Source organism: Actinoallomurus sp. CA-142502, from assembly GCF_050936355.1.
Lineage (GTDB): Bacteria > Actinomycetota > Actinomycetes > Streptosporangiales > Streptosporangiaceae > Actinoallomurus > Actinoallomurus iriomotensis.
The window spans coordinates 7,618,975-7,674,906 of the sequence record NZ_JBNJMY010000001.1 but is presented as its reverse complement, the minus strand read 5'-3'; the positions used below and the strand labels follow the sequence as shown (position 1 = coordinate 7,674,906).

Genomic DNA, 55,932 nt, shown 5'->3' with positions numbered 1-55,932 from the left:
GGGAAGAGGTACGCGAGCTACGCGTACCCGCCGCGTCCATCGCGGCAGAGGTCGGCAGAGCGGAGAACGAACTGGAAGGGTGTCAGCTCACCGCGAAGATCGGCACGACCGATGACGGTGAGACGTCCCTCCGCGATTTCCGGCTCCTCAAAGGCTCTCGGGCGCGCGACTATTACTGACCACCCGACCACTCGGACTCCGTGACCGGCGGATCGATGGGTGGTGGGGGAAAACCCCCGGATGAAGTCGGGCGATCGCCTCGTTCCCCACGGCGCCTTGGAATTCATAGCGTGGCGCCCATGGCCGACATGGGGAGGTTTTGTGATCGAGGCTCGTGGTTTGACCAAACGCTATGGATCCACGGTCGCCGTTGACCGGCTGGAATTCGAGGTACGGCCCGGTGTCGTGACCGGATTTCTCGGCCCGAACGGTTCGGGGAAGTCCACCACGATGCGCATGATCTTGGGCCTGGACGAGCCGGACGCCGGAGACGCGCGGATCGGCGGGCGCCGGTACCGCGAGCTGGGCTGGCCGCTGCGCGAGGTCGGGGCCCTGCTCGAAGCCAGGGCGTTTCACCCCGGCCGGTCCGCCCGATCCCACCTGCGGGCGCTGGCGAGGGGTAACGGTGTCCCGGACCGCCGGGTGGAGGAGGTCCTCGGCACCGTCGGGCTCGCCGACGTCGGGCGGAGAAGAGCGGGGGCGTTCTCCCTCGGCATGGCCCAGCGGCTCGGCGTCGCCGCGGCGCTGCTCGGCGACCCGGGCGTACTGCTGTTCGACGAACCGGTCAACGGGCTGGACCCCGAGGGGATCCGCTGGATCCGCGATCTGATGAGGGGCCTGGCCGCCGAAGGCCGTACGGTCTTCGTCTCCAGCCATCTGATCAGCGAGATCGCGCTGACCGCCGAGCATCTCGTGGTGATCGGCCGAGGGCGGCTGCTCGCGGACACATCGGTCGCCGAGCTGTCCGCCCGGTCGACCTCGCTGGAGGACGCGTTCTTCGAGCTGACCCGTGACAGCGCCGAGTATCGAGGCGACCCGGCGGTCCAGGGTGGCGATCTCGGCGCACCGAGACGAGGAGGGATGTCATGACCACCGCCACGTGGGAGTCACGTGCACCGGCCGGGCACTACCGGTTCAGGCATGTGGCGCGGATGGAGTGGACCAAGCTGTGGAGCCTGCGCTCGACGTGGTGGACCCTGGCGATCACCTTCGCCGGCGCGGTCGGCATGGCCGTCGTCGTGGGAGCCAACACCAAGAACGCGTCCGGCGACCTGACGAACAACGCGCTCGCCGGCGTGATCCCCGGGATGCTCACGATCGGCGTCCTGGGTGTGCTCGTCATGACCGGTGAGTACTCCTCCGGCGCGATCAGGTCCACATTCGCCGCGGTACCGAACCGGCGGCTGCTGCTGGCCGCGAAGACGGCGGTGTACGGGGGCTCGGTGCTGGCGGTCGGAGAGGCCGGGGCGTTCCTCGCGTTCCTGGCCGGCGGGGCCGCCCTGCCGGCCAGGGTGCCGCCCCCTTCACTCGGCCAGCCGGGGGTGCTGCGAGCGGTCGTGCTGACCGGTGTGGGACTGTGCCTGATCGGGCTGCTCGGTCTCGGCATCGGCGCCATCGTCCGGCACACCGCCGCCGCCATCGCCGTGCTCGTCGGCGGGGTGTTCGTGGTGGCGCAGTTCATCGTCATGATCGCCCGGCCGGTGATCGGATATGTTCCGATCACGATCGTGGGGAGCTCGCTCGGTGCGGTTCAGCCGCAGGGCGACGCACGACATCACATCCTGTCGCCGTGGTCCGGGCTCGCCGTGCTCTGCCTGTACGCCGCCGTCGTGCTGGGGGCCGGCGCATGGCTGCTGGTCCGCCGGGACGCCTGAGCGGAGGATGAACGGATGAACGCGATGGCCGCGGACCCGCCGAGTCTCAGGAGAACGCTCACCGCGTTCGCGACGGCGCCGTTCACTCGCCGTGCACGGGCCGAGCTGTCATACCTCGTCGTCTCGGCGACGACCGGCATCGCCGTGCCGGTCGCGGCCCTCGCGTTCCTCATCGTCATGGGACTGCTCGCGCCCGGCCCGGCCAAGCCGGAGAACGTCTCCTTCGCCGGCCTGGCCGCCGGTGCGCTGGTGCTGCTCCTTCTGGCGACCCGCGTCGCGCGGCGGCTCGGCTCGTTCCAGCGCCGGCTGGCGGCTCGGCTGCTCGGCGAGCGGGTCGCGGAGCCACCGTCGTTCCGTCCCGGCCGGGGCGTTCTCGGCCGGCCGGCCGCGAGGCTCCGCGACGGCGCCGGCTGGCGCGCCGTGGCGTACCTGCTGCTGAGAGTGCCGGTCGCGTTGCTGGGGCTGTACGCCGTGGAGTACTGGGTCACCGGGTTGGTCAACCTGAGCTACCCGTTCTGGTGGGGGCTGTTCCGCAACCACCGGCCCGAGGTCCACCTGAGTCCGGTCCCGTTCCTGACCCCGCTCCGGAGCGGTCCGTTCCATGTCGCCACGTACCCGGGGACGCTCCTCGTCTTCGCCGCGGGCGCCGCGTCGCTGTTGGTCGCGCCCTGGGTGAGCAGGGCGGTCGTGCTGGCGGACCGGTGGCTGATCCGCACCCTGCTCGGCCCCGGCAGGCTCATGCAGCGGGTCCGCGATCTGGAGCAGACCCGGGCCCAGGCGGTGGACGACTCCGCCGCGTTGGTGCGCCGGCTCGAACGCGACCTGCACGACGGCGCGCAGGCCCGGCTGGCCGCGCTCGCGATGAACCTGGGCCTGGCCAAGGAGAAGCTCGGCGACGACGACCTCGGCCAGCTCGCCCAGATCCGCGAGCTGGTCGACGCCGCCCACCAGGGCGCCAAAGACGCCCTCGGCGAGCTGCGCGACCTCGTCAAGGGCATCCACCCGCCGATACTCGACACCGGCCTGCCCGACGCGCTGGCCACACTCGCCCTCGGCAGCGCCATCCCGGTCGAGGTGACCAGCGAGATTCCCCGCCGGCCGACACCCGCGATCGAGACGATCGCCTATTTCTGCGCCGCCGAGCTGCTCGCGAACGCCGTCAAGCACAGCCACGCCGACACGATCACGATCCACGTGGCCGAACCGAACGGGTGGCTGCTGCTCACCGTGACCGACGACGGCGTCGGCGGGGCCGACCCGGCCCGCGGCACCGGCCTGTCCGGACTCGCCCATCGAGTCGGTACCGTCGACGGCCACATCGACATCGCCAGCCCACCCGGCGGGCCGACCCGCGTCAGCATCCGGCTGCCGCCGCACGCGTGAAAGCATCCGGAACATGCGTGTCGTGATCGCCGAAGACGCCGCGATGATGCGGGAGGGCCTCATCCGGCTGCTCGCCGACCGTGGCCATCGGGTGTGCGCCGCCGTGGCGGACGGCGAGGCGCTGCTCACCGCGGTGGCCGAGCACGGTCCCGACGTCGCGGTGGTGGACATCCGAATGCCGCCCACCCACACCGACGAAGGGCTGCGCGCGGCCCTCGACATCCGTCGCGACCATCCGGCGACCGGGGTGCTGGTCTTCTCCCAGTACATCGAGCCGAGGTACGCCGCCCGGCTGCTCGAGGGCGGTGCCGCGAAGATGGGCTACCTGCTGAAGGACCGGGTCGCCGACGTGGCCGAGTTCACCGACGCGCTGGCCCGGGTCGCCGCGGGCGGCACCGCGCTCGATCCCGAGGTCGTCGGCCAGCTCCTCCGCACCGGCCGGCCCGGCCTGGACATGCTGACCCTCCGCGAGCGCGACGTGCTCGCCCTGATGGCCGAGGGCCGATCCAACGCCGGCATCGCCGAGAGCCTGGTCATCTCCACCGGATCGGTGGAGAAGCATGTGGCCGGCATCTTCACCAAACTCGACCTCCCGCCCTCACAGGGCGACAATCGCCGGGTGCTGGCGGTCCTGCACTACCTCCGATCGTGACGACGGACGCAGGCTGACCGCCCGGCTCACCGCTACGCGTCGTCCGTGCTCCACGCCTGTCGTTCCTGGCGGTGCGGGTCGTCGACCTGGGTCCACTCGGTGCCGACGCGCATCGTGGCCCGGCGTTCACGGTCGTACGGCTCCCAGCCCGGGTCACCGGTCGTGGCGAAGCGGATCCACGCGTCGTGCATGCGCGCCGCGAGGTCCGCGGGCGGCCGGCCGGGACCGAGCAGGGCGTCCGGCCCGTGCAGCTGCGGGAGATGCGCGAGATCGAAGACGAAGGGGAGCTCCATCGTGTGGGCGGCGCCGAGCTCGCCGCCCAGAGCGCGCGAACGCCACCCGAACTCGTACGCGAACGTCGCGGATCCGGCATGGGCGGCGTGCGCGCCGAGCAGGGCCCGGGTGCCCACGCCGAACAACCCGTCGCCCATGATGGCGGACCGCAGCGCACCGAAGGACGCCTCGGGACGTGTCTCGCGGTACGTCTCGACGAGCCGTACCGGATCCGGGTGGGTGCCGGCCGCCGCCGCGTCGACGTCCTCGGCGGTCGAGGTGGAGTACCGGCCCACCGGGACCAGGTAGAGATTCCCCTCCTCGGTGTTGGTCCCGGCGAGGAGGTCGACGCGGTCGCCGTGGCCGGCGGCCACCGACACGGCGGGCTGGGTGTCCAGAACCAGGCTGAACGGGCTCAGCCCGATCAGCGGGTCGTAGTGCGTCTCGGTCCGCAGGTCGATGCCGGCGAGCCCGGAGGCGGCCCCGACCAGGCGTTCGTCGGAGATCTCCGCGAAGGCGCCGGCGCGGGGCTCGACGCCGAGGGCCCCGGCCGCAGCCCTGGTGACGCGCGCGGCCTGCTCGGCCGTGAAGGCGCCCAGGCCGCTGCCGCTCTGCACGATCACCCGCTGGAACAGCCCCGCTGCCTCGGGATCGGCGAGGACGCCACCGGCGATGGTCGCTCCGGCCGACTGGCCGAAGAGCGTGACGTTGTCCGGGTCGCCGCCGAAGGCGGCGATGTTCTCCCGTACCCAGCGCAGCGCGGCGACGACGTCGAGCAGCCCGCGGTTGGCGGGTGCTCCGGGCAGGTCGAGGAATCCGGCGATGCCCAGCCGGTAGTTGAGGGTGACGAGGATGACGCCGTCACGGGCGAAACCCGATCCGTCGTACAGCGCGGCCCGCGTCGACCCGGCGACGAATCCGCCACCGTGGACGAACACCATGACGGGCAGCTCGCCGTCCGGGGCGGGCGTCCAGACGTTGACGGTGAGGTAGTCCTCCCCGCGGCTCCATCCGGTGCCGAAATAGGGGGACATGTCCACGCTGCCGAGCCGGCGTTCGGACTGCGGGGCGGTGGGGCCGGGCACGGTGGCGTCCCGTACGCCGTCCCACGGCCCGTGCGGCTGCGGCGGAGCGAACCGGCCGGCGCCCCGAGGCGGGGCGGCGTACGGGATGTTCAGGAAGGTGGCGATGCCGTGCCGGCGCAGGCCACGGACGGCGCCCCGCGCGGTGGTCACGATCGGATGGGTCACGGTGATGCCTTCCATCGAGTCTCAGCCCTGCGCGGAGTACGGGGTGAAGGGCGCCCAGCCCTTGATCGCGAACCTGCTTCCGTCGCGCTCGACCTCCGCGGCGCCGTGGCCGCCCAGATGAGCGGGGATCAGGAGCGCGTGGTTGTCGGCGGCCCAGCCCAGCAGCCTGCGGCGGGTGGCGCGGGCGCCGGTGGGGTCCTCGCAGAAGCAGCTGTTGGCGTCCGGTTCGAAGATCTGTACGGGGTTGTGCAGCAGGTCGCCGACGAACACCGCGCGGTCCGAGCCGGACGTGAGGGTGAGCACCGAGGAGCCCGGCGTGTGCCCGGGAGCCGGGTCCAGGCGCAGGTTGGCGTCGATCCGGTGGCCGTCCTCCCACAGCAGCGTCCGGCCGGCCTCGTGCACGGGGGCCACACTGTCCTCGAAGACGTTCTGGTTGCCGCGCCCGAGGAGCGGCCGATGACCGTTCGCCGGATTCCAGAAGTCGAAGTCCGCCTTCGGCATCAGGTAGGTGGCGTTCGGGAACGTCGGCACCCATCTCCGCCCGTCCAGACAGGTGTTCCAGCCGACGTGGTCCACGTGGAGATGCGTGTTGACCACGACGTCCACGTCCTCGGGGCGGACTCCGACGCGGGCGAGGTCGTCCAGGAAGCCGGTCTCCAACCGGCTCCAGACCGGGGAGTACGGCCGGTCCTTGTGGTTGCCGACCCCCGTGTCGACCAGGATGATCCGGCCCTCGCTACGGAGCAGCCAGGTCTGGATGGCGGCGTTGACGATCCGGGTCTCGGTGTCCAGGAAGTCCGGCGCCAGCCAGGACCGATGGGTGTCCCACACCTCCGCGGGGCTCTCCGGAAAGAACGTCTCGGGCGTCATGTCCACGGGCCCGAAGTACTCCCGGACCCGGGTCAGCGTCACATCGCCCAGAGTGATGGTGTCCACGGTCGTTCTCCAATGTCAGCGGTCGGTACCGGACCACTGTCACCGGCGTCTTGGCGGGCGGGCCAGACCGGCTGATGCCTACCCCCGGCAGGGTCAGGCTCCGTTCTTCGGCGAGTCCCATACTGGGATGCATGGGCGGACAACGGCAGCTCGGAGACTTCCTGCAGACCCGGCGGGCTCGGCTGCGGCCCGAGGACGTCGGCCTGCCGGACTACGGTGAACGGCGCCGGGTGCCGGGCCTGCGGCGGGAGGAGCTCGCGCTGCTGGCCGGAGTGAGTTCGTCCTACTACACCCGCCTGGAGCAGGGGCAGTCGGTGGGCGCCTCACCCGAGGTGCTGGAAGCGATCGGCCGGGCCCTGCGCCTGGACGAGTCCGAGCTCCGCCACCTGCACGACCTGGCCGGCAGCGCGAAACGGGGTGCGGTCACCCGCCGCCCGCCCGCCGAGCACGTGGACGTGTCGACCCTCGAACTGCTGGCGGCGCTCGGTGACGTTCCGGCTCTCGTCAGCGGGCGCCGGAGCGATGTGCTGGCCTGGAACCCGCTGGGACACGCGCTGTTCGCCGCCCACCTCGACCCGGACAGCCCGAGCAGGCCCGCCGACCGGCCCAACCTGGCCCGGCTGGTCTTCCTCGACGCCCACACCCGCGCGCTCTACGCCGACTGGCCGGCCAAGGCCAGGGCGGTGGTGCGAAACCTGCGGATGGTGGCCGGCCGGCACCCCGACGACGCCCTGCTCGCCTCACTCGTCGGTGAACTCAGCATGAGGAGCCCGGAGTTCGCCGCGATGTGGGCCGACCACAGCGTCCGGCCCTGCGACTCCGGAGTGTTCGAGATGCACCACCCCCTGGTCGGCACGCTCACCGTGACGCAGCAGAGCCTGCGTCCGCCGGGCAGCGAGGAACGGCTCGTCGTGCTGGCGACGGCCGAGCCGGGATCCTCGTCACAGGCCGCCCTCTACCTCCTCGCCCAGGCGACCGCCGCCGAGGTCGAAGCCGGCTCCTCCGCTCCCGCGCCGAATCCCTGACCGGGGTCGAGGTTCAGGCGAGCCGGGCGATCGACTTGTACTCCAGGTAGGCGGACAGGCCCTCCGGGCCGAGCTCGCGCCCGACGCCGCTGGACTTGTAGCCGCCGAACGGCGACGAGGACTCGATCATGTAGGTGTTGACGCCGTACGTTCCGGTCCGTACGCGGCGGGCGATGTCGAGCCCGTGGTCGGCGTCGGCGGTCCAGACGGTGCCGGCCAGGCCGTAGTCGCTGTCGTTCGCGATGCGCACGGCGTCGTCCTCGTCCTCGTACGGGATCACCGTGAGCACCGGACCGAAGATCTCCTCGCGGGCGATCCGCATGTCGTTCGACACGCCCGCGAACACGGTCGGCGTGACGTACCAGCCCCGGTCGTACGGCCGTCCCGCCCCGCCGAGGGCCACCTTGGCGCCCTCGTCCTGGCCGATGCGGATGTAGTTCTCCACGCGTTCACGCTGGCGGGCGGCCACGAGCGGGCCGATCTCGGTCGCCGGATCGGCCGGGTCGCCCACCCGCATGCCGCGAACGGTCTCGGTCAGCGCGCCCACGACCTCGTTGTACCGGCCGCGCGAGGCCAGGACGCGGGTCTGCGCGATGCAGGCCTGCCCGTTGTTCATCAGCGACGCGAGCTTGAGCCAGCCCATCGTCGCGTCCAGGTCGGCGTCGTCGCAGATGATCGCCGCCGACTTGCCGCCGAGTTCGAGGGTGCAGCGCTTGAGCTGCTCGCCGCAGATGGCGCCGATCCGGCGGCCCGCCGCCGTCGAGCCGGTGAACGCCACCTTGTCCACGCCGGGGTGCCGTACGAGGTGCTCACCGGTCTCGCGGCCGGCCGCGACGATGCTGACCACGCCCTTGGGCACGCCCGCCTCGGTCAGCATCTCCGCGAGCGGGTACGCGTCGAGGGGCGTCTCCGGCGCCGGCTTGATCACGATGGTGCAGCCGGCGACCAGGGCGGGGGCGAGCTTGAGCGCGATGATGAACTGCGGGACGTTCCACGGCACGATCGCGGCCACGACACCGACCGGCTCACGGCGTACGGTGACCGGCCCGAGCATGCCCGCGCGCTCCTCCTCCCAGGGCACGTCCAGCTCGCTGAAGTAGCCGTACACGGCGAGCGCCTGCCCGGTCTGCCCGAGCTGGGAGAACGAGATCGGCGAGCCCATCTCCTCGGTGATCAGCTCGGCCATCTCCTGCATCCGTTCGCCGAACAGCGCGGCCAGCCGCCCGACGACGGCGCGGCGCTCGGCCGGATCCATGCGCGGCCACGGCCCGTTGTCGAACGCCTCCCGCGCCGCGGCCACCGCCCGGTCGACGTCGGCGGGCGTCGCCTCGGGCACCCGGCCGACGACCTCCTCGGTGTGCGGCGAGACGACGTCGATGGTGCCGGTGCCGGCGGGCGCGACCCACTCGCCGCCGATGTAGAGCCGATCGTGCTGCCGCATACGAGCCTCCGGAGGCGGGAGGAAGTAACCGAGTGCTTGCTTGGCATCTTCGCCGCTGCCCCGGGTCTTGTCCACAGTGCCGGTCCGGGGGGACGACCCCCCGGAGCCCCCCGATGTGGAGGGCTCCGCCCCCCACGCCCCCCACGGGTTGAGGCCGGAGGAGGGCACTTCCAGGGCAGCGCTCGGCGTTCTTGTGACACCAGAATTCTCTACTCACACAAGAACCGCGTCATCGAACCCTCTTCATCGTGACGATGCTGGTCACAGGGTCCGTTCAGGTTCGGCCGTCCGTGTTCAGGCGCTTTGGCGTTCCTTCTGTTGCTGCATGAGCTCCTCGATGGCGGTGGGCAGGGTCGTCTCGAAGTCGATCAGCTTGGCCCAGGTCGGCTTCACCACGATCCGGACCATGCCGTCGTAGAGCGCCTGCACGCCGGCCTCCCACTCGGCCCGCTGCTCGGGCGTCATCTCGTAGGTGCCGTTCCACTGCATGTACTCCTCGGGGATGCCGTCGACGACGTCCAGCTCGGCCTGACCGCGGATGAGCAGGACCTTCGGCGGGTGCGCCTCGGTGTCGATGGTCAGGGCCACCGCCGGGTTGCGGCGCAACGCCGGCAGCTTCCGCGCGTTCTTCGCGGTGCACATGACGATCTCCGAGCCGTTCCAGGTGATCCCGATCGGGATCGCCCGTGGGGTGCCGTCCAGCGCGACGAAGGCCATCCGGGCCAGGTCACGGGCCAGGAGTTCCTGGCTGATCGGCCGGGCGAGGACCTCGTCGACAGCGCTCTGATTCATGATCGGTCTCCTCGGTGGGTGGGGGTTCAGGGTCGGACGGGAAGGTCGTAGTAGCGCAGCGCGCTGGAACCGAGGCGGGACAGGTCGGTGCCGTACACGTGGATCGAGATGGCGGTGCGGTCGCCGGGGTTGGCGACCCGGTGGAGGTCGCCGGGCGGGGCGAAGCCGGTGACCGCGCCGGTCGTGTTGGTGACGCGTCCCGCCGGGACGAGGACGTCGCCGCCGTCGGCGAGCGTGAACAACTCCTCGTCCAGCGCGCCCTGGATGACGCCGAACACGCACCAGCTCACGTGGTCGTGGACCGGCGTGATGCGCCCGGCCGGCCACACGATGGCCTGGATGGAGAAGGTCCCGTCGGGCTCCACGTGCAGCAGGCGGCTGCGCGGGCCGTCCTGGCCGTTGGCGAGGTCGCCGGCCAGCGCCTCGGGCCGGGGCAGGTCACGCCGCAGCGCGCCCGCGACGCGCTCGGCGGTGCGCCGCCAGTCGCCGCCGCGGTCGACCTCTGAGCGGATTCCCGTGACCAGGCCGTCCAGCTGGGGCGTGACGGGCAGGGCCTGCTTCAACACTGTCATGGCTGTCCCTTCAACCGTTGCGGCCGCACTCTCGGGCCGTGACCCCAAGCTATGAGTAGAGTGGAGCGAATAAGAGGTCCAATATTGGATGAGTTATGAGTACCAGTTCGCCTGAGTTGTTCGTGGAGCTCGACCGCTCCCGCCCCCGCGGCCTGCGCGCCCAGCTGGAGCGGAGCCTGCGGGACGCCATCCGGGCGGGCCGGCTGCGCCCCGGCGTACGGCTGCCGTCGTCCCGGGCGCTGGCCGCGGATCTCCAGATCACTCGCGGTGTCGTCGTCGCGGCCTACGACCAGCTCACCGCCGAGGGCTACCTGACCTCCCGGCAGGGCCAGGGCACCGTCGTCAACGCCGTCACCCGGCCCGACCCGCCACGGCGTCGCGACCCATCGCCGGCCACGGTCCGCTACGACTTCCGGCCCGGAGATCCGGACGTCGGCCTGTTCCCCCACGCGGCCTGGGCACGGGCCACCCGCGCCGCACTGCGGTCACTGTCCGACGACGCACTCGGCTACGGCGACCCGGCCGGTCTCCCCATACTGCGCGAGACGCTGGCCGACTACCTGCGCCGGGTCCGCGGCCTGTCGTGCGCACCGGACGATGTCGTGGTGTGCAACGGCTTCTCGCACGGGCTGAGCCTGCTGGCCCGGGTGCTCGCCGACCGGGACACCGCCGAGCGGGGCGTCGCCGTGGAGGATCCCGGCCACCCGTCCTGGCGCGGGCAGATCGAATGGGCCGGCGCCGCCTGCCTTTCCGTCGAGGTCGACGACGAGGGGGTGCGCGTCGACCGGCTGGCCGCGTCCGGGGCGGGCGCGGTGCTCACCACGCCCGCCCACCAGTACCCGACCGGCGTGGTGCTGTCCGCCGACCGGCGGATCGCCCTGACCGACTGGGCCCGCACCAGCGGCGGCTACATCATCGAGGACGACTACGACGCCGAGTACCGCTACGACCGACAGCCCGTCGGCGCCCTTCAGGGGGTCGCGCCCGACCACGTCATCCACGCCGGCAGCCTGTCCAAGAGCCTGGCCCCCGGGCTGCGGCTCGGCTGGCTGGTCGTGCCCCCGGCGCTGCGCGGCGAACTGCTCGCGGTCCGCGCCCACAGCGACCGGTTCACCACCTCGATCATCCAGGCCACCGTCGCCGACTTCATCCGGCACGGCGATCTCGACCGGCACCTGCGGCGTACCCGCCGCATCTACCGCCAGCGCCGTGACGCGCTCATCGAGGCACTGCACCGCCACCTGCCCGCCTGCCATACGACCGGCATCTCCGCCGGCCTGCATGCCGTGGTCCGGCTGCCCGACGGAACCGACGCCACCCGTGCCGCCGACACCGCCGCCCGGCACGGCATTCTCGTCCGCCCGCTACGATCCGGCCCGGGCCGGCCCTCCCAGCCATCGGCCCTCGTCGTGGGCTACAGCACGCTCACGCCCCACCGCATCGAGGAGGGCATCCGTCACCTCGCCACCGTCCTGGAGATCCCCTGATCGGGGGGTGCGGCTTCGCAGAGCAGGGTGGCGCGGCGCGTACGGCGGGCCTCGGCGAGTGCCGCGGTGCGGGCGAACAGGCGCGGGCTCATCACCTTCTGCCATTCCCGCAGGGGCCGAACCCGCCATCCGGAGTGCTCGGCCGGGTCGAGGACGATCGCGTCGAGCTCCTCCGGCGTCAGCACACCGCCGTCGAAGACGAATCCGACCTTGGCGCACGGCCAGCCGGAGCCCAGTCCCAGAAAGTGCGTCAGCAGAAGCGCGGGAGCTCCGGCGAACGCGATCCCGGTCTCCTCAAGGCATTCCCGTGCCGCTGCGGCGAACGGCGTCGCGTCGCCGTGCTCGACGTTGCCACCGGGCAGCTGCCAGGCCTCGGCCTTCTGCGCGGACCGCAACGCGAAGGGATTCCCCTCGCGATCGGTGAAGTACAGCGCCGCGTACATCGTCGCGTGGGGAAGGGTCTGAACGTATTCCTCAACGGGGAGCCAGCTCAATGGTTCCTCCCGGAACAGACGGTGGTGACGTTGAGTATGCGTCAGATGCCGGACCGCTCGGCCGTACGCTGGGAGCCTCCCCGGAACTCACCTCGACCGGCCCTCCCGGGATGAAGGAGAGGACGCGAATGTCGGAGCGACCGCGGCTGGTGCGGGCCGGCCGGGCGATGGCCGTGGCCACCGCCGTCTCGCGCATCACCGGGTTCGTGCGCACGCTGGCTCTGGTGGCCTCGCTGGGCCTGGGCACCCGGCTGCTGGACGCCTACACGGCGGCGAACGTCACCCCCAACACGATCTATGAGCTGGTGATGGGCGGGGCCCTGGCCAGCGTGCTGGTGCCCCTCCTGGTCCGTACGGCCGCCGACGACAGCGTCGACGGGGACCTGTTCGCGCAGCGGCTGCTGTCCCTGGTGGTCTACGGCCTGTCGATCGTGGTGATCGTGACGATCATCGCGGCGCCGTTCGTCGTGGGCCTCTCCGTCCCCGGGTTCACGCCGGGGCAGCGGGACCTGGCCGTGGTGTTCACCCGGTACTTCATGCCGCAGATCCTGTTCTACGGGGTGAGCGCGACCCTGTCCGCGGTGCTCAACGCCCGTGGTCGCTTCGCCGCGCCGATGTGGGCGCCGGTGGCCAACAACCTCGTCGTCATCGCCACCGCCGTGTCGTTCCTGCTGATCGGCGGCACCGGCAGGCTGGAGTCCCTCACCCAGGGGCAGACGCTGCTGCTGTCGGTCGGTACGAGCGCCGGGGTCGCCGTCCAGATGGCGGTGCTCCTGCTGTCCGGCCGCCGGGCCGGTTTCCGGCCGAGGCTGCACGCCGACCCCCGGGGCATCGGGGTCCGCAGGATCGCCGCCATGGCCGGGTGGACGATCGCGTCGGTGAGCGCCGCTCAGGCGGTGTTCGTGGTGATCACCAGGCTGGCATCGCACGCCGGGCCCGGAGCGGTCGCCGTCTACTCCAACGCGGGCACGCTGTTCCAGCTGCCGTACGCCGTCATCGCGGTCACCGTCATCACCGGAGTCCTGCCCCGGCTGAGCCGGGCAGCCGCCGACCGCGACCTCGGCCGGGTCATCGCGGATCTGTCCCAGAGCCTGCGGCTGACCGGCGTCGTCCTGGTGCCCGTCGCCGCCGCGCTCATCACGCTCGGTCCGCGCCTGACCACCGTGCTGTTCGACCACGGCAACGCCTCGCCCGCCGCGGCCCGCCTCACCGGCCTGGTCCTGGCCGCGTACGGGCTCGCGCTGGTCCCGTTCGCCGCGTACCAGATCATGTTGCGCGTCTTCTACGCCCTCGGCGACACCCGTACCCCGGCCCTGATCAGCGTAGTGGTCTCCGCCGTGACGGTCGGCACCTGCCTGGCCGCCGCCCGGCTGTACCACGGCCCGCACCTGGTCGTCGCGCTCGCGGCGTGCTCCGCGCTCGCGTACACGACCGGGCTGCTGCTCACCGCGTACGCGCTCCGCCGCCGAATGGGCCGCCTCGACGGGCACCGCCTGCTGAACGCCCACGTCCGGATGCTCGTCGCCGCGGCCCTCGCCGCCCCGGCGACCGCCGGTACGGCGTGGGTCGTCGGCTCGGCGACGGGTACCGCCTGGACGGCCTCGCTCCTCACGGTCACCGTCGCGGCCGCGGCCGGCGGCGGCCTCTATGCCCTCATCGCCCGCGCACTGCGCATCACCGAGTTCAGGACGCTGACCGCGGCGCTACGCCCGCACGACCTGTGAACGCCGCCGTCGTACGGCGACGATGACGAGGGAAACGCCGGCGACCATCCCGATGGCACCCAGGAGGACTTCCACTTTCGGGATGGTCTCCTCGCAGGCGGCCGCGGCGGCCATGGTCCGGTGCCCGTACGGCACGGCGGTGTCTCCGCCGGCCGCCAGGAGGCTGCAGCCGTCGTTCCGGCCTTGGGACAGCCCGAGGGCGAAGAAGACCAGGCTCGGGATGAGCACCGCCGCGGCGAGCAGGGGGAGGAGCCACGAAGACCATGTTCTTCGCGGCGGCTGTGCGGCGGAGGGCGGGAACGGGACGCGCGCGGTCCGGCTCGGCGCATGGGCGGGGCCCTGCGGGACCGGCGGAGTCGGCTGGTCGACCATGGTCTGGACGGGAGCCGGCAGCCATGAGTCCCGCGTGAGGGGAGGGACGAGCGCCTTGAGGATCCGCGCGGTCGTGGGCCGCTGGGCGGGCTCCTTGGCCAGGCACCGGGCGACGAGTTCCCCGATGTCACCCTCCAGGCCGGTGAGATCGGCCTCCTGGTGGACGATCCGGTAGCTCAGAGCCTGCGCAGGGCCCTCGCCGAAGGGGCGCACTCCCGCGGCGTGGGCGAGGACCAGGCCGAAGGCGAAGATGTCCGACGCGGGGGTCAGCGGCTCCCCGGTGAGTACCTCGGGAGACATGAACCCGGGAGTGCCCGCCAGGGCGGTGGTCTGCGACGCGTCCGTGGCGCGGGCGATACCGAAGTCGATCACGCGCGGGCCGTCGGCCGCGAGAAGGACGTTGGACGGCTTGAGGTCGCGATGGACGAGGCCGGCCTCGTGGATGGCCTCCAGCGCCTCGGCGATCCCGGCGCCCAGCACACGCAGGGTCTTCTCCGGGAACGGGCCGTGTTCGGCGAGCGCTCGCTCCAGCGAGGGGCCCGCGATGAAGGCCGTGACCATCCAGGGCGGGTCGGCGGCGGGGTCGGCGTCGACCACTCCGGCGGTGTGCAGGCCGTTGACCCTGCGGGCCGCCTCGATCTCCAACCGGAACCGCCGACGGAACTCCGGGTTCGCGGCGTGAACCCGATGGATGAGCTTGACCGCGACCGGGCGTCTCCCCGGAGTCAGGCCGAAGAACACCTCGCCCATGCCACCCACGCCGAGCCGGCCCAGAAGGTGATACCTGCCCACCTCACGTGGGTCGCCCGCCCGCAATGGCTCCACCGGCACCCGCCTCCGTGGCCCGACCTGTGCAAAGTGCGGAGCCTATAGGACCAAACGGAACTCGGCCTCGCGTTCCGAGCCGCATGAGGAAGTCCTGCCACACACGCGGCTCCACCCACAGCTCGGCGTCGACGGTCACCGCCTCCGCCCCGGGAGCCCGGCGGGCGGCGCGTTCGCGCAGCGTGTGGGCCAGCATCTCGGCGAGCAGCGCGCCGTGGTCGGACAGCGGCGAGCCGTGGACCGTACGGTAGCGGCGCTCCCGCCGGCGTGCTCGCCCGGCTGGTTCCGTACCTGCCCGGTCGTGCTCGGGGGCACCGGCCCGGCCCGAATGGCGAATCCGCGTGCGCGAAACGGCGACGTGTACACCGTGGCGCCGTTTACCGTCTGGCTGATCAGACGAGGTGCACCTGAGATATCAACAGGAGGAGAAGTGCGGAACATCGTACGGTCGGCGCTGGTCGCATTGGCCGGGGGATCCCTGTTGTTCGCCGGTGCGACCGCTGTTCAGGCGGCCCCGGACTCCCTGGCACAGTCCGAACCGGGTTCCTGGTCGGTCGCCTTTTACAAGGGCGGTGATTACCTCGGAATGATGTCCGATTACTGCCCTCCTCCCAATGTCCACCGCTGGGTGTGGGACGTGCCCTCCGCCTACACGTCCGCCACCCAGTACCACGCCCAGGGGCCGTGCGCCCTCACCGCGTTCTACTACAGCGGAGGCACCGGGACCGGCGTCGGGCTACAGCGCTACTCGCTCCGCGTCGGATTCGGCGCGGTCAGTGGACATGTCGATTCGATAGCCGCCTACGGAGACGCGTAACGGGCATCGTGCCTTCCGGCTCTGGTGCCACGCTCGGGCCGCGAAAGATGTCAAAGCGGCATCAGGCGGCGTGTGAGGGCGATGTTGTCGGTGGGGCCTGTTAGCTTCCCGCCCTATGCGCCTGCTGCACACCTCCGACTGGCACCTGGGCCGGTCCTTCCACCGGGAGGACATGCTCGCCGCCCAGGCGCGGTTCGTCGACCACCTGGTCGAGACCGTGCGCGCGGAGAGTGTCGACGCGGTGCTCATCTCCGGTGACCTGTACGACCGCGCGCTGCCGCCCGTCGACGCCGTCGCCCTGTGCGACGAGGCGCTCCGGCGGCTGGCGGCCGAAAAGGTGCGGGTCATCGCCATCAGCGGCAACCACGACTCCGCCCAGCGGCTCGGCTTCGGCGCCGGGCTGATGTCCGCGGCCGGCGTGCACGTGATCGCCGATCCGCGGCGGGTCGGTGAGCCCGTGCTGCTCGCCGACGGCACGGCGGTGTACGGCATCCCGTATCTCGAGCCCGAGGTCGTGCGCAGCGCGTGGGACCTGTCCGAGCGCGGCCACACCGCCGCGCTCGCCGAGGCGATGCGGCGCGTCCGCGCCGACCTGGCGAAACGCGACGGCCGCTCCGTGGTGCTCGCGCACGCGTTCGTCACCGGGGGAGAGGCCAGCGACAGCGAGCGCGACATCTCCGTCGGCGGCGTCGCCAGCGTGCCGCTGAGCGTGTTCGACGGCGTCGACTACGTCGCCCTCGGCCACCTGCACGGGCGCCAGCGCATGTCCGGCACCGTGCGCTACTCCGGCTCGCCGCTGGCCTATTCGTTCTCCGAGGAGCACCACGTCAAGGGCGGCTGGCTGGTCGATCTCGGCGAGACGGTGACCGCCGAGTTCGTCGAGGCGCCCGTCCCCCGCCGGTCCGCGCGCATTAGCGGGCGGATCGACGACCTGCTGTCCGGCGAGCGCTGGGCGCCGTACGAGGACCACTGGCTCCAGGTCACCCTGACCGATCCCGACCGGCCCGCCGGGGCGATGGAGCGCCTGCGGCGACGGTTCCCGCACACGCTGGCGCTGGTCTTCGAGCCCGAGGGCGGGCCGGCCGCCGACGACCGCGGCTGGGCCGAGCGCATCCGCGACCGCTCCGACCTCGACATCGCCTACGACTTCGTCCGCGAGGTACGCGGCGCGCCCGCCGACGAGGCCGAGCGCGACCTGCTCGGCGAGGCGTTCGAGTGCTGCCAGCTGACGGAGGCGGCGCGATGAGGCTGCACTCGCTGACCATCACCGCCTTCGGCCCGTACGCGGGCACGCAGACGGTCGACTTCGAGGCGCTGTCGGGCGCCGGGCTGTTCCTGATCAACGGTCCGACCGGCGCCGGCAAGACCAGCGTGCTCGACGCGGTCTGCTTCGCCCTGTACGGCCGGGTGCCGAGCGTCCGCAACGACGCCAAGGACCTGCGCAGCCAGCACGCGCCGCCCGACCGGGCGCCCGAGGTCGTGCTCGACGTGACGATCCGCGGCCGGCGTTTCAAGGTCACCCGGTCGCCCAAGTGGGAACGACCGAAACGCCGCGGCCAGGGCACCACCGAGGAGAAGGCCAAGGTCCTGCTCCAGGAGTGGCGCGGCGGCGCGTGGGAGACCTGGTCGACCCGGTTCGACGAGGCCGGCCAGTTCGTCACCGACCTGCTGGGCATGTCGGCGGAGCAGTTCTGCCAGGTGGTGCTGCTGCCGCAGGGCGACTTCGCGGCGTTCCTGCGCGCCGGGGCCGAAGAACGCCGGGGCGTGCTGGAGAAACTGTTCGCGACCGAGGTGTTCGCCCAGGTCGAGACGTGGCTGGCCGAGCGCCGCCGCGAGAGCGGGCGCGCCGCCGACGAGCTGCGCGCGGCCGCCGAGTCGGTCGCCGACCGGGCCGCCGAGGCGGCCGGCGCCGCACGCCCCGAGCTGACGCCGCCCGCCCTGGCGGCCTGGGTGACCGAGCTGTCCGGCCACGTCGCCGACCTCACCGCGGTGACGGCCGCCGAGGCCGCCGACGCCGGCGCCGCGCGCGACGCGGCCCGCGCGCTCCTGGACAACGCCCGCGCCGTCGCCGAGCGGCAGGAGCGGCACGCCGACGCGCTCCGGCGTTCCGCCGGCCTCGCCGAGCGGGCGGCCGAGCGCACCGAGCTGACCGGCCGCCTGCGGGCGGCCGAACGCGCCGGGCGGGTGCTGCCCCGGCTCCAGACCGCCGCCGCGCGGGCCGCCCGGCGCGACGAGGTCGCCGCCGTCGTCACGCGCCGCCGCGCCGCGCTCGGCGGGCTGCTGCCCGACGACGCCGACGCCGACCTCATGCGCAAGGAGGAGCGCGCCCGTCGTGACGAGCTGGTCGAGCTCGCCCAGCGGCGCGAGGACGAGACCCGCCTGACCGCGATCGGCGCCGAGCTGCGCACGCTCACCGACGAGGCCGACGACCTGGAGACCCGCGAGGCGGAGCTGGCGCTGTTCCTGACCGACTCGCCGGCCCACCGCGACCTCCTGCGGGCCCAGCTCGACCAGGCCCGCACCCGTGCCGCCGCCCTGCCGGCGGCCGACGCGGCGGTCGCCGAGGCCACCGCGCGCCTGGAGGCCGCGCGTCGGCGCGACTTCCTCGCGGCGTCGCTCGCCGAGGCCGAGGCGGCCCACCGCGCGGCCGTCGACGAGGCCCAGGCCGCCCGCGACGTCGTCCAGGAGATCCGGCAGGCCCGGCTGGAGGGCATGGCCGCGTCGCTGGCCAAGGAGCTGTCGGAGGGCGAGCCCTGCCGGGTCTGCGGCTCGGCGTCGCACCCGTCACCGGCCCACGCCGAGATCGAAGGGCCCGGCGAGGAGGCCGAGGCGGAGGCCGCCGCCGCGTACGACGCGGCGCTGGCCCGGCGCGAGGAGACCGGCAACACGGTGACGCGGCTGTCCGCCGAGCTCGACGCCGCCTGCGACCAGGCCGGTTCCTCTCCCGAGCCGGAGCTGGCGAGCGCGCTGGCCGCGGCCGAGGAGGATCTGGCCGGCCTCGCGGGCGCCGAGACCGACATCGACCGCATCGAGGACGAGCTGCGGCGCGTCGACGCCGACTTCGACGAGGCCCGCGACCGGCACGGCGAGATCCAGACCGCGCTGGCCGCACTCCAGACGCAGCACAACACGCTCACCGCCGAGGCCGGCCGCCTGCGCGACCGCATCGACGCGGCACGCGGCGACGACCCGACCCTGGAGGCACGCGTCCGGCGGCTCGACCACGAGGCCGCGCTGCTGCGCGACACGGCCGCCGCGACCGAACAGCTCCGTGCCGCCGCCGCCGAGGCCGAGACCGCGTCCGACGAGGCGTCGGCGGCCGCGTCGGCCGAGGGCTTCGACTCGTCCGAGGCCGCACGCGCCGCCGCCCTGGACGACCCCGCCCGCCAGGAGCTGGCACGGCGGGTGAAGGCCTACGACGACGAGGAGGCACGGGTCGCCGCGCTGCTCGACGACCCGTCGCTGCGCGCCGCCGCGGCCGAGCCACCGCCCGACCTGGCCGCCCTGGAGGCCGCGCTCGGCGCCGCCGAGGAGCACCACCAGTCCGTCGCCTCGGCCCGCGACCGCTTCACGGACCGCCGGTCCCGGCTGGTGACGCTGGCCCGCGAGCTGCACGCCCGCGCCGCCGAGTGGCGCCCGGCCGCCGAACACCACGCCCTGGCCGCACGCGTCGCCGCCCTGACCTCCGGCGACCCGACCGCGAACCGCACCCGCATGCGGCTGTCGGCCTACGTCCTGGCCGCCAGACTCGAACAGGTCGTCGCCGCCGCGAACGAACGCCTCGCCCGCATGTCGGGCACCCGCTACTCCCTCGAGCACACGGTCGACAAGGCGGCCGGCTCCCGTGGCCACGGCACCGGCGGCCTGGGCCTGCGCGTCATCGACGGCTGGACCGGCCGCCACCGCGAGCCGGGCACCCTGTCGGGCGGCGAGACGTTCATCACGTCCCTGTCGCTGGCACTGGGCCTGGCGGACGTGGTCACCGCCGAGGCCGGCGGCACCGAGATCGGCACCCTGTTCGTCGACGAGGGCTTCGGCACCCTGGACGAGGACACCCTGGACGAGGTCATGGAGGTCCTCGACGGCCTCCGCGACGGCGGCCGCGCGGTCGGCATCGTCAGCCACGTCGCCGAACTCCGCACCCGCATCCCGGCCCAGCTCCGCGTCGCCAAGACCCGCACCGGCTCCACCCTGACCGTCACGACCTGACCCTGGGGGCGGGCCTGGCCGGTGCGAAGGAGCTTGTCGCCGGTCATACGGATGCCGCCCACTCGCCGGACGGTGTCGCGGGCGGCGGTCCGGCTCCCGGAGATGATCCGTGCGAGGCCGTCCCGAGATCGAGCCCAGGTTCCGCCGGGAGTTCCCGGCGCTCATGGCGCGCAACGACGTGCGGCACCGGCGGCGGTCGATGGACCCACCCGACGCCCCGGAGGACACCTACGAGGCGCCGCCGCTTCGCTCGACGCTGCGGGGAGGCCGAGTTCCTCCGTGGCCTCCCGGGCGGAATCGCGTGCCGGTCCGGGAAACGGCCGCTCAGGCCGTGCCCGGACCCTCGTCGAGAGTAATCCAGAAGCGGTCCTCGTCGCCGTGGGGACGGTCGGGTACTCCGCCGTTGGCGAGGATCACCCGGCGCGACGCCTCGTTGTCCCGGCCGCAGGTGAGGAGTACGCGGTCGAGGCCGAGCCGCCGGCATTCCAGCAGCCCGGCCGAGAGCATCTGAGTCGCGTGGCCGCGTCGGCGCCAGGGAGTGACGACGTGGTACCCCACATGGCCGCCCACCTCGGCGAGTTCCGGTGTGAGCCGGTGCCGGATGATGAGCGTGCCGAGGTAGTCCTGTCCGGCCACGTACCAGAAGCCGGTGCACGGCACGCCCCACCGGAGGAACACACCGCGCCGCTCCGCGACGAACGCGTCGAAGTCCTCGACGGCCGGGGCGAGCCACTCCGTACTTCTCCCTTCCGCCAGGCAGTCGGCTCGCTCGCCGGTGAGGAACGAATCACGTAGGGCCGCCGTCGGCTGGACGAGGCGCGGTGTCTCGGACAGGTCGCTCATCTCCGGTTCGGCCGGCGCGGGACCGTGCCCTCCGCCGGCAGGTGGTCGTTGTGGCGGTCGAAGCCATGGGAAGGGGAGGCGGCCGGTGAAGGACGTGCCCCTGGCGAGCCGTCGGCCGCGGCGGACCTCAGCGCCGGATGATTCCCCGTAGGACCGCGCCCTCCGTCGACAGGTAGTTGTTCCGGTAGTCGAAGCGCGGGCAGTCGGCGAACAGCAGGTACCAGTACTTCATCTGCTCCGCCCACCAGTAGCCCGGAGTCAGGTCGCCGAGTTTGACCGGGGAGGCGGTGACGTCCGTGGCGATCGTCCAGCCGTTCGCCACGCGGGAGGCGCGCTTCTGCCGCAGGTAGTAGTCGTACGCCCGTTCGCGGTAGAGCTCCTTGCCGGTCACCAGCCACAGGTTGAACGCCGCGTCGACGTACTCCGGGCGGAGCTGGTTGCCCGGGTCGGTCGCCTTGCCCGTGCCGTAGTCGTACCCCTCCGGCAGCAGCGGGTACGACGCCAGCACCGACGCCCACGCCGAGTGGTACGCCTCGCCCTCGCGCAGGTGGCCGCTCTGGCCCAGCAGGCCGGCGTAGTAGCTGGTCAGCTCGGACGTCTCGCGTCCGAGGGCCGCGCCGGTCGTCATGTCGGCCCGGTGGAACCACAGCCCACCGTCGAGACGCTCCTCCTCATGCCGCAGTACGGCCCTGGTCAGCGTGTCGTACCAGTGCTTGAGGTCGCGGTCGCGGAACAGGTCCCAGCCGTCCCAGAGGTACTCGAAGAACGAGTCCACCGGCGGGTCGACGCGGGCGCTGGAGTCCGTCCACTCGCCCGTCTCGATGTTGATCTCGGTGCCGACCAGGTCGAGGCCGGAGCGCCGGTCGTACACCGCGCGCAGTGCCTTCTTCGCCGTGTCGAAGTACCGCGAGTCGTGCACCAGCCGCGACAGCGTGCCGAACTCGGCGATGATCGTCCCCACCTCGGCGAGCACGTTGACGTTCCCGGTGATGTCACCCGTGGACGGGTTGACCCGGCGGTACGGCAGGCCGGTGGGGGACTCGGTGAAGCACGGCAGGAGGATGTCGGCGATCGTCCGCGCCTGGTCGAGCAGGGCGCGCTCGCCCGTGCACAGGTACCCCGACAGCAGCCCGCCGACCATCCGGATGTTGGTCTCGAAGACCTGCACGTCGGCGTCGACCCCGGCGAAGTCGAGGTGGTCGCGTACCCACCGGACCCCGTCGGCGAGCTCGTCGTCCAGGCCCATGAAGTAGAGCGTGCCGAGCGCCTCGACGATGCTCAGCCCGACCGGATGCGCCGAGTCGAAGAACTCGCTGTGCCCGCCGCTGACGGGAAGCAGCTGGTCATGGCCCCACGCGTACCGCCGGTAGGACCCCCAGGCGTGCCGCAGCTCGGCCCGCACGTCCTCGGCGACCCGGTGCCAGTCACGGTGCCCGGCCGCGTTCGCCGGGCCGGCCGGGAGACCCGCGACGGCCAGGCCGCCGGCCGCCGTCAGGGTGCCGAGGAACGCTCTGCGCGTGAAGGGGATGGAGGCTCTCATCGCTCACCGCCGAAGTCAGGAGATCATGACAACGTTGTCGTCCTACCATCCGCCGGATCTCCTGGCGATGAGGCTGACCGGTCCCGGCCGAACCGTTGATGTCAGCGGCGGAACCACTCCCGCGCGGCCGGCGTGAGCGACAGCCAGGCGACCGCCGCCGGGAGGGCGAGGAAGACGACCGCGACCGCGATCCCGATGACGTCCTGGACCGCGAGGGCGACGACCAGCACGACGAGCCCGCCGAAGACGAAGAACGCCTGGAGGGAGATCACTGGGACCCACACCCAGTACGCACGGCGCGCCGCGGCGACGGCACACCCGCCCCAGAGCGCGACGACCGGCACGAGGAACAGACCGGCGACGACCGTCTGCCCGACGCCGCTCTGACCATGGGAGCTCCGGTCATGGGCGGTCACGAACATTTCGGCCACGGCGAGTACGAAGAGGGCCGTCTCGAACCACAGTCCCGCGACCGCCCAGCCGACCTTCGCGGGCATGCGTCGCGGTCTGTCGTCAGGGCGCTGAACGGTCATCGGTCTCACAGTTCCTCCTCCAAGTGGGCCGGCAGCACCGTAGACCGCGTGCCCGGGGACCCCTCCCGGCCGACGTCATGACGTTCACGTCAGCCATCCGTAAGGCGTCCTTGATGGACTTACAGGTCTCCCCTGGAGTGACGGCGTCGTCGTTCCGCGCCGGTCCCGGCCGAGATCGGTGTGGCGACGGTCGCCTTCCTCCGCCCGTACGCCACCGGCTTCACCCGTCAGCAGAGGGACGGCACGTCATGACAGCACCAGGGACGGCACCGGCCCGAGTGGGGTACGGGAGTGTCTTCGCGGTCCGTGAGTTCCGTGCGCTGTGGGCCGGTGAGCTGTTCTCCCAGGTGGGGGACCAGTTCGCCAGGGTCGCGCTCGCGGTGCTCGTCTACCAGCGGACGTCCTCGGCCCTGCTCACCGGACTGGTCTACGCCCTCACGTACATCCCGTCGTTCATCGGCGGCGTGCTGCTTGGCGGCCTGGCCGATCGGCACCCGCGGCGCGAGGTCGTCGTCACCGTGGACGTGCTGCGGGCGGTGCTGACCGGGCTCATGGCGATACCCGGCCTTCCGCTGCCGGTCCTCTGCGTGCTGCTCACGGCCATGACCACGCTGGGCGGGCCGTTCAAGGGCGCTCAGCTCGCCCTGCTCGCGGACGTACTGACCGGCGACCGCTACGTGCTGGCGCTGTCGATACGCCACATGACGATCCAGTCCGCCCAGGTCGGCGGCTTTCTCGTCGGAGGTGTCCTGGCGCAGGCCGTCAGCCCGTCCGCCGGGCTCGGCGTGGACGCCCTCAGCTTCGGCGCGGCCGCCCTCCTCGTGCGCTTCGGTGTCCACGCGAGGCCGGCTCCCACCGGGGCGGATGTCGACGGCCCTCCCTCCGGCCGGCGGGCGACCGGCGGCGGGCTCATGATGGTGTTGCGCCATCCCGGGCTGCGCTCGCTCACCGCGTTGAGCTGGCTGGCCGGCTGCTACATCGTCCCCGAGGGGATCGCGGCGCCGTACGCGGACGCGGTCGGCGCCGGTACGGCCGTGACCGTCGGCCTGATCATGGCGAGCGACCCGATCGGCTCCGTCGTCGGTGCGTTCGTCTTCGGGCGATTCGTGCCGGAGCACGCGCGGATCAGGGCCCTCGGACCCATCGCCCTGCTCGCCGGTGTCCCGCTGGCTTTGTGCGCCCTCAGACCGGGGCTCGCCGTCTCCGCACTGCTGTTCGCGATGTCGGGCGCGCTGGCCACGGCGTACCACATGCAGATCGGCGCGTCGTTCGTCCAGCTCGTCCCCGCGTCCAGCAAGGCGGAGGCGCTCGGTGCCATGTCCTCCGGCCTCATCACCGTGCAGGGCCTCGGCGCGCTGGTCGGCGGCGGGCTGTCCGATCTGTTCGGAGCCGCGAACACCGTCGCGATCGCCGGTGTGGCCGGGATCCTGCTCGGCCTCTCTCCTGCGCGGACCTGGATGCGGGAGGCGCGAGCCGTGCGTTCCCCCGACGCCGCGGAGGACATCCGAGAGGAGGTGACACCGATGAGCAGGGATCAGTGAACGAGGTGAGTTAAGCGCGTCGTTCGTCCAGCGTGTCTCCGGCAAGGCGGAAGGGGCCGGTGTCATGTCCTCCGGCGTCATCACCGTGCGGGGCCCCGGCACGCTGGCGGGCGGCGGATCGATCGCCGGTGCGGCCGGATTCCTGCGGGACCTCTCCTCGGCGCGGACATGGATGCGGGAGGCACGGTGAGCGTTCTCGGGAGAGCCACCGCTCGTGCCGCCGAGCAGTTGGGTCTGTTCAAGGGCGCGCGATGGTACCTGCGTGAGGCGCCTCGTACGGGTGCCGCCAAGGCCGAGACCGTCCTCGTCGGAGTCCCCAAGACGGGGCCGCGTCCGCCTGTCGGCGAGGTGCGGTTGCTGGCCCCCGACGATTGGGCGATCCAGAGATCGTTCTCATTGCGGCTCCATGATTACCCGCTGGACTTCAACGTGACTCGCGCCAAGGTTCTCTCCACGACGGAAGCCGAGATCAGGGACGGCTTGCAGAAAATGCCGACTTTCGTGGGGACGCGCGATGGCGCGCCGGTCGCCCGAGTCCGACTTGCCCCTGATGAACCGGGCGTCTTGGAACTCAAGGGTGTGCTGGTGCTGCCGGAAGCGCGTGGCACCGGCATCAGCGATCTCACGGTGCGAACCGCCCTGGAATGGGCTCGCGACCAAGGACACGGCAAGGTCAGACTGTGGGTCCGCGAGAACAACAAGCCGGCGATCGACCTGTATACCCGCACCGGGTTCCGGCCCACGGGAGAGACCAGGCCGCTGGCCCCGGACCCGTCGCTGAACAGTGTCGAAATGATGGTGCGAGTTGGCCGTTGAATTCCTGCGAACCCGAGCGCAATTGCCGTTGCGGCACTAGACCGGGGGCTCCGGCGACGGCGCGGGTACGCGGATCGGGCCGGCGGTGAGCAGGGTCAGCAGGCCCAGGACGCCGCCCGCGCCCGCGACCGCGAACGCTCCGTGCACCCCCGCCGCGTCGCCCGCGACGCCCGCGAGGGCCGAGCCCGCCGCGCTGCCCACGCAGAACGCCGTCACCAGCCACGCAAACGCCTCGGTCACCGTGCCGCGCGGCGCGAGCCCGTCCACCAGCGTGAACGCGCACGCCAGCACCGGAGCGAGGAAGACGCCGCTGAGCATGGCCAGGACCACCATGACCGGCAGCGGCGGCGCCCACATCAGCGGCAGATAACCGGCGGCCAGGCCCGTCATCAGCAGGACCAGCCGCCGGTACGCCGGGCCGGTCCGGGGCCGGCTCCCGTACGTCACGCCGCCGACGAACGCGCCGCCCGCCGTGAGCGCGAGCAGCAGCCCCGAGGCGTACGAGATGTGGCGGGCGTCCGCGTACGTGACGGCGCCGACGCTGATCACGCCGAGGGCGACGCCGACGAAGGTCAGCGTGGCGATGAGCACCCGGATGCCGGGAGAGCGCAGCGGCCCCGCCCAGTGCCCGCCGCCGCCCTCGCCGCGCCAGGCGCGTGAGGGCCGGGAGGAGGTCACGATGAGCGTGCCGGCGACGCCGAGCAGCCCGGTGAGCAGCACCGCGACCTCGTCGGAGAACGCGGCGGCGGCGATGACGATGAGCGGTCCGCAGGTGAACAGCAGCTCCTGTGAGGCGGCGTCCAGCGCGTACGCCGCCTGGACCTCCGCCTCGCCGGGCAGGACCGACGGCCACAGGGCCCGCAGCCCGGCCTCCAGCGGTGGCGTGAAGAACCCGGCCACCAGCACCCCGGCGACCGCGACCGGCAGCGGGCGCAGCCCCACCACCGCGAGCGACGCGAACCCGGCGGCGGCCGCCACCGCGCTCGCCGTCAGGATGCGCGGCTGGCCGAACCGGTCCATCGCCCGCCCGATCGCCGGCTGACCCGCCGCCATCGCCAGCCCGTACAGCGCGGACAGCGCACCCGCGAGGGTGTACCCGCCGCCGTGCGCACGGGCGAACAGGACGATCGCCAGCGGGCCCATGCCGTTGGGCAGCCGGCCGAGGAGCGTGCCGCCGAGCAGGCGTGCGGCGTACGGTCGCCGCAGGAAGTGGAGATAGGTGCGCATGGATTCCCGTCATACGTATTACGGAGGCTTTGACGTCATACGTATCACGTACGACGGCGTGGCTCTACTGTTGACGGGTGTCCAAGAGACCGACCAGCCGCGACGTGGCACGCGTCGCGGGAGTGTCGCAGTCGACCGTGTCGCTCGTCCTCGCCGGGAAGTCCGAGGGCCGGGTCAAACCGGAGACCGGGCGGGCCGTGCGCGAGGCGGCGCGCCGGCTGGGCTACCGGCCCAACCTCGCCGCGCGCAGCCTGCGGCTCGGCCGCACCCGTACGGTGCTGCTCGTCGTGCCCACGCTGACCAGCCCGTTCTTCGGTGCCGTCTACACGGGCGCGGCGCGCGTCGCGAGCGAGCGCGGGTTCGGCGTCGTGGTGCACCCGTGGACCGACGAGGCGGCCCCGGCGCGCAGCCCGGTCGACATCGAGGCCATCGACGGCGTCCTCGCCTCGTCACTCGGCGGTGGCGTCGCGGGCTTCGGCGACGTGCCGCTCGTCGTACTGGACAACGACCCGGCCGACCCGGCGACCTCGGTCAACTTCGACGTGGCCGGCGGCATGCGGGCGGTCGCCCGGCACCTCGCGGACCTCGGACACCGCCGCCTCGGGCACCTCGCCGCCGCCGTCGACACCTGGACCTTCCGCGTACGGGCCGAGGTCCTCACGGAGACGGGCGCCCTGACCGCCCGCGAACACTGCGCGATCGACGTCGCCGCCGCCCGCGAGGCCGCGCTGGCACTGCTGGACCGCCCGGACCGGCCCACGGCCGTGGTCTGCGACGACGACCTGATCGCCGCGGGCGCCTACAAGGCCGCCCGCCACCTCGGCCTGGACGTCCCGCGCGATGTGTCGGTCACCGGCTTCGACGACATCCTCGTCGCCACCGCCCTCGAACCGGAACTGACCACCATCCGCCTGCCGGCCGAACGCCTCGGCGCCCAGGCGATGACCGCCCTCCTCGAACGCCTCGACGGCCAGGCACCGCCGGACGTGTCCCTGCCGGCCGAACTCATCGTCCGCGGCTCCACCGCCCCACCCGCACCCTGACCTACCGCGGCAACGCGTACACGACCGGCCCGCGATCGTCTTCCTCCACCCGCCACACATGCCCGACCTTCGCGTCGACCAGCACCAAGTCGGTACGGGTACGGGTCCGGGGCCGAGATTCACGTTCGTCCGCACGGCCACGCCACCCGCCGTCTGTCACCTTCCGTGGTCATCTGGTCACGCTAGCGATTCTTGTCCCTGCTCGGGGCGGGCCGCCGGTTTTCACCTCCGCGTGGCACGGCAGACTGCGCGGTATGAGTTACGAGGCCGCTGACAACAGGTACGACCAGATCTCCTACCGCCGCACCGGGCGGAGTGGGCTCAAGTTGCCCGCGATCTCCCTCGGGCTGTGGCACAACTTCGGGGACGACAAGCCGATCGAGACGCAGCGGGCCATCCTGCGCCGGGCGTTCGACCTCGGCGTGACCCACTTCGACCTCGCCAACAACTACGGACCCCCGTACGGCTCGGCCGAGAAGAACTTCGGGACGATCTTCGCGCAGGACTTCCGCCCGTACCGGGACGAACTCGTCCTGTCCACCAAGGCCGGGTACGACATGTGGCCCGGCCCGTACGGCGAGTGGGGATCGCGCAAGTACCTCCTCGCGAGCCTCGACCAGTCGCTCAAGCGGATGGGCGTGGAGTACGTCGACATCTTCTACAGCCACCGGTTCGACCCGGACACGCCCCTCGAGGAGACGATGGGCGCGCTGGACCACGCCGTACGGTCGGGCAAGGCGCTGTACGCCGGGATCTCCTCCTACTCCCCGGAGCGTACGGAGGAGGCCGCGGCGATCCTCAAGAGCATGGGCACCCCGCTGCTGATCCACCAGCCCTCGTACTCCATGCTCAACCGCTGGATCGAGGGCGGCCTGCTCGACACGCTGGAGCAGGTGGGCGCCGGCTGCATCGCCTTCTCGCCGCTGGCCCAGGGCATGCTGACCGACAAGTACCTGAACGGCGTCCCCGAGGGGTCGCGGGCCAGCCAGGGCAAGTCGCTGTCGCCCGACCTGCTCACCGACGAGACCCTCGCGCACGTGCGGACGCTCAACGAGATGGCCGGAAAGCGCGGGCAGTCGCTCGCGCAGATGGCGCTCTCCTGGACGCTGCGCGACCCGCGGGTCACGTCCGCGCTGATCGGGGCCAGCAGCGTCGCCCAGCTCGAGGACAGCCTCGGCGCCCTGGACAACCTCGACTTCTCCGACGAGGAACTGGCCGCCATCGACGCCGACGCGGTCGAGGCCGGCATCAACCTCTGGGCCGCCTCCAGCCGCCACTGAGCCGTCAGGGAACTCCGGGGTTTTCCCCGATGCCGGGATCCCGGCCGTCCGGTTACCGTGCCGGTACGGGCCGGGACCCCGGTCTTCTCGCCCCCGGAGGAGTCTCCATGAAGGCCATCGTGCAGGACCGGTACGGAGCGCCCGACGTGCTGGAGTTAACGGACATCGCCACGCCGGAGCCCGGAGAGGGCGAGGTGCTGGTGCGGGTACGCGCGGCGGCGGTGAACGCGGCCGACTGGCACGTCATGCGCGGCGACCCCTACCTCGCGCGGCTCAGCATCGGGCTCACGCGGCCGCGCGCGCGGGTCCGCGGCCAGGACTTCGCCGGTCAGGTGGAGTCCGTCGGTCCGGACGTGACCCGGTTCGCGCCCGGCGACGAGGTGTACGGCAACCTCTCCTGGAGCGAAGGGGCGTTCGCCGAGTACGTCCGCGCCCCGGCCGACCGCGTCGCGGCCAAGCCGGCCCGCCTGACGTACGAGGAGGCGGCCGCACTGCCGCTGGCGGGCATGACCGCCCTCCAGGGCCTGCGTGACGCGGCGGAGGTACGCCCGGGGCAGCGCGTCCTGATCAACGGCGCGTCCGGCGGCGTCGGCCTGTTCGCCGTGCAGCTCGGCAAGGCGTTCGGGGCCGAGGTGACCGGCGTGTGCCGCACGCGCAACGTCGATCTGGTCCGCTCGGCCGGCGCGGACCACGTCATCGACTACACCGAGGACGACTTCACCCGTTCCGGCCGGTCCTACGACGTCGTGTTCGACCTGGTCGCCAACCGCTCGCTGCGGGACCTGCGCCGGACGCTGGCGCCCGGCGGCACGCTCGTGCTCTCCGGCGGCGGTGTCTTCGAGGGCGGCAGCCTGATCGGCCCGATGGGACTGATCATCAGAACGCGGGCGGCGTCCCGTTTCGTGCGCGACCGCCTGATCGTCCTCATGACGAAGCCGGACGGCGCCGGCCTGGCCGCGCTGACGGAACTCGCCGAGGCCGGAAAGATCACCCCGGTCGTCGAGCGCACCTACCCACTGGCCGAGACCCCGGCCGCCATCCGCCACGTCGAGACCGAACACGCGCGAGCCAAGGTCGTCATCACCGTGTGAGCTCCGGGCGGTCAGGTCGCCAGCAGCAGGGTCGTCGCGCCCGCCGCGATGAGGGCGGCCGCCCAGAGGCGGTCGAGGTTGAACCACGCGCGCCGCAGGATGGTCAGGCCCACCACCTCGTAGACGAGAACGGCGATGATCCCCGCGACGGTCAGCATCGCGAGCGTGTGCACGATCGTTACGAAGATCGCCGCGGACACCGCGTCCCCGGCGCCGCCGGTGATCCCGTGGGAGTGGGCGTGGGGGACCGGGATCGAACCGTGGGTGAGTACCGGCAGCAGCATCAGGCCCGCGCCGTGCGCCGACGACATCAGGAACGACCAGCCGGCGAGTTGCCACAGCGACAGCCGCATCCCCACCCAGCGGAAGTGCCGGCTCGACAGCAGCCGCCACAGCCCGAACCCGACGAGCACCACCCCTCCGGCGATCGACACCACGCGGGACGTCAGCACCGACCCGGTCAGCGTCACGATCACGGCGACGACGAACACCGACCCGGCGTGCCCGGCGGCGATCGCCGGCAGCGACTGGAGCACGAGCGCCCGCGACCGTTCCTGCAGCCCGCGGGCGACCGCGAACAGCCAGCCCATCCCGGGATTGAGGCCGTGGAAGGCTCCCAGTGCCACGAGTGCGATCAGCGAGCCGTCCTTCATCGGCCCTCCCGGCTCATGGATAACAGTAGGAGTCCGAGGACGCGTCCCCACCCTGGAGCCGGGTCTGGTGCGGCCGCAGGCCGCGGAAGTCGTCGCCGTTCGGGAAGAAACGCGGGTCGAAGGTGAAGCCGTCGCCCGAGTCGACCTTGGCCATCCACGCTCCGACGCCGTCGGGATAGAACTGGTCGTCCCACGCCCCGTACAGAGAGTTGGTGACGTACACGCGCTTGCCGTCGCGGCTGACCTCGACCATCTGCGGGCCGCCGGCGAGTGGCCGGTCCGGCGCCGACGGGTGCGGGGTGCGGTTCACGATGCCGCCGATCCGCACCGAGCCGGCCTCGACCGGGTGGAACGGGTCGCTCACGTCGTAGCGTTTGAGCTCGCCCGTGCCCCAGCAGGAGACGTACAGGTAGCGGTCGTCCACGGACAGGTCGATGTCGGTGACCAGCGGCGGTACCGCCCCGAACGGCGCGATCACCGGCGGCAGGTCGCCCGTTTCAGCCGGTTCGGCGGGGATCGTGATGACCTTGCGGACCTTGAACTCCTTGCCCTCGCGATACCAGACCCAGACCGAAGCGGACAGGTCCTCGACGTTGACCACGACGCCGGCGAAGCCGTACGTCCTGGTCGGGTCGTGGGCCGGCCGCAGCTCCAGCACCATCTGGTGCTCGTCGCCCAGGTCGACGCGCTGGACGTGGCGCCGCTTGCGCAGGTCCCAGAAGTGCAGCGCGTGGCCGTACTCGCGGCCGAGCAGCAGGTCGGCGTCGACACCGTCCTCGATCATCGACGGCGTGCCCCACTCCGAGGTGACGACCACGTCGTGCGCGATGTGCCACCAGAAGTCGTACGCCAGGTACTGCGGCCCCCGGTCGACCTCCCACCGCCCGAGCACGTCGAACGAGGTGTGGTCCAGCAGCGCGATGCCCCCCGGCCCGTCGCTTCCATTAGCCCCGCCCAGCGCGGACACGTACAACCCCTCCGGCCCGCAGTGCACCGTATGCGGCCGTGAGTAACCCGCCCGCTTGGCCAGCTCGTCCGCCTCCAGGATCTTGGCGATCGTGGGCTTGGCGGGGTCGTCCTTCACGTCGACGATGTAGATGCGTGAGGAGCGCAGCCCCGGCACCACCAGGTAGCGCCGTTCGATGTGCGGGTGCGGCGCGTACGGGCACAGCGCGCTGCTGCAGGCGTTCCAGCCGAAGTGGTGCAGCTCGTCCCCGGTGTAGGGCAGGTCGGTCCAGCCGACCACCGAACCGTACGACGCGGATTCCTCGTCGACGTCGATCACGGCGATGGCGTCGGGCTTCTCGGCCGCGCGATCGAAGGCGACGATGTACGCGAGGGTCTCCGGCGGCGCGTTCACCGCGTCACGGGGGGAGGGGTAGAAGGTCGGGTCGGGCTTCCAGAGGGCCACGCCACACTCCTTCGGCAGGGCGGCATCGTCACGAACCGCGACATGACCAGCGCCGACGCCGTCCTGGCACGTAATCCCGACAAAGCTACTGGGGAATATGCTAGGGGGTCCGAGCATCTGTTGGATCTGGACAGGTCATGGTTCCTCCGGTTTGTACCCGGACACATGCCGGGCCTACCGGAGGACTGGCAAAATCAGCTGCCGTGACCGAACTCGTGCAGCTGCTCACTCCGGAGGGCGAGAGACTCGACCATCCCGACTACCCGCTGGATCTGACCGCAGGTCAGATCCAGGAGCTTTTTCGGGACATGGTCCTCGCGCGGCGGCTCGACACGGAGGCGATGGCCCTGCAACGGCAGGGTGAGCTGGGACTCTGGGTGCCGCTGCTCGGCCAGGAGGCCGCGCAGGTCGGTGCGGCCCGCGCGCTGGCGTCCGCCGACTACGTCTTCCCCAGCTACCGCGAGCACGCCATCGCCATGGTGCGCGGCGTCACGGTCGCCGAGCTGCTGAAGAACTGGCGCGGCGTCGACCACGGCGGGTGGGACGCCGAGAAGGTCCGCATGGCCCTCTACGCGATCGTGATCGGAGCGCAGACGCTCCACGCGGTCGGGTACGCCATGGGCGTGCAGCGCGACGGCGCCGAAGAGGCCGTGCTCGCCTGCTTCGGTGACGGTGCGAGCAGCCAGGGCGACGTCAACGAGGCGTTCGTGTGGGCGGGCGCGCAGAACGCCCCGGTCGTCTTCTTCTGCCAGAACAACCAGTGGGCGATCTCCGCCCGGCTGGAGACCCAGACGCGCGTGCCGCTGTACCGGCGCGGGTTCGGGTACGGCTTCCCCGGCGTGCGCGTCGACGGCAACGACGTGTTCGCCAGCCTGGCGGTGACGCGTACCGCGCTCGAGCGGGCGCGCGCCGGTGAGGGGCCGACGTTGATCGAGGCCTTCACCTACCGGATGAGCGCCCACACCAGCTCCGACGACCCGACCCGCTACCGCACCGGCGCCGAGCTGGAGGCCTGGCGGCTGAAGGACCCGATCGAGCGCGTCCGGGCGTACCTCAGCCGGACCGGCCTGGCCGACGCGGACTTCTTCGCGTCCGTGGACGCCGACGCCGAGGCGCTGGGCCGGCAGGTGCGCGAGGACTGCCGCGCGCTCCCCGACCCGGAGCCGCAGGCGATCTTCGAGCACGTGTACGCCGGCGAGCACGAGCAACTCGCCGAGGAGCGCGCGGCGTACCACGCGTACCTCGACGGCTTCGCCGGCTGAGGAACGCCTTCGGCACCGTTTCGGTGACCTCGGTGTACGCACGCCGTGAGTTCTTGCTTAGGATGTGCTTCCCTCGACATTCGCGGCGGCCCGGCCGTCGGGGCCACCGGGCCGTCGTCACCGGAGGAGGACCGTTGAGCACTCCGAAACCGCCCGACAACCTCGACTTGGCCACGACCGCCCGGGAGATGGCGGACCAGGCGCCGGCCGGGTCGTTCGAGAAGGCCGTCGCCGGATCGGTGGCGGTCACCTGCGCCACCACCCGCACGTACGAAGAGGCGATCGACGTCCTCGGGGGCATTCAGCCCGTCGAGGTACGCCGGCCGGCGATCGAGTTCCTCAAGCGTCTCGCCCTCGCCGAACGGTGACGCGGACGGCGGTGAGCCGTCTCGGCCGTTCGGAAGCTTCTGGCACAAAGTAGACTCCGCACCGTGCCCGAGGTGAAGTTCGAGATACAGATGTTGCACGACCGGGTGATGGTGCGCCCCGACAAGGAGGGCGAGCGCCGCAGCACCGGCGGCATCGTCATCCCCGCGACAGCCGAGATGGCCAACCGCCTCGTCTGGGGTGAGGTGTGCGGCGTCGGCCATCACGTGCGCTCGGTCAAGGTCGGTGACAAGGTCCTGTTCAAGGACGAGGACCAGTTCGAGGTCGAGGTGCAGGGCGCGATGTACCTGGTGATGCGCGAACGCGACCTGCACGCCGTCGCCAGCGAGCGCCCGGAGTACGGCACCGGTCTCTACCTCTGAGCGCTGGGGCCGGTCAGGTCCCGCGCCGGCGGCACAGCGGCCCGCTCCGCCGCGCGTTTCGGCGCGAACGCGCGGGCGAACAGCCGCACGGCCGGCAGCGGCGTACGGCCCCCGGAACTCGGCGAACCCGAACGCGGCCGGTGCGAGCGCCGAGACGATGAGGGCCGCGCCCCGGTCCCGCTGACCGGCCGTCAGCCCGTACGTGAGCGCGCCGGCGCCCAGGGCGAAGGTTATCATTCCGACCAGGTCGAAGCGCGTCCCGGCGGCCCACCGTTCCTTCTCCAGGACCCGCGAGGACAACGCGATCGTGGCGACGACGAGAGGCGCGTCGAGGAAGAAGATCGCCCGCCGGCCCAGGTACGCGGTGACGATGCCGCCGAGCATCGGCCCGGCCGTGGCAGACAGGCCGATCACGGCGCCGAACACGTCCATCGCCCGGCCCAGGTCCGGCCCCGGTAGACGGACCCCGGCCTCGGCTACCGGGAGCCGGACCAACCGGCTCCAGCGCACCCCGGACGCGGCGAGCGCCATCGCGCGGGCGATCGCCGCCCGCCCGGACATCCAGGTCCGGGGAAACGCACCGGCGTTCGACGTCAGGAATCCGTGCCCGACGCGAGCAGCTCCAGGGTGTCGATGAGGCGGTTGGAGAAGCCCCACTCGTTGTCGTACCAGGCCGCCACCTTGACGTGCCGGCCGTCGACGCGGGTGAGCGCGGCGTCGAAGGTCGCCGACGCCGGGTGGCCGGTGATGTCGCTGGAGACCAGCGGCTCGTCGGCGTAGTCGAGGACGCCCTCGAGCCGGCCGTCGGCGGCGGCGCGGTAGGCCGTAAGCACCTCGTCGCGGGTGACCTCGCGCGAGACCGTGGTGTTCAGCTCCACGATCGAGCCGACCGGCACCGGCACGCGGATCGAGTCGCCCGACAGCCTGCCGTCGAGGTTCGGCAGCACCAGGCCGATGGCCTTGGCGGCGCCGGTGGTGGTGGGCACGATGTTCACCCCGGCCGCGCGGGCGCGGCGCAGGTCGCGGTGGGGCCCGTCCTGGAGGTTCTGCTCCTGCGTGTAGGCGTGCACCGTGGTCATGAAGCCGTGCTCGATGCCGGCCAGGTCGTCCAGCACGGATGCCAGCGGAGCCAGCGCGTTGGTGGTGCACGAGGCGTTCGAGACGATCACGTGCTCGGCGGGGTCGTACGCGTCGGTGTTCACGCCGTAGGCGATCGTGACGTCGGCGCCGGCGGACGGGGCGCTCACCAGCACGCGTGCGGCGCCGGCGCGGATGTGCGCGCGGGCGGCGTCCGCCGAGGTGAAGCGGCCGGTCGACTCCAGCACGATGTCGACGCCCAGCTCGGCCCACGGCAGGTCGGCGGGGTCGCGTTCGGCGAGCACCGTGATGCGGCGGCCGTCGACCACGAGCGCGGATCCGTCGATCTCCACGGAACGGCCGAGGCGGCCGAGCGCGCTGTCGTACTTGAGCAGGTGAGCCAGTGTCTCGGGGGCGGTGAGGTCGTTGACGGCGACCACTTCGAGTTTGCTGTCACGCTCCAGCAGGGCCCGGAGCGTGTTGCGTCCGATGCGGCCGAAACCGTTGACGGCGATGCGGGTCATGCGCCCTCCTTCGTCGGAGGGAGTGACCACTGGGGCGTGGCTTTGGATTCCCTCGCTGCGCTCGGTCATGGAGGCTCCTTTCGTCCCGCCCTCCATGCTCGGCACCGCCGCGACCCGCCGAAAGTGGCCTGAACGACAACGTGCGCAAGGATCTCGCCAGTATTTTCGCCACCGACCGCAAGGATCACGCCAACCGGCTCAGGCCGAGAAGGTGTGGCGGTACTCCGTCGGCGAGGTGCCGAGAATGCGCTGGAAGTGTAGACGGAGGTTCGCGGCGGTGCCGAGCCCGACCCGGTCGGCGATCTGCTCCACGCCCAGCTCGGTGCGTTCGAGCAGTTCGCGGGCCAGGTCCACCCGTGCCCGGAGCACCCACTGCATCGGCGTATGGCCGGTGTCCTTCACGAACCGCCGCGAGAAGGTGCGCGCCGACACCCCGGCGTTGCGGGCGAGCGCCTCCAGGGTCAGGGGTTCGTCGAGGTGCTTCAGGGCCCACTCACGGGTGCTCGCGAACGCGTCGCCGAGTGGTTCGGGCACACTCCGGGGGACGTACTGCGCCTGCCCGCCGCTGCGGTAGGGCGCCGCCACCAGCCGTCGCGCCACCCGGTTGGACAGCGCGACGCCGTGGTCGCGCCGCACCAGGTGCAGGCACAGGTCGATGCCGGACGCCGCGCCCGCCGAGGTCAGTACGTCGCCCTCGTCGACGAACAGGACGTTCTCGTCCACCCGCACGAGCGGATGCCGTTCGGTCAGGGCCTTCGTGTAGTGCCAGTGCGTCGTCGCCCGCTTGCCGTCGAGCAGGCCGGTCGCCGCCAGCGCGAACGCCCCGGTCGAGATGGCCGCCAGCCGGGTGCCGCGCTCGCGCGCGGCCAGGAGCGCGCCGACGACCGCCGCCGGCGGGTCGGTGGTGGCCGGCTCCCGGTAGCCGGGGATGAAGATCGTGTCGGCCCGCTCCAGGGCCTCCAGACCGTCGGCCACGTGGTACGACAGGCCGTCGCCGCCGGTCACCGGCCCGGGTGCGGCGCCGCACACCCGTACCTCGTAGGGCATGCCCGGCCGGCCGGCGAACACCTGCGCGGGGATGCCGACGTCGAGCGGCTTCGCGCCCTCCAGCACGAGCACGGCGACGCGGTGGTTCTCCCGGGCCATCCTGCCTCCTTCGTCCCGGCCATCATCCCGCCCGGGCCGGGGAGGCCGGGCTCAGGGGATCGGGACCGACCGTACGTTCACGGGGCCCTTCGTCGGGTCCAGCTCGTCGGACTGGGAGACGCCGGACGGGGTGATCACGTCCATCGCCCGTGGCACGCCGGCCGGGTCGGCCGCGCAGATCGGGCCCGAGGCGTCCGGGCCGCAGACCCCGAAGGCGTACGGCTGCGGCGTCGCGGCGAAGCCGCGGGCCTGGTCGGCGCTGTAGCCGTCCTGGCCGTGCAGCACGACGGCGAAGCTCCAGCCTGGGCCCGGGGCGCCGAACGTGGCCTTCGGCAGCGCGATCGTGATGGTACGGGCGGTCTGCGACGACCGTACGGCCGCGCTGCTCTTCGCGTTCCCGGCCGCGTCCACCCAGACCGGCGCGGCGAAGCCCTGCACCTCGACGCGCTGGGTCCAGGAGTCGCCGAGCGTGTAGTTCCGCGCGGGCGAAGCGGCCTGGTCGGAGGCGGGCGAGACGCCCGGCTGCCGGACGTAGACGTCGAGGAGCTGCGCGCCGATCGGGCTGCCGAACGTCGGGGTCAGGTCGCGCAGCCGCGCCTGCAGGTACACGGTCGTCGCGTCACTGATCACCTGGAACCGCTCCAGGTCGTACGCGCCGGGGCGGAAGTCGGCCGCGGTCGGGTAGGCGAAGGTGCCCGGCCCGTGGTCGTCGCCGTCCGGGTCGCTCACGTCCAGCGCGGTGGTGCCGCCCGTCAGCTCGCCGACGACCGTGCGCTGCGCGTACGCCGTGCGCCCGCCGGCGGTCACCGACACCGTCAGGACCGTCGTGCCGAAGCTCACGGGCGCCCGTACCGTGAAGGCGCCGTCCGTACCGGCCCGTGCGGAGGCGACCGCCGTGTCGGCGCCGACGTCCGTGCCGGCCGAGGCGACCTCGACCCGCGCGCCCGGCGCCGTGGTGCCGGTGACCTCGGTCGTCGCGCCGAAGATCGAGGCGCCGTCCGCGGGGCCGGTGACCGTCAGGGGCAGGGCGGCCGGCGCGTGGGCGTACCGGTCGCGGACCGCCGCGGGCCGCTCCAGCGGACGTCCCGCGCCGAGGCCGAGCGCCAGCCGTACGACCTGCGCCTGCGCCCAGGTGAGCGGGGAGGCCGAGCCGGCGGCCTGCCCGTTCGTGAAGCCGATCGAGGCGGTGGCCGGGTCCGCGCCGTACGGGCTCGCGGGCACGTCCTGGTCCTCCCATGCCTGTTCCGGCACCAGTCCGGTGGGGGAGTAGCGGCTCATCGAGGCGAGCAGGGCCGAGGCCGACCGCGTGTCGTGGATCTGGAGGTCGTGTTCGGCCCGCTCGCCGGACAGCACCGGCCACACGTGCCCGGACCCGGTGTTCCCGGTCGGCCACGGCCTGCCCTCCGGGTCGCAGTCGGTCGGGTCGGCCACGTGGCAGTCGCCGTACCCGTCCTCGGTGCCGGCCGTGCCGGAGCCGTAGCGGTACCAGGCCGGGCCGGTCCGCGTCGGATGCCCGATCACCTTGTCCACGACCGGCAGCGAGGCGGTCACGTCCGGGTCGTCCGGGGCGAGCACGCCCAGGCGGGTCAGCTCCAGGAACCCGGCGTCGACGACCCGCCGCTGGTCCTCAGTGGGCCCGCCGTTGCCCAGCCCGTACGTCGTGGCGGCGTCCGGGTCGCCGGTCTTGGCCAGCCGCAGGAAGTACCGGGCGGCGTACGGCCCGGTCGTGGTCACCGTCCAGCCCTTGACCGAACGCGCGAAGTGGTCGGCGGTCGCGAGATAGAGCCGGGCCCGCGCGCCGTCGCCGTGCCGGGCCGCGATCCGCCCGCCCGCGACCAGCCCGGCGATCTCGGCGGCGATGGTCGAGGGGGAGTACCCGGACTGCTCCTCCCAGCGCTCCACGCCGAACGACGGGCCGTGGGAGACCAGGAAGTCCGCGGCCTTGCGCACGTGGTCGCGCCACAGGGCCGCGTCGCCGCCCAGTCCCGCCTGGTCGGCCATGAGGATCGAGTACGCGGTCTCGTCGAGCTGGTCGCCGCCCGTGTCGGGGGCGACCTGTCCGTTCAGCAGCGAGTTGCGCGGCAGCCGTCCGTCGGGCAGCTGCTGGCGCTCCAGCAGGAACCGCGCGGTCGCCCGCGCCGTCGCCAGGTCGCCGTCGGTGAGGAACCCGGTGAAGGCCTCGTACAGGTCGCGGGAGAACACCTCGCGGTAGGAGCCGAAGTAGAACGGCCGCCCGCCGGAGCGGTCCGCCGCGCCGATCGCCTGCCCCCACGGACTGGCCAAGGACGCCACGACCGCGCCGGGGAAGGTCTTGTCCTCGCTCGCCTTGATGACGTTGGCGGACCGGTAGTAGGCGTTCGCGTACGCGGCGGGAGGCCGGCGCAGGCCGCGGTCGTAGGCCCGCCAGCCTCCGAGGTAGTCGTTCTCCGTCGCGGCGAACGGCCGGGAGACGGCGTCACCGGCCGTGCCGGTCGCCTGGTCCGCGGTACGCCCGAAGCCGAGCGCGAAGGTCGTCTCGTCGCCCTGGAGCGGGAGCCGCGCGGTCGCGACGACGTTGCCGTCCGGGGCCGCGTCCTCCGGGGTGAGCGTGTGCCGCGCGTCCAGCATGGCCGCGCCGTCGCTCGCGGTGCCGGCGTAGCCGACGCTCGCCTCCGGCAGCGCCCGGCCGGCGCGCAGGGCGACGTACGTCGGGACGGCGTAGTCGCGGTTCGTGGCGCTGGTGAGGGTGTTCTCGTCGCCGACGACGGGCACGCCGTGGCGGACCGTCGCGGTGTCGCCGCCGGCGTTGGCGTCCCCGCCGCCGCCGTTGCCGTTCACGCTCGTGTCCAGCCGCACGTACAGCCGCAGCGGGCTCTTGGCCTCCAGACGCGTGCGCACGACGACGGCGTCGCGGCGTGGATCGGTCACGTACGTCGTGATGAGGCGGTACCGCCCGGCCCTGCTCGCCGTGGTGACCGTGCAGGCCATGCCGGTCGGATCGGCCGCGACGCTGTAGGTCGTGTCCCGGCCCTGCAACTCGGTGAACGTCCGCCCGTCGGTGACCGCGAACCGCATCGACTCGATGTTCGTGTTGTCGATCGTCGGCTCGTACACGTCGGACAGCACACCGCCCGCCACGGTGAACCAGATCTTCGACCCGCCGTGCGCGGTGCCGACACAGTCCTTGCGCGCGAGGTCGAAGTGGGAGACGACGCCCGGGCCGTCCGCCGCGTGCGCGGCGCCGGCCGGAGTCCCGGCGAGCGGCACGGTGAGGGCGACGGCGAGCACGGCGATGTGCGGACGACGCATGGGGGCCTCCGGCATTTGTTGTGCCGCCCAGCAAAGGCCCGCCGCCGATCTTCTGTCAACGTCCGGATCCGGCCTTGACGTCCGGATCCGGACGGGGTCAGAGGGGGAGCGTGAAGGGGGCCAGCCGGGTGTAGACGCCCGGGTAGCCGTCGCGGGCGCAGCCGTACGCCCACGACGTGATGCCCGCGAGCCGGCCGTTCACCACCAGCGGGCCGCCGCTGTCGAACTGGCACGTGTCACCCTTCGGCGAGCCCGCGCAGACCATGTCGCGGTGGTCGAAGGACGAGCCGTACGCGGAGGCGCAGCGCGCGTCGGTCACCAGGGGGATCGTGGCCTGGCGCAGCCGCGCGTTGACCAGGTCGGACTCGGACGTCGTGCCCCAGCCGAGCACCTGGGCGGCCCCGCCGGGCGGGTACAGGCCCCCCTGGCCGATCAGCGGCAGCGGGAGGCGGTCCAGCATCGGGCGGCTCAGTGTCAGCACGGCGACGTCATGGTGCTCGACCGTCTCGCCCTTGAACTCGGTCTCCTTGAAGCCCGGCTGCACCCATACCGACTTCACCTGGACGGTCTCGCCGTCCTTCTTGGTCAGGTCGGCGCGGCCGAACGTGGCGCTCAGCAGCGTCGGCACCGAGCGCAGGAAGTCGACGCAGTGCGCGGCCGTCACGACCTTGTCCGCGGCGACCAGCGTGCCGCCGCAGAACTGCCCGGACGGCCGGATGAGGAACGCGGGGGTGCCCACGGCCGCCAGCCAGGGCGGCGGGGCGGCGGCGGTGCCGCCGACGACCGCGTTCGCGGCCGGCGCGGTGAACGGCCCGGCGAGCAGGCCCGCGGACAGCAGCGCCGCCGAGACGAGGGCGGCGAGGCGACGTGGGAACAGGGGCATGGGGGAACCTCCGTTCGGATGGGGCAAACCTAGCGGTACCGGACACCGTGCGCGAGCCGATGACGCGACCGTCCCCTCCGGGCGGCTCCGTCAGCGGTACGTGCGGCCGGTACGGCTGGAGAACCGCGCGATGAGGCCGCGCGGGATGAGCCGGCCGGCGCCGACGAGGGCCTTGTACTGCGGGCCCGGCACGCTGACGGTGAGGCCGCGGCGGAAGTCGCGCAGACCGGCGGCGACCACGTCGTCGGCGTCCAGCCACAGTGCCGAGGGCAGCCGGGACATGTCGATCCGCGCCCGCTCGTGGAACTCGGTGTGCACGAACCCCGGGCACAGTGCCATGACCGGCACGCCCGGGTAGTCCTGCGCGACCGCCTGGCTGAAGCTCACCACCCACGCCTTCGAGGCCCCGTACGTGCCGCGCGGGAAGAACGCCGCCACCGACGCCACGTTGATGACCCCGCCGCGGCCCCGCTCGCGCATCGCGGGCAGCGCCGCGTGGGTCAGCCGCAGCACCGCCTCGCAGTGCACCCGCAGCATGGTCAGCTCGTCCTGTAGCGGAACGTCGAGGAAGCGCCCCTTCTGCCCGAACCCGGCGTTGTTCACCACCAGGTCGGCGCGGCGCGCCGCCTCCTCGCCCTTGACGATCCCCTCCTCGGTGGACAGGTCGGCGACCACCACCTCGGAGTTCCCGTACTTCTCGGCGGCGCGGGCCAGGCGCTCGGCGTCGCGGGCGAGCAGGATCAGGCTGAAGCCGTCGGCGGACAGACGACGGGCGAACGCCGCGCCGATGCCGGCCGTCGCGCCGGTGATGAGTGCGGTGGGCATGCGCGTACGTTACCGCGCAGTACGCTGCCGCGCCGTACGTCACCGTGCGCTTGTTCCCGACTCACCCGGCCCGGTGCGAACCGAAACGGCGTCACGTGCATCTACTCTGTTCGGCGGAGCATTTCTGCGCCGCTCCGGGAGAACGACGGGGGTAGTGCGGTGACGGGGATCGCGGAACGCATGGTGCTGCCGCCCGCCGAGGAGACCGGCGGTCCGCGGCGGCACACCGGCCGCATACTGGCGATCGTCTGCGGGGCGATGGGCCTGCTGCTGCTCGCGCTCGTCGTCTTCCAGATGGTGCGGCCGCTGCCGTCGGCCCGGCTGCGGCTGGTCACGCCCGCGAGCCATACGGTCCCCGGAGCGCTGCACCTGCCCTGGCCCGCCGCCGGCCAGGCCGTGATCGAGGTCGACGGCGTCGGCCGGATGGGCGCCTCCGGCAGCGGGCGGCCGACACCGACCGCCAGCGTCGCCAAGGTGATGACCGCCTACGTCTTCCTCCAGGACCACCCGCTGCGCACCGGGGAGGAGGGCCCGACGTACCGGATCTCGCCGGAGGAAGCCGCCCGCCTGCCCTGGCGCATCGCACGCGACGAGAGCCACGTCGACGTGGTGGCGAACCAGCCCTTCACCGAGCGCGAGGCCCTTGAGGCGCTGATGGTCGTCTCGGCCAACAACATCGCGCACGAGCTGGCCCGCTGGGACGCCGGAGGCGACGCGCCGTTCGCGGCCAAGATGAACGCCGCGGCGCGCCGGCTCGGCATGACCGCCACCCGCTACACCGACCCGAGCGGCTTCGACCCGACCACCGTCAGCACCGCCGCCGACCAGGTGCGTCTCTTCCAGGCGGCGATGCGCATCCCGGCCTTCGCCGAGGTGGTGAGCAAGCCGAGCTTCACGCCGCGCACCGGCGGCGAGACACGCGCGGGCAGCGACACGCTGCTCGGCTCGTACGGCGTGATCGGCGGCAAGACCGGCTACACCGGCAAGGCCGGGGGCAACTACGTCTTCGCGGCCCGCGCGGGCGGCCGGCTGATCGTCGGCGCGGTGATGGCACAGGCGCAGGCCACGAGCTCGGCCGTCGCCATCTCCGCCGCCCAGCCGCTGGTCGTGGCCGCGGAGAACGCCCTGACCCGCGTCACGCTGGCACGGGCCGGCGCCGTGCTCGCCCGCGTCGACGACGGCTTCGGCCACCGGATCCCGCTCGCCGCGACGACACCGGTCACGACGACGGGCTGGCCGGGCCTGACGGTACGGCTGCGCGTCGAGGGCAGGGTGCCCCGCCACGCGCCGGCGGGCCGTGCCGTCGCGTCGATCACGGCGGGCCCCGACCACACCCGCCTGCGCCTGACGCGCCCGCTGCACGCTCCCAGCCTGCTGGACCGCCTCACCCGCCTGGGCTGAGCCGATCAGCGCGTCTCGACGTCGGCGTCCGCCTGAGCTCGATCAGGGCAGGATCAGGCCCGCACGCGGAAGTCGCGCGGGTCGGGCCGGCGGGTGGCGCGGCGGTAGGCGAACGTGTGGCCGGGCCAGTTGTTGACCATCTTCCCCTCGGCCGTCATGTACCAGCTGCGGCAGCCGCTGGTCCACACCGTGTGCCGGAATCGCCGCTGCAACGCCTGGTTGAACGCGTTCTGCACGTCGGCCCGCACGTCGATGTACCTGGCGCGGGTCAGCGCGCGGACGCAGCCGACGATGTAGTTGAACTGCGACTCCAGCATGTAGATGATCGAGTTGTGGCCGAGGTTGGTGTTCGGCCCGTAGAGCAGGAACAGGTTGGGGAAACCGCTCACCGCGATGCCGAGGTACGCCTCGGCGCCCCCGCGCCACGCCTCGTCGAGCGTGCGCCCGCCCAGCCCCCGTACGGTCATCGGCGCGACGAACGCCTGCGTGCGGAACCCGGTCCCGTAGATGACCGCGTCGACCGGGTACTCCCGCCCGTCCGCGGTGACCACTCCCTGCTCGGAGAACCGGTCGATCGGCGTGGTGACCAGCTCGACGTTCGGGCGGTTCAGGGCGGCGTAGTAGTCGTCGGACAGCAGGATGCGCTTGCAGCCCATGACGTACGCCGGCGTCAGCGCGGCGCGCAGGCTCGGGTCGGGAACCTGTTCGGCGAGCCGCCGGCGGAAGGCCCGCTCGACGAGGCGCATCAGGCGCGGCGCGGTGACGAACCCCAGCCCGCGCGCCTCGAGCCGCGTGTAGAGGTTCGCCCGGCTGAGCGTCCGCAGCACCGGCGCCCACCGCAGCAGGCGCCGCTCCCAGGGGGCGTACGGGCGGTCGGCCTTCTCGATGACGTACGGCGGCGTCCGCTGGAAGACGTGCACCCGGGCCGCCCGCTCCGCGACGTGCGGCACGAACTGGATCGCGCTCGCCCCCGTGCCGACCACCGCGACCCGTTTGCCGGTCAGGTCGCAGTCGTGGTTCCAGCGGGAGGAGTGGAAGGCCGGGCCGGCGAAGGCGTTCGGCTGGTCGGGGTAGGCGGGCCGGTTGAGCTGTCCGCAGGCGGCGACGAGGGCCCGTGCGGTGAGCTCGTCTCCGGCGGTCGTACGGATCCGCCAGAGCCCGTGCTCCTCGTCGAAGGCCGCCTCCTCGACCTCGGAGCCGAACCGCGGCTCGATGCCGTACTTGGCGGCGCAGGCGCGCAGGTAGTCCAGGATCTCCTCCTGCGGTGGGAAGCGCCGCGACCAGTCGCGCCCGCGTTCGAAGGAGAAGGAGTACAGGTGGGACGGGATGTCGCAGGACGCGCCCGGGTAGACGTTGTCCCGCCAGGTGCCGCCGAGATCACCGGCCTTCTCCAGCACCGTGACGTCGCGGACTCCCGCGCGTCTGAGCCGGATGGCCATGCCGATGCCCCCGAAGCCGGCTCCGACGATGACGACGCTGAGCGGTTCGGACATGAGTGGCCTCCCACCCGCATGAAACCAGAATCGAGTTCTGGAGAACAGCGCTCAGGTGCCGGAAGACGTTCTCCGTCGCGTCCGGTACCGCTCAGCGCTGGCGGTAGTGGAAGGTCACGCCGTACGTCCCTGCCTTGGGGGACTTGGCGACCTTTATGCCCGTGAGGGTGAATTGCCCGATCGTTGCGCCGTGCGGGACGGTCGTCGCGGTGATCGTCCGGTGGGCTCGGTGGGCGACGTCGGTGATCGCGACGCGCATCCGCCCGGAGCGCAGCGCGCCCGTGTGCACGCGCAGACCGCTCGCGGTCTTCAGACCGCCCGGGGCCTGCCACCAGATGGCCGCCTGGTGCCCGGCACTGGCCGACGCCGAGGGGCTCGGAGACGCCTTCCGCGCGGCCGTGCGCTCCCGCCGCACCGCGCCGGCCGGGTCGCTGCACCCCGCCAGCATCCCGATCGCGACGATCGCCGCCGGTACGCGTACGCCTCCGCGCATCACTCGTTGGAACACGAGGTAAACCCTATCGGCGTCGGCGCACCCCTTCGCGGGCGCCGAGCTTGCCCAGCAGCCGTACGAGGGTGTCGCGCTCCTCGTCGGACAGTGTGCCGGCCCACAGCCGCTCGCGGTCGTTGTGCGTGGCGAACGCCGTGCTGATGGCCTCCTCGCCCGCGTCGGTGAGGCTGAGGCGTACGGCCCGGCGGTCCTTGACGTCGGGCACCTTGCTCACCAGGCCGTCGCGGCTGAGCGTGCCGACGAGCGCGGAGACCGCCTGCCGGCTCATCCCGGACAGCTCGGCGGCGCGCTTGGCCTCCATCGGGCCGGCGACCCAGAGCGTGAACAGGAGCCGGAACCCCGGGTAGCTCCAGCCGCGCGGGCGGTGCACCACCGACTCCATGTCGTACACGACCATGTTCGTCACCCGGTAAAGGGTGAGGATGAGGCGCATGGCCTCCGGGTCGATCGCCGGGAGCCGGTCCCGCGTGCGCTCGACCGCGGCGTCGACGAATGACCAGAAGTCGAGGTCTTGTGCGGTCACGGACCACAGCTTAGAGTCGAAGACGAGTAGTAATCAAAGCTTTGATTAACTGCGGGAGGCGAGATGCCCTACTACCGCGTGACGGGGGAGGTCCCCCGCAAGCGTCACATCCAGTTCCGCCGGCCCGACGGTGGCCTGTACGCCGAGGAGCTCATGGGGGAGGAGGGCTTCTCCTCCGACTCCTCGCTGCTGTACCACGTGCACCTGCCCACCGCGATCGTCAAGAGCGAGGGCGTGGACCTGCCCGCGCACGCCGGCGGCGCGAGCCCGAACCACCCGCTGATGCCGCGCCACTTCAAGCCGCACGACCTGACCGCGGGCGGCGACCCGGTGCTCGGCCGTCACCTGCTGATGGCCAACGACGACGTGCGGATGTCCTACGTCGCCGCGGACGCCGACGGCGACCTGTACCGCGACTCCGTCGGTGACGAGTGCGTGTACGTCGAGAGCGGCACGGCCCGGCTGGAGTCGACCTACGGCGCGCTGGAGGTCGGACCGGGCGACTACGTCGTCATCCCGACCGGCACGATCCACCGCTTCGTCCGCACGGGAGAGGACCTGCTGCGGCTGATGGTGTTCGAGGCCTCCGGGCACATCCGGCCGCCGAAGCGCTATCTGTCGCAGTACGGCCAGTTCCTCGAACACGCGCCGTACAGCGAGCGCGACCTGCGCGCGCCGTCCGAGCCGCTCGTGCTGGAGGGCGAGGACGTGCCGGTGCTCGTCCGTCACCGCGGCGGGCTGTCGCGCCTGACGTACCGTAACCATCCGCTCGACGTCGTGGGCTGGGACGGCTGCCTCTATCCGTTCGCGTTCAACATCCGCGACTTCGAGCCGGTCGTGAAGCGCACGCACGCGCCGCCGCCGGTCCACCAGACGTTCGAGGGTCCCAATTTCGTGATCTGCTCGTTCTGTCCGCGGCCACTGGACTTCCACCCCGAAGCCATTCCTATTCCGTACAACCACCACAACGTCGATTCCGACGAGATGATGTTCTATGTCGGTGGTGACTATTCGGCGCGTAAGGGATCCGGCATCGATGTCGGCTCGATAAGCCTGCATCCGTCCGGATTTACCCACGGTCCGGCGCCGGGCGCGGTCGAGGGCGTCATCGAGGCGGTCCGCAAGGGTCACACGGAAACGACCGAGATGGCCGTGATGGTGGACACCTTCCGCCCGCTGAACATCGGCCACCAGGCGTCATCGGTCGAGGTGGGCGACTACGCCTGGACGTGGGCGCGCTAGACGTCCCGCACATTCGCCGCAGATCCCGGATGTAGTTTCCCGGCGAAATGAAAATGTGTGATCACGGAGTGTGACCAAAGCCGGTCCGGGTAGAAGACGCTCCGGATCCGGGTGCTCGACTGTGCGGTTTCGAGATGGGCACCCGGATTCCTCAACGCACGGCAGTCTTCTACTCGGAATGGGGATCATGCATGCGCAAACTGTGCACGCTCGGCACCGGAGTTCTGGCCCTCGCCGCCGTCCTCGGCAGCGGGGCGGCCGCGAACGCCGATGACGCGGGCCGCGCCGGCAAGAAGGTGGACGGCTACCAGGTGGTCGTCCTGCCCAACGCCAACGTCGGCAACTTCACCCGGCGTACGGTGTACTGCCCGGCGGGCAAGCACGTGATCGGCGGAGGCGGCGAGGCACAGGGCAACGACGCCATCCTGGTGGGTAGCTTCCCCACCTCGGACGGGCGCGGCTGGATCGCCCTGGGCCGCCAGAACAGGTACAGCACGGTGGGCATCAGCGTGTACGCCATCTGCGCGTTCTAGGGCGCGGACACGCCGGTCTCCGCGCGGTTCGTTGGCGCGAGCGGGCCGCGGAGCACGGCTCTCACGAATGTCGACGCCGGTCCTCCCGGGAGGGCCGGCGTCGGCGTCTCCGCGGGCCTAGGCGAGGACCGGAACGGCGGCGAGCAGCGTGCGGGTGTACTCGTGCCGCGGGGACGTGTACAGCTCCTCCGCGTCGGCCAGCTCGACCAGCGCGCCGTTCCGCATGACCGCCACCCGGTCGCTCACCTGCCGCACGACCGCCAGGTCGTGCGAGACGAAGACGATCGTCAGCTCGTACTCCTCCTGCAGGTCGCGCAGCAGGTCGAGGATCTGCGCCTGTGTCGAGACGTCCAGCGCCGACACCGGCTCGTCGCAGACCAGCAGCTTCGGCCGGAGCGACAGGGCGCGCGCGATGCCCATGCGCTGCCGCTGGCCGCCGGAGAACTCGTGCGGGTACCGGTCGTGCCGCGCAGGGTCCAGCCCGACGCGTTCCATCAGCTCGCGTGCGGTCCGCAGCGCTTCCCGGTCGCCGGTGCCCTGCACCCGCAGCGGGTCGGCGATGCTGTCGCCCACGGTGCGCCGCGGGTTGAGGGAGGAGACCGGGTCCTGAAAGACCATCTGCAGGTCGCGGCGTACCGGCCGCAGCGCGCGCTCCGGCAGCCCCGTGAGGTCGCGGCCGTCGAACACGATGCCGCCCGACGTCGGCTCCAGCAGCCGCACGATCATCCGGGCGAGCGTGGTCTTGCCACTGCCGCTCTCGCCGACCACGCCGAGCGTCTCGCCGCCGAGGATCTCCAGGGACACGTCGTCGACCGCCCGCAGCACGTCGCGGCGCAACCCGCCGCCCGGCCGCCGGAACTCCCGCGTGAGCCCCGTCACGGTCAGCAACGGCTCACCGGGAGGTTGGTGGGTCGGCCGGGGGGAGACAGGCCCGTCGATGCGAGGGACGGCGTCCAGCAGCGCACGGGTGTACGGTGCGGTCGGCGCCCTGAGGACCTCGCCCACCGGCCCCTCCTCGACCGCCCGGCCGTCCTGCATGACCAGCACCCGATCCACCGAACGGGACACCACGCCCAGGTCGTGGGTGACGAGCAGCAGCGCCATGCCGGTGTCGGCCCGTAGTTCGTCGATGAGGTCGAGGATCTGCGCCTGCACGGTGACGTCGAGCGCGCTGGTCGGCTCGTCGGCGACGAGGACCGCCGGCTCGCAGGCCAGCGCCATCGCGATCAGCGCCCGCTGCCGCATGCCGCCGGAGAACTCGTGCGGCCGGGCCCGCGCCCGCCGCGCCGCGTCCGGGATGCCGACCCGGTCGAGCACCTCGACGGCCCGTGCCCACGCGGCCCGGCGGCCCGCGCCGGTGTGGTTGCGGTAGACCTCCGCGATCTGGTCGCCGATCCGGAAGTACGGGTCCAGCGCCGACAGCGGATCCTGGAAGATCATCGCGATGCGCCGGCCCCGCAGCCGGCGTACCGACTCGTCGTCGAGCGCGCCCACGTCGTCGTCGCCGAGCAGGACCCGTCCCGACACCCGGGCGCCGGTGCCACGGTGCAGGCCGAGCAGGGCGAGCGCGGTCGTGCTCTTGCCCGACCCGGACTCGCCGACGATGCCCAGCGCCTCGCCCGCGGCGAGGTCGAAGGAGACCCCGTCGACCGCGCGTAGCACGCCGTCCCCGGTGGGGAACTCCACGCTCAGATCCCGCACCGACAGCAGTGGTTCGCTCATGAGAGCACGACCCTTCGGTCGACCACCGCGTACAGCAGGTCCGCGGCGGTGTTGGCGACGACGATCGCCGCGCCGGCCACCAGCGTGAGCCCGGCGACGACCGGCAGGTCGACGTTGTTGGACGACTGCACGATGAGCTGCCCGAGACCGGGCAGGCCGAACAGCGTCTCGGTGAGCATCGCGCCGACCAGGATGTAGCCGAAGTCGTACGCGCTGATCGTGATGACGGGCGTGATCGCGCCGCGCAGCGCGTGCCGTCCGACGATCCGCCGCTCCCGCAGCCCGTACGCCCGGAAGGTGCGGATGTGGTCCTCCGACAGGGTCTCCAGCATCCCGGTGCGGGTGAGCCGCGCGTAGATGGCCGCCTGCGCGATGGCGAGCGTGAACCAGGGGAGGAGCAGGTTCTTGGCCCACTCGGCCGGGTTCTCGGTGAACGGGACGTACACCGGGAAGCTCAGCCAGTGCAGGTACCCGCAGAACAGCATCAGCAGCAGCATGCCGCTGACGAAGATGGGGGCGCCGAACGCGAGCACCGACACCGCCGTCACCACGCGGTCGGTGATCCGGCCCGCGCGCAGCGCCGACAGGACGCCGGCCGGCACGCCGATGAGCAGCCAGATCACCATGGCGCCGATCGTCAGTGACAGGGACACGGGCAGGCGCTGTCCGATCAGTGACAGCACCGGCTGGTCGTTCTGGAAGGAGAAGCCCAGGCAGGGCGCCGCGCAGTGCGAGACGTCCGGGCCGGAGCTGTAGTCGCGGCCGACGAAGATGCCCTCCAGGAAGTGCCAGAACTGCACCCATTCCGGTTGGTCGAGGCCCAGCTTGTGGTCGATGACGGCGAGCTGCCCGCCGCCGCAGCCCTTCCCGCACACGAGCACCGCCGGGTCCGACGGCAGCGTGTAGAAGATGAGGTAGACCAGCGCGACCATGACCAGCAGCAGCACCACCGTGCTGGCGAACCGCCGCAGCAGAAATCGTGTCATTGGTCGCTCACCACTCCTCACTCGCTCCGCGGGTGGCCTCGTTCCTCAGCCACCCACTCCGCTCGCTACATCGGGTTCGCTCCGTCATCTCCGGCCTCCCCGCAGTGAGCGCGCCTTCGGGTCGAGGGCGGTGCGGACGCCGTCGGCGAGCACGGTGAACGCCAGGACGTTGACGAGCAGCAGCAGGCCGGGCACGAGCACGTACGTCGGGTCGGCCTGGAACCACGTCGTCGCGCTGGACAGCATCTGCCCCCAGGAGGAGCCGGGCGGCCGCACGCCCACGCCGAGGAACGACAGCCCGGCCTCGGAGATCATGTTGGACGGGATGAGCAGCGCGGCGTACGTCACCAGCGGGGCCGACACACCCGGCAGGATCTCCCGCACCGCGACGCGGGCCCGGCTCGCGCCGGACAGTCGCGCCGCGGACACGTAGTCGCGGGTCTTCAGCGACAGCACCTGCCCGCGGATCAGCCGGGCCGTGCCGCCCCAGCCGAACAGGCCGATGACGAGCATGAGCAGCAGCGGCCGGGGAAAGCCCGACGGCACGATCGCCAGCAGCGCGATGGCGAAGATGAGCTGGGGGAAGGAGATGGCCAGGTCGATCAGGCGGCCGAGCACCGAGTCGGCGACCTTGCCGCCCAGCCCGGCCGCCAGCCCCACGCCGACGCCCAGCAGGATCTGCACGATGAGGGTGCCGAAGGCCACCAGGAAGGAGATCTGCGCACCGCCCAGCGCACGGGCGAACAGATCACGGCCGGTCGTCGGCTCCACACCGAGCCAGTGCGCGCCGCTCGCGCCGCCGAACGCCCCGCGCGGCACGCCGCCGCGCGCGGAGTCGAGCAGCTCGGGGTGGTACGACGTGGCGTCCTGGCCCTCCAGGTGAATGAGCAGCGGCGCGGCGACCGCGGCGACGATCATGAGGACCGCCACCACGAGTCCCGCCATGGCCATCCGGTCGGCGAACAACCGCTGCCGTACCTGACGGCCCCGGGTCGGCGCCTCCGGAGCGGCGCCGACCTCGGTGACCAGTTCTGCGGTCATTTAACCGAGACCATGGCCGGGTCGTAGGAGCCGCGCCACTGGTCGAGGTAGGCGTTCTTGACGTTCTTGCCGGTCAGCCGGATGTAGATCGGGTGGATCAGCGGCACGGTGAGCGCCTGCTTGCCGATCTCGGCGTCCAGCGCGCCCCAGCGGGGCCGGGCCTGGGCCGGGTCGGTGATCTTGTTGATGGCGTCGAACTCGGCGTTGATCTTCGGGTCGTTCAGCTGGGAGGCGTTGAAGTTGCCGCCGTCCTTGAGGATCTGCCGGCCGTCGAAGATCGGCCCGAGGAACGGCCCGCCGGTCGGCCAGTCCGCGCCCCAGGTGGTGAGGAACATGCCCGGCTCGGTCGAGGGCTTCTGGATCGCGTCGCCGTACGCGGCGTCGTCGTAGGGCTTGAGGGTCACGTTGATGCCGGCCTGCTTGAGCGCGGCCTGGACGGCGGTGGCCACGGCCGGTCCGTCGTGGTTGTAGTCGGCGTTGCGGTGCGCGAGCGTGACGGTCAGCCCGCTCGCGTGCCCGGCCTGGGCGAGGAGCTCCTTGGCCTTCGCCGCGTCGCCGCCCGGCCCCGCCGGGAAGTAGTCGTACGGCTGGTAGCCGAACGCGGCCTGGTCGGGCAGGAACGTCGTCGCGGCCTTGGCGAGCGAACTGCCGCCCGCCGCGTTGACCACCGACTGGCGGCTGACCGCGTACGCGACCGCCTCCCGCACCCGGATGTCGTCGAACGGCTTCACCTTGGGGTTGAAGGCGATGTAGTCGGTCTCGCCGAACTCGCCCTTGACCGCGCGCTTCTTCAGGTTCGGGTCATTGCTGATCCGGGCCAGCTCGGCGGGGGACAGGTCGGTGTCGGCGGTGATGGCGTTCGCGTCCTTGCCGGCGCTGGAGCTGAGCCGCTGGTTGATCACGGCCGCGTTCAGCCCGTAGGTGCCCTCGATCCGGTCGGGGCAGGCCAGCCGCTGGTCGTCGACCGAGCGCGACCAGTACGGGTTGCGGACCAGCACCAGGTTCTTGTCCTGCTCGTGCGACTGCACCTTGTACGGGCCGCTGGCCACCGGGTGCTTCTCGTACCCGGTGCCGTCGTCCTTGGCCTTGGGCACCGGGGCGAACTGCGTCGCCGTCGCCACGTACGGGAAGTCGCCCTCGGGCTTGCGCAGCTTGAAGATGATCGTCTTGTCGTCCGGCGTCTGGATCGAGTCCAGCTCCTTGCCCTTGTACGGGCCCTTGTAGTCCTCGCCGCCGACCAGCCAGTCGCGCAGGTACGGGATGCCGCCGGGCAGCTCGGGCGCGAACGCCCGCTCCACGCCCCACTTGATGTCCTTGGCGGTGATGGGCGTGCCGTCGTCGAACTTCAGCCCGTCCTTCAGGTGATAGGTCCAGGTCTTGGCGTCGGCGCTCGCCTTGCCGGTGTCGGTGGCCAGGTCGGGCACGACCTGGTCGCCCGCCTCACCGGGCACCCGGTGCCGGGTGGTGAGCGTACGGAAGATCAGAGAGGTGACCGAGCCGCCGCCGGAGGTGTAGATCCGGGCGGGGTCGAGGTGGTGACCGGTGGAGTCGCTCTGGTTGAGGACGTAGAGCGTTCCTCCCTGGCAGTTCTTCGGGTCGAACGCCGCACCTCCCGACGAGGAGGAGCCGTGGTCCGAGGAGCAGGCCGCGGCGGCGGTCAGCAGGGCGGCGGTGGTGAGCAGGGCAGCGCTTCTTCGCATCACAGGTTTCCCATTCAGGGCGATGACGGCGGCATGACACGACTGTCACAGAGGATGACAGCCGCAACTTGACCGGAAAAGGGGGAGATCAAGACCGAGGCGCGAGATGCCTGGTGATCAGGGGCGGAGGCTCAGAGACTGGATCAGGCCGCACACAGTGCGCTGGCCTGCCGTCGAAGGTCGACGTGCAGGCGCGCCACGAGAGGCTCGCTCCGATACACAATCATGAAGATATCTCATACCGGGATCATGAGCATCGAGGTGTTCCCTTGATCACCGATGCGTGGTCCACTGGTGGCGTGACGGAGGCCGATGAGGTGGCGCGGCGCTGCGCCGAGAAGATGTACGCCGCCGACCGTTCGTCACAGCACCTCGGCATCGAGATCAGCGACGTCGCGGCGGGCCGCGCCCGCGCGCGGATGACCGTCGCGGACACCATGGTCAACGGGCACGGCATCGCGCACGGCGGCTACGTGTTCCTGCTGGCCGACACGGCCTTCGCCTTCGCGTGCAACACCTACGAGATCGCCACCGTCGCGGCGGCCGCCGACGTGGTCTTCGTCGCGCCGGCGCGGGCGGGCGACGTCCTGGTCGCCGAGGCCGTCGAACGCGTCCGCTTCGGCCGCGCCGGGGTCTACGACGTGACCGTCCGCCGAGCCGACGGCGAGGTCGTCGCCGAGTTCCGCGGCAACAGCCGCGCCCTGCGCACGGAAACCCCATGACCGAGCGAAGCGAGGGAATCGAGGGCGCGTTCCGGTGGTCACTCCTTCCGACGCAGGAGGGCCCATGACCGGGCGGAGTGAGGGAGTCGAGGGCGCGTTCCGGTGGTCACTCCTTCCGACGCAGGAGGGCCCATGACCGGGCGGAGTGAGGGAGTCGAGGGCGCGTTCCGGTGGTCACTCCTTCCGACGCAGGAGGGCCCATGACCGGGCGGAGTGAGGGAGTCGAGGGCGCGTTCCGGTGGTCACTCCTTCCGACGCAGGAGGGCCCATGACCGGGCGGAGTGAGGGAGTCGAGGGCGCGTTCCGGTGGTCACTCCTTCCGACGCAGGAGGGCCCATGACCGGGCGGAGTGAGGGAGTCGAGGGCGCGTTCCGGTGGTCACTCCCTCCGGCGCAGGAGGATTCATGACCGGGGGAACGGCGAGCCCGCGGCGTGAGGCGTGGGAGCTGCTCGGCGGCGAGTACGACGTCCGCGTGCTCGAGCCCTCGCCGCCCGCCGTCACCGAGCCGCCCTGGTACGCCGACGACCCCCTCGCCGGGCCGTACGGCGTGCGGCTGGTGACGCCCGTGGCCGGGCTGGGCCGGAGCTGGGACGACCTCGTGGGCGAGCGGCCGGACCTGGCCGCCTTCTGCGCCGACCGCTGGCTCGGCGCCCGGCGCCGGCTCGCGCCGCTGCCGCGTGCGTTCGTGCCGACCCGGCGTTCGCTGCACACGCTCGCCGAGCACGTCGTCGCGCCCGCCCGGCACGCCGCCAACGGCCAGATCGGGCTGAGGTTCACCCGCGGCGGCTTCGGCACCCCGTACTTCGGCGACGGCCACCAGGTCCGCGTGGAGAGCGGCCGGCTGGTCGTCGACGGCGTGGTCCACACGCCCGCGACGCTGGGGGAGGCCGCCTCGCTCGCCGGCATACCGCTCGGCATGCCACCGGAGGTGTACCTCCCGGCCACGCCGGCCGCCCCGGACACGCACCTGCCGGTCAACCCGGCCGCCGCCGAGGCGCTGGGAGACTGGTTCGGCTTCGCCTGGTCGGTCCTCGAACAGCTCCGCTTCGACGGCCGCACGCTGTACTCCCGGGCTCCCCTCGGCACTCCCTCCGCGGCCGGTTCGTCCCTCACCGGCCACTCCGCTCGCTCCTCGGCTCGCCCTTACGACCCCCGGGCTCCCCTCGGCACTCCCTCCGCGGCCGGTTCGTTCCTCACCGGCCACTCCGCTCGCTCCTCGGCTCGCCCTTACGCGGCGCCCGGCCGCGTGCAGCTGTGGCCCGAGCACTTCGACGCCGCCGTGGAGTTCGGTGACGAGCCCGCCGGACGGCGCGCCGCCTTCGGCGCCTCCCCGGGCGACGACGCCCACCCCGAGCCGTACCTCTACGTCGCCCCGTGGCACCGGCGAGCGGGTGGCTTCTGGAACGACAAGGCGTTCGGCGGCGCGTCGCTGACCTACGGCGCGCTGCTCTCCGCCGACGATCAGCGGGAGACCGCGCTCGCCTTTTTCCGGCAAGGACTGGCAGAGCTCAACTCCTGACCGCCGCGCTTTCCCAAGCTCAGTTAAGAATCGGATCGGTTCCCGTTTAACAACGGACGGGCAGGGACCTCCGTGCGGGGGCACACGGGGGAACGGCCTCGACGAGCAGGCCGGACGTTCCCGTCTACGGCGAACGCGGGGCATAACGGCGCACCACGTCGGACGCCTGCTGGTGCCTTCCACGTCACCGTGTGAAAGGAGCGACAGAATGCGCAAGGGAGTCATGGCAGCCTGCGTGCTGGCCACCAGCCTCGGCTTGCTGACAACGGGGTGCGGCGACAAGCACAAGGCCGTGCCGTCGTCCGGCGGTCTCGCCCAGCCCACCTCGCCCGGACCGGAGGCGTCACCGACGATGTCGCCGGGGGCGCCCGAGTCCTCACCGCCGGCGACCGAGTCGCCCGGGGCGACGACGTCACCGGCGCCCGGCGCCGTAACGATCAACGCCAAGGACACCAGCGTCGGCAAGATCCTGGTGGACGACAAGGGCATGACGCTTTACCTGTTCGAGAAGGACAAGGACGGCAAGTCGTCCTGCACCGGCGAGTGCGCCACGCAGTGGCCGCCGGTCACCGCCACCGAGAAGGCAACGGCGGGCCAGGGCGTCGACGCGTCCAAGCTCGGCACGACGGACCGGGCCGACGGCACCAAGCAGGTCACCTACAACAACCATCCGCTCTACC

The 55,932-nt window shown here is 72.1% G+C and carries 52 protein-coding genes (2 of these 52 cut by a window edge); 26 read left to right on the top strand and 26 right to left on the bottom strand.

Annotation, left to right across the window (positions count from 1 at the left end):
* From ACQEV1_RS35965 to ACQEV1_RS35945, 5 genes are all read left to right on the top strand, one after another.
* Positions 1-179, top strand: the 3' portion of a protein-coding gene (locus tag ACQEV1_RS35965) for a DUF6221 family protein (protein ID WP_433400124.1). 559 nt of this gene lie to the left of the window's left edge; the window shows 179 of its 738 coding nt (coding positions 560-738); its start codon lies off the left edge, out of view; the stop codon is at positions 177-179.
* A gap of 142 nt (positions 180-321) precedes the next feature.
* Positions 322-1,089, top strand: coding sequence for an ABC transporter ATP-binding protein (locus ACQEV1_RS35960; protein ID WP_433400121.1), 768 nt, complete (start codon positions 322-324; stop codon positions 1,087-1,089).
* A complete protein-coding gene (locus ACQEV1_RS35955; protein WP_433400118.1) occupies positions 1,086-1,874 on the top strand; it encodes a hypothetical protein in 789 nt (262 codons plus the stop codon). The genes ACQEV1_RS35960 and ACQEV1_RS35955 overlap by 4 nt, the downstream gene beginning before the upstream one ends.
* A 15-nt stretch (positions 1,875-1,889) precedes the next feature.
* Positions 1,890-3,257, top strand: a complete 1,368-nt coding sequence (locus ACQEV1_RS35950; protein WP_433400115.1) for a sensor histidine kinase — start codon at positions 1,890-1,892, stop codon at positions 3,255-3,257.
* A 13-nt stretch (positions 3,258-3,270) separates the two neighbouring features.
* The gene (locus ACQEV1_RS35945; RefSeq protein WP_285632598.1) at positions 3,271-3,909 is read left to right on the top strand and encodes a response regulator transcription factor; all 639 of its coding nucleotides are present in this window, start codon (positions 3,271-3,273) and stop codon (positions 3,907-3,909) included.
* Positions 3,910-3,941: 32 nt separating this feature from the next.
* Here ACQEV1_RS35945 and ACQEV1_RS35940 read toward each other — a convergent pair whose 3' ends face one another.
* The gene (locus ACQEV1_RS35940) at positions 3,942-5,447 is read right to left on the bottom strand and encodes a carboxylesterase/lipase family protein (RefSeq protein ID WP_433400111.1); all 1,506 of its coding nucleotides are present in this window, start codon (positions 5,445-5,447) and stop codon (positions 3,942-3,944) included.
* Positions 5,448-5,453: 6 nt separating this feature from the next.
* The gene (locus tag ACQEV1_RS35935) at positions 5,454-6,368 is read right to left on the bottom strand and encodes an MBL fold metallo-hydrolase (RefSeq protein ID WP_432705650.1); all 915 of its coding nucleotides are present in this window, start codon (positions 6,366-6,368) and stop codon (positions 5,454-5,456) included.
* A 131-nt stretch (positions 6,369-6,499) separates the two neighbouring features.
* Here ACQEV1_RS35935 and ACQEV1_RS35930 point away from each other — a divergent pair, with 131 nt between their 5' ends.
* Positions 6,500-7,393, top strand: a complete 894-nt coding sequence (locus tag ACQEV1_RS35930) for a helix-turn-helix domain-containing protein (protein WP_433400107.1) — start codon at positions 6,500-6,502, stop codon at positions 7,391-7,393.
* 13 nt (positions 7,394-7,406) lie between these two features.
* On the opposite strand, the gene ACQEV1_RS35925 is transcribed toward ACQEV1_RS35930, so the two are convergent.
* From ACQEV1_RS35925 to ACQEV1_RS35915, 3 genes are all read right to left on the bottom strand, one after another.
* A complete protein-coding gene (locus tag ACQEV1_RS35925) occupies positions 7,407-8,834 on the bottom strand; it encodes an aldehyde dehydrogenase (RefSeq protein ID WP_433400104.1) in 1,428 nt (475 codons plus the stop codon).
* Positions 8,835-9,128: 294 nt separating this feature from the next.
* Positions 9,129-9,626, bottom strand: a complete 498-nt coding sequence (locus ACQEV1_RS35920) for a pyridoxamine 5'-phosphate oxidase family protein (RefSeq protein WP_433400101.1) — start codon at positions 9,624-9,626, stop codon at positions 9,129-9,131.
* A gap of 26 nt (positions 9,627-9,652) precedes the next feature.
* Positions 9,653-10,198, bottom strand: a complete 546-nt coding sequence (locus ACQEV1_RS35915) for a cysteine dioxygenase (RefSeq protein ID WP_433400098.1) — start codon at positions 10,196-10,198, stop codon at positions 9,653-9,655.
* A gap of 95 nt (positions 10,199-10,293) precedes the next feature.
* On the opposite strand from ACQEV1_RS35915, the gene ACQEV1_RS35910 reads away from it, so the two are divergent.
* Positions 10,294-11,685 carry a PLP-dependent aminotransferase family protein gene (locus tag ACQEV1_RS35910; RefSeq protein ID WP_433400095.1) on the top strand — a complete coding sequence of 464 codons (1,392 nt, stop codon included), beginning with the start codon at positions 10,294-10,296 and terminating at the stop codon, positions 11,683-11,685.
* On the opposite strand, the gene ACQEV1_RS35905 is transcribed toward ACQEV1_RS35910, so the two are convergent.
* A complete protein-coding gene (locus ACQEV1_RS35905) occupies positions 11,655-12,179 on the bottom strand; it encodes an NUDIX domain-containing protein (protein ID WP_433400092.1) in 525 nt (174 codons plus the stop codon). The genes ACQEV1_RS35910 and ACQEV1_RS35905 overlap by 31 nt on opposite strands.
* 128 nt (positions 12,180-12,307) lie before the next feature.
* Here ACQEV1_RS35905 and murJ point away from each other — a divergent pair, with 128 nt between their 5' ends.
* Complete coding sequence (gene murJ / locus ACQEV1_RS35900; RefSeq protein ID WP_433400089.1) at positions 12,308-13,903, top strand: murein biosynthesis integral membrane protein MurJ; 1,596 nt, start codon at positions 12,308-12,310, stop codon at positions 13,901-13,903.
* On the opposite strand, the gene ACQEV1_RS35895 is transcribed toward murJ, so the two are convergent.
* Positions 13,883-15,106: a serine/threonine-protein kinase gene (locus ACQEV1_RS35895; protein WP_433400086.1), complete on the bottom strand. Its 1,224-nt coding sequence runs from the start codon at positions 15,104-15,106 to the stop codon at positions 13,883-13,885. The two genes, murJ and ACQEV1_RS35895, sit on opposite strands and share 21 nt — an antisense overlap.
* A 424-nt stretch (positions 15,107-15,530) precedes the next feature.
* Between ACQEV1_RS35895 and ACQEV1_RS35890 the strand changes: the two genes are divergently transcribed.
* From ACQEV1_RS35890 to ACQEV1_RS35880, 3 genes are all read left to right on the top strand, one after another.
* Positions 15,531-15,917, top strand: coding sequence for a hypothetical protein (locus ACQEV1_RS35890; RefSeq protein WP_285632622.1), 387 nt, complete (start codon positions 15,531-15,533; stop codon positions 15,915-15,917).
* A gap of 115 nt (positions 15,918-16,032) precedes the next feature.
* The gene (locus ACQEV1_RS35885) at positions 16,033-17,163 is read left to right on the top strand and encodes an exonuclease SbcCD subunit D (RefSeq protein ID WP_433400083.1); all 1,131 of its coding nucleotides are present in this window, start codon (positions 16,033-16,035) and stop codon (positions 17,161-17,163) included.
* On the top strand, positions 17,160-20,126 hold the full coding sequence (locus ACQEV1_RS35880) for an AAA family ATPase (protein WP_433400080.1): 2,967 nt from the start codon (positions 17,160-17,162) through the stop codon (positions 20,124-20,126). The genes ACQEV1_RS35885 and ACQEV1_RS35880 overlap by 4 nt, the downstream gene beginning before the upstream one ends.
* A 324-nt stretch (positions 20,127-20,450) precedes the next feature.
* Here the strand turns inward: ACQEV1_RS35880 and ACQEV1_RS35875 are convergent, their stop codons facing one another.
* From ACQEV1_RS35875 to ACQEV1_RS35865, 3 genes are all read right to left on the bottom strand, one after another.
* A complete protein-coding gene (locus tag ACQEV1_RS35875) occupies positions 20,451-20,969 on the bottom strand; it encodes a GNAT family N-acetyltransferase (protein WP_433400077.1) in 519 nt (172 codons plus the stop codon).
* Positions 20,970-21,096: 127 nt separating this feature from the next.
* Entirely contained in the window at positions 21,097-22,509 is a 1,413-nt protein-coding gene (locus ACQEV1_RS35870) for a glycoside hydrolase family 47 protein (protein ID WP_433400074.1), read from the bottom strand.
* A gap of 101 nt (positions 22,510-22,610) precedes the next feature.
* Positions 22,611-23,006, bottom strand: coding sequence for a hypothetical protein (locus ACQEV1_RS35865; RefSeq protein ID WP_285632637.1), 396 nt, complete (start codon positions 23,004-23,006; stop codon positions 22,611-22,613).
* Positions 23,007-23,290: 284 nt separating this feature from the next.
* Between ACQEV1_RS35865 and ACQEV1_RS35860 the strand changes: the two genes are divergently transcribed.
* The 3 genes from ACQEV1_RS35860 to ACQEV1_RS35850 all read left to right on the top strand — a co-directional run bounded on the left by ACQEV1_RS35860 (position 23,291) and on the right by ACQEV1_RS35850 (position 25,399).
* The gene (locus ACQEV1_RS35860; RefSeq protein WP_433400071.1) at positions 23,291-24,583 is read left to right on the top strand and encodes an MFS transporter; all 1,293 of its coding nucleotides are present in this window, start codon (positions 23,291-23,293) and stop codon (positions 24,581-24,583) included.
* Between the two features lie 64 nt (positions 24,584-24,647).
* Positions 24,648-24,773, top strand: a complete 126-nt coding sequence (locus tag ACQEV1_RS35855) for a hypothetical protein (RefSeq protein ID WP_285632643.1) — start codon at positions 24,648-24,650, stop codon at positions 24,771-24,773.
* A complete protein-coding gene (locus tag ACQEV1_RS35850; RefSeq protein ID WP_433400067.1) occupies positions 24,770-25,399 on the top strand; it encodes a GNAT family N-acetyltransferase in 630 nt (209 codons plus the stop codon). The genes ACQEV1_RS35855 and ACQEV1_RS35850 overlap by 4 nt, the downstream gene beginning before the upstream one ends.
* A gap of 36 nt (positions 25,400-25,435) precedes the next feature.
* Here ACQEV1_RS35850 and ACQEV1_RS35845 read toward each other — a convergent pair whose 3' ends face one another.
* Complete coding sequence (locus ACQEV1_RS35845) at positions 25,436-26,626, bottom strand: MFS transporter (protein ID WP_285632649.1); 1,191 nt, start codon at positions 26,624-26,626, stop codon at positions 25,436-25,438.
* Between the two features lie 77 nt (positions 26,627-26,703).
* On the opposite strand from ACQEV1_RS35845, the gene ACQEV1_RS35840 reads away from it, so the two are divergent.
* The 3 genes from ACQEV1_RS35840 (at position 26,704) to ACQEV1_RS35830 (ending at position 30,040) form a co-directional block, all read left to right on the top strand.
* Positions 26,704-27,669: a LacI family DNA-binding transcriptional regulator gene (locus ACQEV1_RS35840; protein ID WP_285632652.1), complete on the top strand. Its 966-nt coding sequence runs from the start codon at positions 26,704-26,706 to the stop codon at positions 27,667-27,669.
* Positions 27,670-27,923: 254 nt separating this feature from the next.
* Entirely contained in the window at positions 27,924-28,949 is a 1,026-nt protein-coding gene (mgrA, locus tag ACQEV1_RS35835; RefSeq protein ID WP_285632655.1) for an L-glyceraldehyde 3-phosphate reductase, read from the top strand.
* Positions 28,950-29,056: 107 nt separating this feature from the next.
* Positions 29,057-30,040, top strand: coding sequence for an NAD(P)-dependent alcohol dehydrogenase (locus ACQEV1_RS35830; RefSeq protein ID WP_433400062.1), 984 nt, complete (start codon positions 29,057-29,059; stop codon positions 30,038-30,040).
* 11 nt (positions 30,041-30,051) lie between these two features.
* Here the strand turns inward: ACQEV1_RS35830 and ACQEV1_RS35825 are convergent, their stop codons facing one another.
* Together ACQEV1_RS35825 and ACQEV1_RS35820 are read right to left on the bottom strand one after the other, a co-directional pair.
* The gene (locus ACQEV1_RS35825) at positions 30,052-30,693 is read right to left on the bottom strand and encodes a hypothetical protein (protein WP_285576659.1); all 642 of its coding nucleotides are present in this window, start codon (positions 30,691-30,693) and stop codon (positions 30,052-30,054) included.
* A gap of 13 nt (positions 30,694-30,706) precedes the next feature.
* On the bottom strand, positions 30,707-32,104 hold the full coding sequence (locus ACQEV1_RS35820) for a selenium-binding family protein (RefSeq protein ID WP_433400058.1): 1,398 nt from the start codon (positions 32,102-32,104) through the stop codon (positions 30,707-30,709).
* 203 nt (positions 32,105-32,307) lie between these two features.
* Between ACQEV1_RS35820 and pdhA the strand changes: the two genes are divergently transcribed.
* From pdhA to ACQEV1_RS35805, 3 genes are all read left to right on the top strand, one after another.
* On the top strand, positions 32,308-33,366 hold the full coding sequence (gene pdhA / locus ACQEV1_RS35815) for a pyruvate dehydrogenase (acetyl-transferring) E1 component subunit alpha (protein WP_433400055.1): 1,059 nt from the start codon (positions 32,308-32,310) through the stop codon (positions 33,364-33,366).
* 134 nt (positions 33,367-33,500) lie between these two features.
* The gene (locus tag ACQEV1_RS35810) at positions 33,501-33,734 is read left to right on the top strand and encodes a hypothetical protein (RefSeq protein WP_285576665.1); all 234 of its coding nucleotides are present in this window, start codon (positions 33,501-33,503) and stop codon (positions 33,732-33,734) included.
* Positions 33,735-33,797: 63 nt separating this feature from the next.
* The gene (locus tag ACQEV1_RS35805; RefSeq protein WP_285576667.1) at positions 33,798-34,115 is read left to right on the top strand and encodes a GroES family chaperonin; all 318 of its coding nucleotides are present in this window, start codon (positions 33,798-33,800) and stop codon (positions 34,113-34,115) included.
* 593 nt (positions 34,116-34,708) lie between these two features.
* On the opposite strand, the gene gap is transcribed toward ACQEV1_RS35805, so the two are convergent.
* From gap to ACQEV1_RS35780, 5 genes are all read right to left on the bottom strand, one after another.
* Positions 34,709-35,716 carry a type I glyceraldehyde-3-phosphate dehydrogenase gene (gap, locus tag ACQEV1_RS35800; protein WP_433400050.1) on the bottom strand — a complete coding sequence of 336 codons (1,008 nt, stop codon included), beginning with the start codon at positions 35,714-35,716 and terminating at the stop codon, positions 34,709-34,711.
* 198 nt (positions 35,717-35,914) lie between these two features.
* Positions 35,915-36,862 (bottom strand): GlxA family transcriptional regulator, encoded by a 948-nt coding sequence (locus tag ACQEV1_RS35795; RefSeq protein ID WP_285632678.1) that lies wholly within the window; start codon positions 36,860-36,862, stop codon positions 35,915-35,917.
* Positions 36,863-36,913: 51 nt separating this feature from the next.
* Entirely contained in the window at positions 36,914-40,150 is a 3,237-nt protein-coding gene (locus ACQEV1_RS35790) for a glucodextranase DOMON-like domain-containing protein (protein ID WP_433400045.1), read from the bottom strand.
* A gap of 97 nt (positions 40,151-40,247) precedes the next feature.
* A complete protein-coding gene (locus ACQEV1_RS35785; RefSeq protein WP_285632684.1) occupies positions 40,248-41,033 on the bottom strand; it encodes a serine protease in 786 nt (261 codons plus the stop codon).
* Positions 41,034-41,123: 90 nt separating this feature from the next.
* On the bottom strand, positions 41,124-41,858 hold the full coding sequence (locus tag ACQEV1_RS35780) for an SDR family NAD(P)-dependent oxidoreductase (protein WP_433400041.1): 735 nt from the start codon (positions 41,856-41,858) through the stop codon (positions 41,124-41,126).
* Positions 41,859-42,017: 159 nt separating this feature from the next.
* Between ACQEV1_RS35780 and ACQEV1_RS35775 the strand changes: the two genes are divergently transcribed.
* Positions 42,018-43,259 (top strand): D-alanyl-D-alanine carboxypeptidase family protein, encoded by a 1,242-nt coding sequence (locus tag ACQEV1_RS35775; protein WP_433400038.1) that lies wholly within the window; start codon positions 42,018-42,020, stop codon positions 43,257-43,259.
* Between the two features lie 53 nt (positions 43,260-43,312).
* Here the strand turns inward: ACQEV1_RS35775 and ACQEV1_RS35770 are convergent, their stop codons facing one another.
* From ACQEV1_RS35770 to ACQEV1_RS35760, 3 genes are all read right to left on the bottom strand, one after another.
* On the bottom strand, positions 43,313-44,752 hold the full coding sequence (locus ACQEV1_RS35770) for a flavin-containing monooxygenase (RefSeq protein ID WP_433400035.1): 1,440 nt from the start codon (positions 44,750-44,752) through the stop codon (positions 43,313-43,315).
* 91 nt (positions 44,753-44,843) lie between these two features.
* Positions 44,844-45,260, bottom strand: a complete 417-nt coding sequence (locus ACQEV1_RS35765; RefSeq protein WP_285632692.1) for a hypothetical protein — start codon at positions 45,258-45,260, stop codon at positions 44,844-44,846.
* A gap of 10 nt (positions 45,261-45,270) precedes the next feature.
* The gene (locus ACQEV1_RS35760) at positions 45,271-45,786 is read right to left on the bottom strand and encodes a MarR family winged helix-turn-helix transcriptional regulator (protein ID WP_433400032.1); all 516 of its coding nucleotides are present in this window, start codon (positions 45,784-45,786) and stop codon (positions 45,271-45,273) included.
* A 63-nt stretch (positions 45,787-45,849) separates the two neighbouring features.
* Here ACQEV1_RS35760 and ACQEV1_RS35755 point away from each other — a divergent pair, with 63 nt between their 5' ends.
* Both ACQEV1_RS35755 and ACQEV1_RS35750 read left to right on the top strand, forming a co-directional pair.
* Positions 45,850-47,028, top strand: a complete 1,179-nt coding sequence (locus ACQEV1_RS35755) for a homogentisate 1,2-dioxygenase (protein ID WP_433400029.1) — start codon at positions 45,850-45,852, stop codon at positions 47,026-47,028.
* Between the two features lie 191 nt (positions 47,029-47,219).
* Entirely contained in the window at positions 47,220-47,561 is a 342-nt protein-coding gene (locus ACQEV1_RS35750; RefSeq protein ID WP_285576690.1) for a hypothetical protein, read from the top strand.
* Positions 47,562-47,678: 117 nt separating this feature from the next.
* On the opposite strand, the gene ACQEV1_RS35745 is transcribed toward ACQEV1_RS35750, so the two are convergent.
* The 5 genes from ACQEV1_RS35745 to ACQEV1_RS35725 form a co-directional block, all read right to left on the bottom strand.
* A complete protein-coding gene (locus ACQEV1_RS35745) occupies positions 47,679-49,283 on the bottom strand; it encodes an ABC transporter ATP-binding protein (protein ID WP_433400026.1) in 1,605 nt (534 codons plus the stop codon).
* Entirely contained in the window at positions 49,280-50,269 is a 990-nt protein-coding gene (locus ACQEV1_RS35740; RefSeq protein WP_433400023.1) for an ABC transporter permease, read from the bottom strand. Before ACQEV1_RS35740 ends, ACQEV1_RS35745 begins: the two co-directional genes overlap by 4 nt.
* A gap of 84 nt (positions 50,270-50,353) precedes the next feature.
* Complete coding sequence (locus ACQEV1_RS35735; RefSeq protein ID WP_285632703.1) at positions 50,354-51,310, bottom strand: ABC transporter permease; 957 nt, start codon at positions 51,308-51,310, stop codon at positions 50,354-50,356.
* Entirely contained in the window at positions 51,307-53,010 is a 1,704-nt protein-coding gene (locus tag ACQEV1_RS35730) for an ABC transporter substrate-binding protein (RefSeq protein ID WP_285632706.1), read from the bottom strand. The genes ACQEV1_RS35735 and ACQEV1_RS35730 overlap by 4 nt, the downstream gene beginning before the upstream one ends.
* Positions 53,011-53,153: 143 nt before the next feature.
* Positions 53,154-53,237 (bottom strand): putative leader peptide, encoded by an 84-nt coding sequence (locus ACQEV1_RS35725; RefSeq protein ID WP_425550916.1) that lies wholly within the window; start codon positions 53,235-53,237, stop codon positions 53,154-53,156.
* Positions 53,238-53,351: 114 nt separating this feature from the next.
* Between ACQEV1_RS35725 and paaI the strand changes: the two genes are divergently transcribed.
* The 3 genes from paaI to ACQEV1_RS35710 form a co-directional block, all read left to right on the top strand.
* Entirely contained in the window at positions 53,352-53,732 is a 381-nt protein-coding gene (gene paaI / locus ACQEV1_RS35720) for a hydroxyphenylacetyl-CoA thioesterase PaaI (protein ID WP_433406032.1), read from the top strand.
* Positions 53,733-54,136: 404 nt separating this feature from the next.
* A complete protein-coding gene (locus ACQEV1_RS35715; protein WP_433400019.1) occupies positions 54,137-55,252 on the top strand; it encodes a hypothetical protein in 1,116 nt (371 codons plus the stop codon).
* A gap of 208 nt (positions 55,253-55,460) precedes the next feature.
* Positions 55,461-55,932, top strand: the 5' portion of a protein-coding gene (locus tag ACQEV1_RS35710; protein ID WP_285576702.1) for a COG4315 family predicted lipoprotein. 113 nt of this gene lie beyond the right edge of the window; 472 of the gene's 585 nt are visible here — the first part of the coding sequence; it begins with the start codon at positions 55,461-55,463; the stop codon falls past the right edge of the window.

Bases quoted from the DNA above. Each gene is read 5' to 3' on its own strand.
- ACQEV1_RS35910 (WP_433400095.1), top strand. From the start codon at position 10,294: ATGAGTACCAGTTCGCCTGAGTTGTTCGTGGAGCTCGACCGCTCCCGC.
- ACQEV1_RS35860 (WP_433400071.1), top strand. From the start codon at position 23,291: ATGACAGCACCAGGGACGGCACCGGCCCGAGTGGGGTACGGGAGTGTC.
- ACQEV1_RS35875 (WP_433400077.1), bottom strand. From the start codon at position 20,969: ATGAGCGACCTGTCCGAGACACCGCGCCTCGTCCAGCCGACGGCGGCC.
- ACQEV1_RS35870 (WP_433400074.1), bottom strand. From the start codon at position 22,509: ATGAGAGCCTCCATCCCCTTCACGCGCAGAGCGTTCCTCGGCACCCTG.
- ACQEV1_RS35945 (WP_285632598.1), top strand. From the start codon at position 3,271: ATGCGTGTCGTGATCGCCGAAGACGCCGCGATGATGCGGGAGGGCCTC.
- ACQEV1_RS35880 (WP_433400080.1), top strand. From the start codon at position 17,160: ATGAGGCTGCACTCGCTGACCATCACCGCCTTCGGCCCGTACGCGGGC.
- ACQEV1_RS35780 (WP_433400041.1), bottom strand. From the start codon at position 41,858: ATGCCCACCGCACTCATCACCGGCGCGACGGCCGGCATCGGCGCGGCG.
- murJ (WP_433400089.1), top strand. From the start codon at position 12,308: ATGTCGGAGCGACCGCGGCTGGTGCGGGCCGGCCGGGCGATGGCCGTG.
- ACQEV1_RS35715 (WP_433400019.1), top strand. From the start codon at position 54,137: ATGACCGGGGGAACGGCGAGCCCGCGGCGTGAGGCGTGGGAGCTGCTC.
- ACQEV1_RS35830 (WP_433400062.1), top strand. From the start codon at position 29,057: ATGAAGGCCATCGTGCAGGACCGGTACGGAGCGCCCGACGTGCTGGAG.
- ACQEV1_RS35915 (WP_433400098.1), bottom strand. From the start codon at position 10,198: ATGACAGTGTTGAAGCAGGCCCTGCCCGTCACGCCCCAGCTGGACGGC.
- ACQEV1_RS35740 (WP_433400023.1), bottom strand. From the start codon at position 50,269: ATGACACGATTTCTGCTGCGGCGGTTCGCCAGCACGGTGGTGCTGCTG.
- ACQEV1_RS35750 (WP_285576690.1), top strand. From the start codon at position 47,220: ATGCGCAAACTGTGCACGCTCGGCACCGGAGTTCTGGCCCTCGCCGCC.
- ACQEV1_RS35725 (WP_425550916.1), bottom strand. From the start codon at position 53,237: ATGATTGTGTATCGGAGCGAGCCTCTCGTGGCGCGCCTGCACGTCGAC.
- ACQEV1_RS35955 (WP_433400118.1), top strand. From the start codon at position 1,086: ATGACCACCGCCACGTGGGAGTCACGTGCACCGGCCGGGCACTACCGG.
- ACQEV1_RS35925 (WP_433400104.1), bottom strand. From the start codon at position 8,834: ATGCGGCAGCACGATCGGCTCTACATCGGCGGCGAGTGGGTCGCGCCC.
- ACQEV1_RS35885 (WP_433400083.1), top strand. From the start codon at position 16,033: ATGCGCCTGCTGCACACCTCCGACTGGCACCTGGGCCGGTCCTTCCAC.
- ACQEV1_RS35865 (WP_285632637.1), bottom strand. From the start codon at position 23,006: ATGCCCGCGAAGGTCGGCTGGGCGGTCGCGGGACTGTGGTTCGAGACG.
- ACQEV1_RS35855 (WP_285632643.1), top strand. From the start codon at position 24,648: ATGTCCTCCGGCGTCATCACCGTGCGGGGCCCCGGCACGCTGGCGGGC.
- mgrA (WP_285632655.1), top strand. From the start codon at position 27,924: ATGAGTTACGAGGCCGCTGACAACAGGTACGACCAGATCTCCTACCGC.
- ACQEV1_RS35825 (WP_285576659.1), bottom strand. From the start codon at position 30,693: ATGAAGGACGGCTCGCTGATCGCACTCGTGGCACTGGGAGCCTTCCAC.
- ACQEV1_RS35920 (WP_433400101.1), bottom strand. From the start codon at position 9,626: ATGAATCAGAGCGCTGTCGACGAGGTCCTCGCCCGGCCGATCAGCCAG.
- gap (WP_433400050.1), bottom strand. From the start codon at position 35,716: ATGACCCGCATCGCCGTCAACGGTTTCGGCCGCATCGGACGCAACACG.
- ACQEV1_RS35755 (WP_433400029.1), top strand. From the start codon at position 45,850: ATGCCCTACTACCGCGTGACGGGGGAGGTCCCCCGCAAGCGTCACATC.
- ACQEV1_RS35770 (WP_433400035.1), bottom strand. From the start codon at position 44,752: ATGTCCGAACCGCTCAGCGTCGTCATCGTCGGAGCCGGCTTCGGGGGC.
- ACQEV1_RS35930 (WP_433400107.1), top strand. From the start codon at position 6,500: ATGGGCGGACAACGGCAGCTCGGAGACTTCCTGCAGACCCGGCGGGCT.
- ACQEV1_RS35735 (WP_285632703.1), bottom strand. From the start codon at position 51,310: ATGACCGCAGAACTGGTCACCGAGGTCGGCGCCGCTCCGGAGGCGCCG.
- ACQEV1_RS35785 (WP_285632684.1), bottom strand. From the start codon at position 41,033: ATGCCCCTGTTCCCACGTCGCCTCGCCGCCCTCGTCTCGGCGGCGCTG.
- ACQEV1_RS35845 (WP_285632649.1), bottom strand. From the start codon at position 26,626: ATGCGCACCTATCTCCACTTCCTGCGGCGACCGTACGCCGCACGCCTG.
- ACQEV1_RS35795 (WP_285632678.1), bottom strand. From the start codon at position 36,862: ATGGCCCGGGAGAACCACCGCGTCGCCGTGCTCGTGCTGGAGGGCGCG.
- paaI (WP_433406032.1), top strand. From the start codon at position 53,352: ATGTACGCCGCCGACCGTTCGTCACAGCACCTCGGCATCGAGATCAGC.
- ACQEV1_RS35940 (WP_433400111.1), bottom strand. From the start codon at position 5,447: ATGGAAGGCATCACCGTGACCCATCCGATCGTGACCACCGCGCGGGGC.
- ACQEV1_RS35730 (WP_285632706.1), bottom strand. From the start codon at position 53,010: ATGCGAAGAAGCGCTGCCCTGCTCACCACCGCCGCCCTGCTGACCGCC.
- ACQEV1_RS35790 (WP_433400045.1), bottom strand. From the start codon at position 40,150: ATGCGTCGTCCGCACATCGCCGTGCTCGCCGTCGCCCTCACCGTGCCG.
- ACQEV1_RS35950 (WP_433400115.1), top strand. From the start codon at position 1,890: ATGAACGCGATGGCCGCGGACCCGCCGAGTCTCAGGAGAACGCTCACC.
- ACQEV1_RS35745 (WP_433400026.1), bottom strand. From the start codon at position 49,283: ATGAGCGAACCACTGCTGTCGGTGCGGGATCTGAGCGTGGAGTTCCCC.